At 49.3% G+C, this 57,671-nt stretch carries 50 protein-coding genes and 1 riboswitch (1 of these 51 cut by a window edge); of the genes, 41 read left to right on the forward strand and 9 right to left on the reverse strand.

Annotated elements, in window-relative coordinates:
* Nucleotides 1-421: 421 nt before the first annotated feature.
* The 5 genes from GQF01_RS00455 (at nt 422) to GQF01_RS00475 (ending at nt 5,458) form a co-directional block, all read left to right on the forward strand.
* Entirely contained in the window at nt 422-1,012 is a 591-nt protein-coding gene (locus tag GQF01_RS00455) for a chromate transporter (RefSeq protein WP_235958721.1), read from the forward strand.
* Nucleotides 1,009-1,542 (forward strand): chromate transporter, encoded by a 534-nt coding sequence (locus GQF01_RS00460; RefSeq protein ID WP_161404722.1) that lies wholly within the window; start codon nt 1,009-1,011, stop codon nt 1,540-1,542. The genes GQF01_RS00455 and GQF01_RS00460 overlap by 4 nt, the downstream gene beginning before the upstream one ends.
* A 307-nt stretch (nt 1,543-1,849) precedes the next feature.
* Nucleotides 1,850-3,358: an ABC transporter ATP-binding protein gene (locus GQF01_RS00465; protein WP_161404900.1), complete on the forward strand. Its 1,509-nt coding sequence runs from the start codon at nt 1,850-1,852 to the stop codon at nt 3,356-3,358.
* On the forward strand, nt 3,355-4,476 hold the full coding sequence (locus GQF01_RS00470) for an ABC transporter permease (protein ID WP_161404724.1): 1,122 nt from the start codon (nt 3,355-3,357) through the stop codon (nt 4,474-4,476). Before GQF01_RS00465 ends, GQF01_RS00470 begins: the two co-directional genes overlap by 4 nt.
* A 52-nt stretch (nt 4,477-4,528) precedes the next feature.
* Nucleotides 4,529-5,458: an ABC transporter permease gene (locus tag GQF01_RS00475; RefSeq protein WP_161404726.1), complete on the forward strand. Its 930-nt coding sequence runs from the start codon at nt 4,529-4,531 to the stop codon at nt 5,456-5,458.
* Nucleotides 5,459-5,640: 182 nt separating this feature from the next.
* Here the strand turns inward: GQF01_RS00475 and GQF01_RS00480 are convergent, their stop codons facing one another.
* Nucleotides 5,641-6,408 (reverse strand): hypothetical protein, encoded by a 768-nt coding sequence (locus GQF01_RS00480; RefSeq protein ID WP_161404728.1) that lies wholly within the window; start codon nt 6,406-6,408, stop codon nt 5,641-5,643.
* 301 nt (nt 6,409-6,709) lie between these two features.
* Here GQF01_RS00480 and pucL point away from each other — a divergent pair, with 301 nt between their 5' ends.
* From pucL to GQF01_RS00545, 13 genes are all read left to right on the forward strand, one after another.
* Complete coding sequence (pucL, locus tag GQF01_RS00485; protein ID WP_161404730.1) at nt 6,710-8,173, forward strand: factor-independent urate hydroxylase; 1,464 nt, start codon at nt 6,710-6,712, stop codon at nt 8,171-8,173.
* 3 nt (nt 8,174-8,176) lie between these two features.
* Complete coding sequence (gene uraH, locus GQF01_RS00490; RefSeq protein ID WP_161404732.1) at nt 8,177-8,533, forward strand: hydroxyisourate hydrolase; 357 nt, start codon at nt 8,177-8,179, stop codon at nt 8,531-8,533.
* 40 nt (nt 8,534-8,573) lie between these two features.
* Complete coding sequence (locus GQF01_RS00495; protein ID WP_161404734.1) at nt 8,574-9,971, forward strand: allantoinase; 1,398 nt, start codon at nt 8,574-8,576, stop codon at nt 9,969-9,971.
* Nucleotides 9,964-11,256: a M20 family metallo-hydrolase gene (locus tag GQF01_RS00500; RefSeq protein ID WP_328803373.1), complete on the forward strand. Its 1,293-nt coding sequence runs from the start codon at nt 9,964-9,966 to the stop codon at nt 11,254-11,256. The genes GQF01_RS00495 and GQF01_RS00500 overlap by 8 nt, the downstream gene beginning before the upstream one ends.
* The gene (locus tag GQF01_RS00505) at nt 11,243-12,487 is read left to right on the forward strand and encodes a pyridoxal-phosphate-dependent aminotransferase family protein (RefSeq protein WP_161404736.1); all 1,245 of its coding nucleotides are present in this window, start codon (nt 11,243-11,245) and stop codon (nt 12,485-12,487) included. Before GQF01_RS00500 ends, GQF01_RS00505 begins: the two co-directional genes overlap by 14 nt.
* Nucleotides 12,481-14,076: a gamma-glutamyltransferase gene (ggt, locus tag GQF01_RS00510; protein ID WP_161404738.1), complete on the forward strand. Its 1,596-nt coding sequence runs from the start codon at nt 12,481-12,483 to the stop codon at nt 14,074-14,076. Before GQF01_RS00505 ends, ggt begins: the two co-directional genes overlap by 7 nt.
* Nucleotides 14,077-14,110: 34 nt before the next feature.
* Complete coding sequence (locus tag GQF01_RS00515) at nt 14,111-15,115, forward strand: XdhC family protein (protein ID WP_161404740.1); 1,005 nt, start codon at nt 14,111-14,113, stop codon at nt 15,113-15,115.
* Nucleotides 15,109-15,750, forward strand: a complete 642-nt coding sequence (locus GQF01_RS00520; RefSeq protein WP_161404742.1) for a nucleotidyltransferase family protein — start codon at nt 15,109-15,111, stop codon at nt 15,748-15,750. The genes GQF01_RS00515 and GQF01_RS00520 overlap by 7 nt, the downstream gene beginning before the upstream one ends.
* 180 nt (nt 15,751-15,930) lie before the next feature.
* On the forward strand, nt 15,931-16,842 hold the full coding sequence (locus GQF01_RS00525; protein WP_161404744.1) for an FAD binding domain-containing protein: 912 nt from the start codon (nt 15,931-15,933) through the stop codon (nt 16,840-16,842).
* Nucleotides 16,826-19,120 (forward strand): xanthine dehydrogenase subunit D, encoded by a 2,295-nt coding sequence (pucD, locus tag GQF01_RS00530; RefSeq protein ID WP_161404746.1) that lies wholly within the window; start codon nt 16,826-16,828, stop codon nt 19,118-19,120. Before GQF01_RS00525 ends, pucD begins: the two co-directional genes overlap by 17 nt.
* Nucleotides 19,113-19,598: a (2Fe-2S)-binding protein gene (locus tag GQF01_RS00535; RefSeq protein WP_127455571.1), complete on the forward strand. Its 486-nt coding sequence runs from the start codon at nt 19,113-19,115 to the stop codon at nt 19,596-19,598. Before pucD ends, GQF01_RS00535 begins: the two co-directional genes overlap by 8 nt.
* 8 nt (nt 19,599-19,606) lie before the next feature.
* Nucleotides 19,607-20,758, forward strand: a complete 1,152-nt coding sequence (locus tag GQF01_RS00540; RefSeq protein ID WP_235958707.1) for a BMP family ABC transporter substrate-binding protein — start codon at nt 19,607-19,609, stop codon at nt 20,756-20,758.
* 24 nt (nt 20,759-20,782) lie between these two features.
* Nucleotides 20,783-21,760, forward strand: a complete 978-nt coding sequence (locus tag GQF01_RS00545) for an aromatic ring-hydroxylating oxygenase subunit alpha (protein WP_161404748.1) — start codon at nt 20,783-20,785, stop codon at nt 21,758-21,760.
* Between the two features lie 289 nt (nt 21,761-22,049).
* On the opposite strand, the gene sda is transcribed toward GQF01_RS00545, so the two are convergent.
* The 3 genes from sda to GQF01_RS00560 form a co-directional block, all read right to left on the reverse strand.
* Nucleotides 22,050-22,202 (reverse strand): sporulation histidine kinase inhibitor Sda, encoded by a 153-nt coding sequence (sda, locus tag GQF01_RS36545; RefSeq protein WP_161404750.1) that lies wholly within the window; start codon nt 22,200-22,202, stop codon nt 22,050-22,052.
* A 21-nt stretch (nt 22,203-22,223) separates the two neighbouring features.
* Nucleotides 22,224-22,658, reverse strand: a complete 435-nt coding sequence (locus GQF01_RS00555; RefSeq protein ID WP_161404752.1) for a hypothetical protein — start codon at nt 22,656-22,658, stop codon at nt 22,224-22,226.
* 230 nt (nt 22,659-22,888) lie between these two features.
* A complete protein-coding gene (locus tag GQF01_RS00560) occupies nt 22,889-23,071 on the reverse strand; it encodes a hypothetical protein (protein ID WP_161404754.1) in 183 nt (60 codons plus the stop codon).
* Nucleotides 23,072-23,142: 71 nt separating this feature from the next.
* Between GQF01_RS00560 and GQF01_RS00565 the strand changes: the two genes are divergently transcribed.
* The 5 genes from GQF01_RS00565 (at nt 23,143) to GQF01_RS00585 (ending at nt 29,477) form a co-directional block, all read left to right on the forward strand.
* Nucleotides 23,143-25,467: a sensor histidine kinase gene (locus GQF01_RS00565; protein ID WP_161404756.1), complete on the forward strand. Its 2,325-nt coding sequence runs from the start codon at nt 23,143-23,145 to the stop codon at nt 25,465-25,467.
* Complete coding sequence (locus tag GQF01_RS00570) at nt 25,464-26,099, forward strand: response regulator transcription factor (protein ID WP_161404758.1); 636 nt, start codon at nt 25,464-25,466, stop codon at nt 26,097-26,099. Before GQF01_RS00565 ends, GQF01_RS00570 begins: the two co-directional genes overlap by 4 nt.
* Nucleotides 26,100-26,299: 200 nt before the next feature.
* The gene (locus GQF01_RS00575; RefSeq protein WP_161404760.1) at nt 26,300-27,223 is read left to right on the forward strand and encodes a polyprenyl synthetase family protein; all 924 of its coding nucleotides are present in this window, start codon (nt 26,300-26,302) and stop codon (nt 27,221-27,223) included.
* 446 nt (nt 27,224-27,669) lie between these two features.
* Nucleotides 27,670-29,139 carry a catalase gene (locus GQF01_RS00580; RefSeq protein WP_161404762.1) on the forward strand — a complete coding sequence of 490 codons (1,470 nt, stop codon included), beginning with the start codon at nt 27,670-27,672 and terminating at the stop codon, nt 29,137-29,139.
* A gap of 65 nt (nt 29,140-29,204) precedes the next feature.
* Nucleotides 29,205-29,477: a Fur family transcriptional regulator gene (locus tag GQF01_RS00585; protein WP_161404764.1), complete on the forward strand. Its 273-nt coding sequence runs from the start codon at nt 29,205-29,207 to the stop codon at nt 29,475-29,477.
* Nucleotides 29,478-29,578: 101 nt separating this feature from the next.
* Here the strand turns inward: GQF01_RS00585 and GQF01_RS00590 are convergent, their stop codons facing one another.
* The gene (locus GQF01_RS00590) at nt 29,579-30,640 is read right to left on the reverse strand and encodes a hypothetical protein (RefSeq protein ID WP_161404766.1); all 1,062 of its coding nucleotides are present in this window, start codon (nt 30,638-30,640) and stop codon (nt 29,579-29,581) included.
* A 93-nt stretch (nt 30,641-30,733) separates the two neighbouring features.
* Complete coding sequence (locus tag GQF01_RS00595; RefSeq protein WP_161404768.1) at nt 30,734-31,828, reverse strand: stalk domain-containing protein; 1,095 nt, start codon at nt 31,826-31,828, stop codon at nt 30,734-30,736.
* Nucleotides 31,829-32,136: 308 nt separating this feature from the next.
* Nucleotides 32,137-32,238: riboswitch (purine riboswitch) on the forward strand.
* Between the two features lie 136 nt (nt 32,239-32,374).
* On the opposite strand from GQF01_RS00595, the gene purE reads away from it, so the two are divergent.
* From purE to purD, 12 genes are all read left to right on the forward strand, one after another.
* The gene (gene purE, locus GQF01_RS00600; RefSeq protein WP_127455578.1) at nt 32,375-32,860 is read left to right on the forward strand and encodes a 5-(carboxyamino)imidazole ribonucleotide mutase; all 486 of its coding nucleotides are present in this window, start codon (nt 32,375-32,377) and stop codon (nt 32,858-32,860) included.
* Complete coding sequence (gene purK / locus GQF01_RS00605; protein WP_161404770.1) at nt 32,857-34,032, forward strand: 5-(carboxyamino)imidazole ribonucleotide synthase; 1,176 nt, start codon at nt 32,857-32,859, stop codon at nt 34,030-34,032. The genes purE and purK overlap by 4 nt, the downstream gene beginning before the upstream one ends.
* Nucleotides 34,033-34,058: 26 nt before the next feature.
* The gene (gene purB / locus GQF01_RS00610) at nt 34,059-35,354 is read left to right on the forward strand and encodes an adenylosuccinate lyase (protein ID WP_145668810.1); all 1,296 of its coding nucleotides are present in this window, start codon (nt 34,059-34,061) and stop codon (nt 35,352-35,354) included.
* Between the two features lie 33 nt (nt 35,355-35,387).
* Nucleotides 35,388-36,287: a phosphoribosylaminoimidazolesuccinocarboxamide synthase gene (locus tag GQF01_RS00615; RefSeq protein WP_161404772.1), complete on the forward strand. Its 900-nt coding sequence runs from the start codon at nt 35,388-35,390 to the stop codon at nt 36,285-36,287.
* Between the two features lie 29 nt (nt 36,288-36,316).
* Nucleotides 36,317-36,556, forward strand: coding sequence for a phosphoribosylformylglycinamidine synthase subunit PurS (purS, locus tag GQF01_RS00620; protein WP_145668805.1), 240 nt, complete (start codon nt 36,317-36,319; stop codon nt 36,554-36,556).
* 27 nt (nt 36,557-36,583) lie between these two features.
* A complete protein-coding gene (gene purQ, locus GQF01_RS00625) occupies nt 36,584-37,279 on the forward strand; it encodes a phosphoribosylformylglycinamidine synthase subunit PurQ (protein WP_161404774.1) in 696 nt (231 codons plus the stop codon).
* The gene (purL, locus tag GQF01_RS00630) at nt 37,257-39,500 is read left to right on the forward strand and encodes a phosphoribosylformylglycinamidine synthase subunit PurL (RefSeq protein WP_161404776.1); all 2,244 of its coding nucleotides are present in this window, start codon (nt 37,257-37,259) and stop codon (nt 39,498-39,500) included. The genes purQ and purL overlap by 23 nt, the downstream gene beginning before the upstream one ends.
* Entirely contained in the window at nt 39,485-41,017 is a 1,533-nt protein-coding gene (purF, locus tag GQF01_RS00635; protein ID WP_161404778.1) for an amidophosphoribosyltransferase, read from the forward strand. The genes purL and purF overlap by 16 nt, the downstream gene beginning before the upstream one ends.
* Nucleotides 41,018-41,080: 63 nt before the next feature.
* Nucleotides 41,081-42,121, forward strand: coding sequence for a phosphoribosylformylglycinamidine cyclo-ligase (purM, locus tag GQF01_RS00640; RefSeq protein ID WP_161404780.1), 1,041 nt, complete (start codon nt 41,081-41,083; stop codon nt 42,119-42,121).
* Complete coding sequence (purN, locus tag GQF01_RS00645; RefSeq protein ID WP_161404782.1) at nt 42,121-42,732, forward strand: phosphoribosylglycinamide formyltransferase; 612 nt, start codon at nt 42,121-42,123, stop codon at nt 42,730-42,732. The genes purM and purN overlap by 1 nt, the downstream gene beginning before the upstream one ends.
* Before the next feature lie 46 nt (nt 42,733-42,778).
* The gene (gene purH / locus GQF01_RS00650; protein ID WP_161404784.1) at nt 42,779-44,326 is read left to right on the forward strand and encodes a bifunctional phosphoribosylaminoimidazolecarboxamide formyltransferase/IMP cyclohydrolase; all 1,548 of its coding nucleotides are present in this window, start codon (nt 42,779-42,781) and stop codon (nt 44,324-44,326) included.
* A gap of 73 nt (nt 44,327-44,399) precedes the next feature.
* A complete protein-coding gene (purD, locus tag GQF01_RS00655; protein ID WP_161404786.1) occupies nt 44,400-45,659 on the forward strand; it encodes a phosphoribosylamine--glycine ligase in 1,260 nt (419 codons plus the stop codon).
* A gap of 97 nt (nt 45,660-45,756) precedes the next feature.
* Here the strand turns inward: purD and GQF01_RS36550 are convergent, their stop codons facing one another.
* Entirely contained in the window at nt 45,757-45,885 is a 129-nt protein-coding gene (locus GQF01_RS36550; protein WP_268894310.1) for a hypothetical protein, read from the reverse strand.
* 114 nt (nt 45,886-45,999) lie between these two features.
* On the opposite strand from GQF01_RS36550, the gene GQF01_RS00660 reads away from it, so the two are divergent.
* Entirely contained in the window at nt 46,000-46,839 is an 840-nt protein-coding gene (locus tag GQF01_RS00660; RefSeq protein WP_161404788.1) for an N-acetylmuramoyl-L-alanine amidase family protein, read from the forward strand.
* Nucleotides 46,840-47,397: 558 nt separating this feature from the next.
* Nucleotides 47,398-48,198: a DODA-type extradiol aromatic ring-opening family dioxygenase gene (locus tag GQF01_RS00665; RefSeq protein ID WP_161404790.1), complete on the forward strand. Its 801-nt coding sequence runs from the start codon at nt 47,398-47,400 to the stop codon at nt 48,196-48,198.
* A 12-nt stretch (nt 48,199-48,210) separates the two neighbouring features.
* Here the strand turns inward: GQF01_RS00665 and GQF01_RS00670 are convergent, their stop codons facing one another.
* Nucleotides 48,211-48,624: a thiol-disulfide oxidoreductase DCC family protein gene (locus tag GQF01_RS00670; protein ID WP_161404792.1), complete on the reverse strand. Its 414-nt coding sequence runs from the start codon at nt 48,622-48,624 to the stop codon at nt 48,211-48,213.
* A gap of 512 nt (nt 48,625-49,136) precedes the next feature.
* Here GQF01_RS00670 and GQF01_RS00675 point away from each other — a divergent pair.
* Together GQF01_RS00675 and GQF01_RS00680 are read left to right on the forward strand one after the other, a co-directional pair.
* Nucleotides 49,137-50,222 carry a DUF3048 domain-containing protein gene (locus tag GQF01_RS00675; protein ID WP_161404794.1) on the forward strand — a complete coding sequence of 362 codons (1,086 nt, stop codon included), beginning with the start codon at nt 49,137-49,139 and terminating at the stop codon, nt 50,220-50,222.
* An 87-nt stretch (nt 50,223-50,309) separates the two neighbouring features.
* Nucleotides 50,310-51,698 carry an ABC transporter substrate-binding protein gene (locus tag GQF01_RS00680; RefSeq protein WP_161404796.1) on the forward strand — a complete coding sequence of 463 codons (1,389 nt, stop codon included), beginning with the start codon at nt 50,310-50,312 and terminating at the stop codon, nt 51,696-51,698.
* A gap of 36 nt (nt 51,699-51,734) precedes the next feature.
* On the opposite strand, the gene GQF01_RS00685 is transcribed toward GQF01_RS00680, so the two are convergent.
* Nucleotides 51,735-53,885, reverse strand: a complete 2,151-nt coding sequence (locus GQF01_RS00685) for a helix-turn-helix domain-containing protein (protein ID WP_161404798.1) — start codon at nt 53,883-53,885, stop codon at nt 51,735-51,737.
* A 316-nt stretch (nt 53,886-54,201) separates the two neighbouring features.
* Between GQF01_RS00685 and GQF01_RS00690 the strand changes: the two genes are divergently transcribed.
* Complete coding sequence (locus GQF01_RS00690) at nt 54,202-55,377, forward strand: HupE/UreJ family protein (RefSeq protein WP_161404800.1); 1,176 nt, start codon at nt 54,202-54,204, stop codon at nt 55,375-55,377.
* A 30-nt stretch (nt 55,378-55,407) separates the two neighbouring features.
* On the forward strand, nt 55,408-57,671 hold the start of the coding sequence (locus GQF01_RS00695) for an S-layer homology domain-containing protein (RefSeq protein WP_161404802.1). The gene runs 3,178 nt beyond the window's last position; only the first 2,264 of its 5,442 coding nucleotides appear in the window; its start codon is at nt 55,408-55,410; its stop codon lies beyond the right edge, outside the window.

Here is a 57,671-nt window from a genome sequence, read left to right on the forward strand (position 1 = left end):
CAGCTGAGACTCCCCAGCAGCACAACTGTAAAAAGTACAGTAAAAGTAGCACTGCTACCTGCATTTTGATCGATTACCTGCATTTCCTACAGCTAAATTAAGCTAAAACGTCAGAATCGACTGAATTACTTGAGATTAGCTGTACTTTTTACATTTGAGCTAGCAAGCGGAGGATGGGGAGGATAATTACTTGCACCTTTTGCAGCAAGTCTGGATGAATGAAAGATATTAGGTGATGCAAGTGTGTCTGTTAATAAGGTGAGGACCCAAAGAAACCAAACATTGTTTGTCATTTTAACAAAAGTGCAGATAGAATCAAATAAATCATTTAAACTTATATTACAATAAGGCGAAGTTTGCTTTGATGCAGCCCATGTAAGTACATAGATAGATGCTGAAGTTGCAACAAGAGAGAGGAGTGATGCGTGTGGGAAATACCTATGTTCAGATTGGGATGGCGATGCTGCGTACGGGGATTTTGGGATATGGCGGTGGGCCATCGATAGTCCCGCTAGTTCGCTATGAGGCAGTGACGCGCTTTCAGTGGATGAAGGATGAAGAGTTCATGGAGGTGCTGGCGATAGCGAATACACTGCCAGGGCCCATTGCAACGAAGTTAGCAGGGTATCTGGGTTACCGGCTTAAAGGAACAAGTGGAGCCGCAGTTGGGGTACTAGCACACATTGTGCCTACTTGTGTCGCGATGGTTGGGTTGTATTCGTTTATTCAATTTTTTAGTACGTCACATGTGATCAAAGGGATGATCGCGGCTGTTGTACCCATCGTGGCAGTAATGCTGGGTGTCATGGCGTATGAGTTTGGGGAGAAAGCCATTAAGGGATTAGGCTGGGTAGCAGGTATTACTTTTTTCGTAATCTCCTTCTTACTGCTGCAGACTTTTTCTGTGCATCCGGCGATTGTCATTTTCCTCTTTCTCCTATACGGTTCCTTCCATCATAAGCTCAAGGATAAGTGGAAGAAGAAACAACTTGGGTCAGGTGAGGACGCATGATGGAATGGTGGCATTTACTTGTTAGTTTTTTTCTGGCTAATGTGTTTGGATACGGGGGAGGACCATCCTCGATACCCTTGATGTATCAGGAGATTGTAACGAACCATGCTTGGATGACTAGCAGTGAGTTCTCTAACATGCTGGCGCTGGGAAATGCACTGCCGGGACCGATCGCAACGAAAATTGCCGCTTATGTTGGATTTCAACTCGGCGGGTGGATCGGGGTATTGATCGCTGTGGCAGCAACGGTGGTTCCGTCGATTATCGCACTAATCATTTTACTGAATATGCTGCAGAAATATAAGCAATCTCCTGTGATCAAAGGGATGACGCTGCTTGTGCAGCCCGTGATCGCAATCATGATGGTGCTGGTAACATGGAGCAGCATGGTGGAGTCTACTAAGGCAATCGGATATCTACAGTTTATTGGCATCGCGGCAGTGGCCTTCTATCTCATTCAAAAGAGAAAGATTCATCCTGCTTTTGTGATTGTGGCCGGCTTTGTATACGGCGGCATATTTCTTTCCTAAATAGCGATTAGCTAAGGAGCAGCTTCAAAACGTCTGTAGAGACGCTTTGCGGCTGCTCTTTTTTGCATTCGCGTTAAGTAAGTTGACTCGATTTTGGCGGCTAGCACAAAGTGAGATAGATTTTTCGTGAGCGGCGCTAATAAGATGTGATGTTAATTGACGTGGATTTCACCTGAACAGTATAGTGAGGAAAATGGATAGTGGTAAGAAGCAGCAGCAGATCCTTCGTGGGGAGATGCTGTTTTGAGCATATACGGTTATAAGAGGAGGCGCGCGGTTGAAGAAAGAGGAGCAGTATTCCGTTGAGATGATCCAGATTGTGAAGCAATTCGGCTCCGTGGTCGCGAACGATGAGGTGAATTTTCGGGCAAAGGCCGGAGAAATCCATGCGCTGCTCGGGGAAAATGGTGCCGGCAAAAGCACGATGATGTGTATGCTTTCAGGAGTGTACCGACCCACACATGGCGAAATTCACTTGCACGGTGAGAAAGTGCGTATTCGCTCACCTAAGGATGCTATGCGGCTTGGAATCGGCATGGTGTTTCAGAACTTCAGGCTCGTGCAGACGTTAACGGCCACGGAGAATATTGTACTCGGGGAAGCTTCCTCATTCTGGAGAGGACCGCGTTGGTTAGCTCGGAAGTCGGAGGAGATTGAGGCGATTTCCAAACATTTCGGGCTGCCGTTTCCAGTAGACCGGCCGATCTGGCAGTTATCCGTTGGCGAACAGCAGCGGGTAGAGATTGTCAAGACACTGTACCGCGGCGCTGACTTCATTATTTTGGACGAACCGACATCGGTCCTGACGCCAGGCGAAGTCGAGCAGCTGTTCGAAACGCTGAACCGCATGAAGCAGGAAGGCAAGACCGTCATTATGACCACACATAAGCTGAAAGAGGTGATGTTCGCTTCGGATCATATTTCCGTAATGCGCAAAGGAAAGATGATTGCAACAATGGCGAAATCGGAGACGAGCGAACGCGATTTGGCGCAGCTAATGGTCGGGCAAGAAAGCAATAATGACCGAACTGTTGTAAGGGAGAAGCCAGCGGGCAGTCCTATGCTGGTGGTGAGCGGTTTGAACGTTTACGCCGATCATGGGCGTAAAGTGCTGGATGGGCTTCATTTCGATGTGAAGGCAGGGGAGATTGTCGGTATAGCCGGTGTCTCTGGCAACGGGCAAAAAGAACTCGCGGAAGTGCTAACAGGACTTCGCACATGGAAAGACGGTGACATCCGATTCGATGGCAACCCGCTGCGCAATGGCTCCGTACGGGGAGCGATCGAGCAGGGCATAGCTCATGTGCCGGAAAATCGGATGAAGAGCGGACTCGCCGGAAGTTTGGGTGCCGTCGATAACTTGCTCTTCAAATCGTATCGCTCCCCTGAACGCTCACGCTTCGGGCTGCTTCGCACAGAGAACAATCGGAAATGGTCGCAGAAGCTTGTTGCGCTTTTTGATGTGAAGACGCCTGGAATTGATGCGCCTGTGCGTTACTTGTCGGGAGGCAATCAACAGAAGCTGCTCCTCGCTAGAGAGGTTGACCTTGAACCGAAGCTGATGGTAGCCATGCATCCAACGCAAGGGCTCGATGTCGGAGCGACTGCCGGCGTGCATGATCTGATAGAGGATTTGCGGAACAAGGGGCGCTCTGTGCTGCTCATATCCGAGGACTTGGATGAGGTGCTGCAGCTATCGGATCGGATTATGGTCATGTATGGCGGGCGCATCGTGGGCAATATTCCCCGAGAGGAAGCGAACCGCGAATATATCGGTATGCTGATGGCAGGGTCAGTGGAGGAGGACGCAGGATGAGTGAACAACAAGCGGCTGGAACCATTCGGGTGGAAACCAAAGTCGTCAAACGGGAATCGGGCTTACGCCTGCCGTATCGGTTTGAGATTGACCCAGCGGGTCGTGAAAGTCCATGGTGGATTACCGTTGTATCCATCGTTTTGGCGCTGGTGGCCTGCGGTATTTTTATCTCATTGAACGGTATGAACCCAATTACTGTGTATGCCAAAATGCTGACAGGCGCCTTTGGTTCTTCCTTTGGCCTGACGGAGACGTTGGTTAAAGCGATTCCACTGCTGCTGTGCGGCTTGGGGGTATCCATTGCGTACCGGATTTCCGTATGGAATATCGGGGCGGAAGGGCAGTTTCTGGCTGGTGCGATGGCGGCGACGGCGATAACGATCTATTTTCCACATCTGCCTATATACCTATCAATTCCTTGTATGGTGGTGGCAAGCATCGCGGCGGGGGGACTTTGGGGCTTGTTGACGGCGATTCCGAGGACTTATTTTCAAGTCAATGAACTGATTACTTCACTGATGCTGAATTATGTGGCACTGCTCGCCTTGAATTATGCAGTATTCGGTCCATGGAAAGATCCGAAGGGCTTCAACTTCCCAGGCTCGCCCATGTTCACTGCGGCGCAATCCCTACCTACTTTTGGCGCTTCGCGGCTGCATATGGGCATCATTTTTGCCATAATCGGTGTGCTGCTTTATGCGTTCATCATCCGTTATACACGTTGGGGTTATGAACTTCGACTTATTGGAGCGAACGCAGAAGCGGCGCGTAATGCTGGTATTCGGATTTCCAGGCATGTGTTGATCGTGATGGTCATTAGCGGAGGGTTGGCTGGGCTTGCTGGCATGGGGGAGGTATCGGGTGTGGCGCATCGTCTGATGTATGGTATTTCTCCGGGGTATGGGTATACGGCTATTATTGTGGCGTGGCTGGCGAAGCTGAATCCGGTTAGTCTGGTGGTTTCGTCGGTCCTTTTTGGCGGGCTGATTGTTGGGGGATATAGTGTACAAACGATTGGCCTCCCGTCTTCGATTTCGTCGATGATTCAAGGGGCTATCCTGTTTTTCCTGATTGCAGGCGGTATGGCGGGGAAATTGCGGATGCGTCGTAACCGTTAAATCGTCGAATAGTTTGCAACAACAGTGGACGGAAGAGAGGGGCTGAAAAGCGGTGGAGATCATTACGCAATTAATTGTTTCGGCCATTTCATCGGGAACCCCGCTGTTACTGGCCGTACTAGGCGGGATTCTAATCGAGAGGTCCGGTATCACCCAATTAGGAGCAGAAGGGTTGATGCTGATGGGGGCGGTAACCTCTTGTCTCCTGTACATACATACTGGGAATTTAGCTTTGACTATTCTCTGTGTACTAGTTGTGAGTGGACTGCTGGGTCTGCTGCATGGGGTGCTTTGTGTCTCGCTGCATGCCAATCAAGTGGTTTGTGGGCTGGCGATGACGATTTTCGGTACTGGTCTTAGCGCATACCTGGGCAAGCCAGTGAGCGGGCAGCCGCTGACTGGAGCGGTGCCGAAGCTTCATTTGGCGTGGCTGGAGAATGTGCCTTTTATAGGGAAGATTTTTGCCCATATGGACTTGTTTACTTGGTTTAGTTTCGTGCTGGTGCTGGTGATGCATCTGTTCATCCATCGGACTTCATGGGGGCTGCATCTGAGAGCTGTTGGGGATAATCCTGCAACCGCAGATGTCATGGGCATACCCGTTGTCGCGATTCGCTACGGCTGCATGATCATTGGTTCTATGCTGATTGGTCTAGGAGGAGCAGATTTGCTCCTTGTGTACACGCCGACTTGGAATGAAGGGATGACGTCCGGGCGCGGATGGATTGCCGTGGCGCTTATTATTTTTGCCAGATGGAACCCGATTCGGGCTTTGGTGTGTGCGTACTTCTTTGGTGTTCTGGATATTCTGGGGTTCCGTGTGCAGCTGATTGGGAGCCATATTCCTTCGTATTTTCTGAAAATGATTCCCTATATCGTGACCATTCTCGTTCTTATGTTCCTCGGGTGGCGTAACCGCAATAAACCTTCGGGCGCACCGGAAGCGCTGGGTGTTCCCTATATTAGGGAGCAAAGGTTTTAGGCGAAAATGTGGAGGGCAGCAGATGAATGAGCCAGCATATCGAGTTGGTTTGCGGTTGCCGCGCATGCTGGCTATTGGAAGTAAACCAAAAAAAGTATCCCCGTGAGGGTGATACTTTTTTTGGCTGTTGTGAGAGCGGAGGTAGAGGGCTACAGCTATAACGGAGCATGAAAGCTATAGCGTTACTTTTTCTTTAGTGAACGGCGCACTATCGTTTTTTTCATATATCTAATTCTAGTCGCTATCGCTCTATTGAGCTTTCTGACCATTTGCAGATTATTTCCGGTTTTCCTGCGTGCTGCTGAAGTATTTTGCAATACAATTTTACTTTGTCTGGCTGTTACGCACTGAGCAGAGTTAATGAATGGGTTCCTTGCAGGAAGAACGGGAAACATGAGATTCTGGGGGTTATTGTTGTGCGCACTCCCAGGGTTCGAAGGGTCATTAATCGTAAAGCTGTTTGGATTAGAATTCAGAAAACGGCCGAATAAGCAATGTCCAGCTTCATGTGGAAGCGCGTACGTATTTAGAGCCCCATCACTCATCACAATATGTCCATACAGTCCATAATCAGTGGTGCTGCGGAAAAATTTAAATCTAGGTCCTCCTATACCAACGACGGTACCAGAACTAGTCAGAAATTCCCCGCTAACATAAACAACATATAACGCTGTTGCGTTGTTTGTCTGCCTCTTCGTCGAATCAATCAGAGCAACAAGCCTTGGATCTTCTAGACTATTCACGGATCGGCTGTTTATGGTCGTAGTTGAGATGAAGCGACCGGCAGCAACAAAGTTCATACTACAGATTACGCCTGGGAAAAAGCCACTTCCCCATGCTTCGTTGGAACGGGCAATATCTGCAGCAAGTCTTGCTTGACGCTGCTGAGGAGTACTGCCCGACGCTACACCACTAGTGAATATGCCGATTACAGGAACTGTAAAGGCCATTTCTATCACCACTCTCAATAGTATTAAAGTTACTAATATAGGGAATGAAAAATAGATTCGTTTGGCTTGGACGAATCGATTATGTCAAGATCATCAATTATTTCGTCAAAAAAAGAAGCCGTTAGGGAAGAACGCCTTGTCCCTAGCGGCTTTTTTGCAATTTCACAAAAAAAGTTTCAGATGTTATGAAACTTTACAAACTTCTTTCATATAAATTGACCCATGGGGATGACGCATTTACAATGAAACAAATCTTGAACAAGAATGGTTAACATTTACATCGTTATCGAGGTGATGGGTAGTGGCACTAACGCTTCAGGAAGTGAATGAACTAACACTGGAAAGGTTCGTCGAGGCCTTCGGACCTTTGTTTGAGCACTCCCCTTGGGTGGCAGAGCGGGCGTGGAGCTCTAGGCCTTATATAGCAAAACAGGATCTGATCAGCAGTCTAGAAAGGGAAGTGTGGCGCGCAGATCGGGAAGAGCAGTTGGCTCTGCTGCGAGCTCACCCTGATCTAGGAACTCGCGTTCGCATGACGGATCATTCCGTCAATGAGCAGGCCGGAGCAGGCCTTAACCAGCTATCACCTGAAGAATATGAGCAGTTTCTTCAGCTTAACAAAGCGTATACGGACGCTTTTCAGTTCCCGTTCATCATGGCCGTCAAAGGTCAGACCAAGGAGACGATTCGTGAAGCGCTAAGCTACCGCATTCATCGCGAGGTGAAGGAGGAAATGGGCAAGGCTTTACAGGAGGTTTGCAAAATCGGGCGGTTCCGCCTAGAGGCCGTACTAGTAGACGAAGCGGAGGGGATAGCGATGAAGAACGGGTCTGAGAGAATCATGTACTACGGGAAAGGTGACGTATGGGTGTACAGGTCCTACGCAAAGCCGCTAACCAATCTTACGTTAATACCTGAGTCTAGTTTTGTGGGACGAGACAATATCCTTTTTGGGATGAATATCAAGGTGGCGGTTAGCGGAGAGAAGTTTTTCACTTCTTTTACAGAAGGGGATAACACGCTGGTCGTGGCTACGGACTCCATGAAAAACTTCATCCTGCGCAAAGCTGGAGAATATGAAGGTGCAACGGCTGAAGGATTCCTCGCATTCGCAAGCCGGAAGCTGCTAGAGACTTATCCTCAGATGACAGGTGTGAAAATGACAGCTGATCAAGTGGCTTTTGATGTTTTGCCGGTACCGGGAGCCCAAGGCTTCGAGAATGGGAATCTGGTATACCGATATTCACAAAATGAGCACCCGACAGCCAAGGTAGAGATTACGCGGACGGATGATGGCATCGCTATTCTGGAGCATGAAGGCGGTATAGCGGATTTGAAGCTAATCAAGGTGAAGGGTAGTTCATTCGCAGGTTTTGTGCGAGATGAGTATACAACACTGCCGGAATCTTATGACCGCCCGCTCTTTATTTTCCTGGATATCGCTTGGAGCTATGAAGAGGTGGAGGATGCGCTGGACTCGGATCTGGGACGTTATGTGGCTGCTGAGCAAATTCGGGACATCGCACATACGGTCTTTCATGAGCAGCACTCGCCATCGATTCAGAATCTCATCTACCGTATCGGACAACGCGCGTTACTTCGGTTTCCACAGTTAAAAGAGGTTCGGTTCGAATCGAATAACCGTACATGGGAAACGATCCTGGAACAGGCAACGACAGGTGAAGGAAAGGTGTTCACCGAGCCGAGACCGCCGTATGGTTTTCAAGGTTTTTCGATGACAAAACGTGATCTGGAGGGCCTATAAGTGATGAGCACCGGATTAACAACGCACGTTCTGGATATTAGCCAAGGCAGACCCGCCAAAGCTGTACGTATAGAGCTGTACCGACTTCAGGAAGGAAGGGCAGAGCTTCTTCGAGCGGAAGTCACGAATGCAGATGGCCGGTTACAGGGACCGATGCTAAGTGGGGAAGATTTTGCAGCTGGAACCTATGAGTTAGTTTTCCATGTCGGTGATTATTTCAGGGAGACGGGAGTCCATCTATCCGATCCTCCTTTTCTGGATCAAGTACCAATCCGGTTCGGCGTTGCGGCAGCAGATAGCCATTATCATGTCCCTCTCTTGATTGCACCATGGGGGTATAACACATATAGAGGAAGCTAGTAGAAACGGGGCTATATCTATGTCCGAGGGAGGATTTCGCATGGATGATAAACAGTTTGACCTCGTGATTCGCAAAGGTACCGTTGTTCTCATAGATGCCGTGCGGCAGGTGGATATAGGTATTCTGGACGGCAAGATTGCTGCGCTAGGTGAAAACCTCAACTACTCGGGGCAAACGCCTGTTTATGAGGCGGAGCACTTGCATATTCTGCCCGGCATGATAGATGCTCACGTTCATTTCAACGAACCTTCGCTTGGTCACTGGGAGGGGTTCGCCACAGGCTCGGCAGCTCTCGCAGCAGGCGGATGTACAACATTTATCGATATGCCGCTTAATGGCGTACCTCCAACGGTAAGGCTTAGCGCTCTGGAACAAAAGCTGGCCGCAGCCAAAGGACACTCCGTGGTCGATTATGCCCTGTGGGGAGGATTGGTTCCCGGCAATATAGGGAATCTGCAGGAGCTGGCAGAAGCCGGGGTCATTGGCTTCAAGGCTTTCATGTCTTGTCCTGGCGGAGAAGGAGAAGATATTTTCGCTGAGGTGGACGACGTAACCCTCTATAGAGGGATGAAGGAGATCGCCCGCTTAGGGCTTGTGCTCGCTCTGCATGCTGAAAGCGAAGAGATCGTATCGAGGCGATCCGCTAAGGCTCAAGCGGAAGGCAGACGCGGAGCGCTGGACTTCGTCGCGACGAGGCCGATTGCTGCGGAGCTGGAAGCGGTGAACCGCGCGCTGTGCTACGCCGAGCAGACGGGCTGCCGGCTGCACTTCGTGCATATCTCCAGCGCGGAAGGGGTGCAGGCCATCACGGAGGCGAAGGCCAAGGGGCTGGACGTCACGGTGGAAACGTGTCCGCATTATTTGGCACTGACCAGCGCCGACCTGGAGCAGCTGGGACCTGTCGCGAAGTGCGCGCCTCCACTGCGCACGGCGGAAGATCAAGACCGGCTGTGGGCGGAGCTAATAGCCGGGCGGCTCGATATTCTCGCTTCGGACCATTCCCCATGCCCAACGTCCATGAAGCAGGGGGATTTCTTCGAAGCGTGGGGCGGCATCTCCGGGGCGCAGAGCTCCATGGAGCTAATGCTGGATGAGGGGCATCTTCGCAAGAATGTGCCGCTGCCTGATCTGTCGAGGATGCTTTCGCTTGAGCCTGCCAAGCGGTTTGGCCTGTATCCTCGCAAGGGGGTTATTGCTGTCGGCGCAGATGCCGACTTCGCGCTGGTTGATATGAGCAGGGGCTATACCCTGCAGGCGAATGATTTGCTTTACCGCCACAAGCATAGTCCCTATGTGGGGCGGACGTTCGAGTGCCGTGTGCAGGCGACATTCTGTCGCGGGAGCAAGGTGTATGAGCTTGGAGAAGGCGCTGCGGAGAAGGCTGAGGGTGCGTGGATACGTCCCATAATGATCGTTGGAGGTGAGGTCGGTGGCTAAAAAAGTACCGAATTCACACGATCTGCTGTCCCAATTCGGAGAGCGGATGCTCGAGGAGCTGGAGGAGCTTTCTTCCTATGGAGCTGATGCAGAAGGAGGAGTGACTAGGCTCCTTTATACAGATCCATGGCTTCAGGCGCAGCGAGTGGTTATTAGCAAAATGCAGCAACTAGGGCTGGAAGCTAATTTCGATGCGGTTGGTAATGTATTTGGTACATTGCCAGGCAGTCAGCCAGAAACGAAGCCGATACTGACCGGATCGCACATCGATACGGTCAAGAACGGCGGCAAATACGATGGCGCATTCGGCGTCGTCGCCTCGATGATGGCACTCGGTTATTTAAAAGCAGCTTATGGGACGCCGAAGCGGACATTAGAAGCTGTTTCGTTCTGTGAAGAAGAGGGAAGTCGTTTCCCGCTGGCCTACTGGGGCTCAGGGCATGTCACAGGTACAAGATCTTTGCTGCTTGCGACTGAGATTGCCGATCAAGACGGCGTTACGTTGCTTGAGGCGATGCGGCAAGCTGGCTTTGATGCCACAGCGAATGGGCAGCCGTATCCGGCAAAACGCGAATTCATTGGCGGCTATATTGAGATTCATATCGAGCAAGGTTCTATTTTAACCTACAAAAAGAAACAAATTGGCATTGTAACGGCCATCGTTGGCCAAATTAGACTGACTGTGCAGGTATCAGGAAGCTCCAATCATGCGGGAACAACGCCAATGAGGATGCGCAAGGATGCGCTTGCTGGAGCGGCAGAAATGGTGGCAATAACGGAGCAGATGGCCCTTGAGGCAGGGGAACCGCTTGTTGCTACTGTGGGACGTTTGGAAGTGAAGCGGGGAACCTCCAATGTGGTGCCGGGAGAAGTGGAGTTCACACTGGATATTAGGCATACTGACGAGCCGGAGATGCGTACATTTTGTGTAAGATTGCTAACAAAGCTCGAAGAAATCGCACTGCGAAGAGGGCTTACTATAGAAACGGTTCAAAATTTACATGCTTCACCAGTTGCTATGCAGGAAGGACTTTCGAATGCCATTGAGGCTGCTTGTGAGGCTGCCGGAATTCAGAATATGCGGCTGCCGAGCGGTGCAGGGCACGATGCTCAGCTGTTCGGACCCCTTTGTCCGTCGGCGATGATTTTCGTACCAAGTGTTGGCGGCATAAGCCACAGTCCTGAGGAATTTACGGAAGCGGCTGATCTCATTGCTGGATTCCACACACTGGTTCACGTTTTGCATCAATATGGTTATGGGGGGAAAGCAGATGAAAGGCTATAAGGACTTGTCACCCTCACTAAGAACCATTATGACGCCCGGACCTGTAGAGGTCGATCCACGGGTACTTCGTGCCATGTCATATCCCATTCTGGGGCAGTTCGATCCAGAATTCACAGAACTTATGAATGAAACGATGGAAATGCTTCGCGAGGTGTTTCAAACAAGCAATCACTGGGCTTTTCCAGTAGATGGCACATCGCGTTCTGGTATTGAAGCTGTACTTGTAAGTGTCATTGAACCTGGAGATAAGGTGCTTGTACCCATATATGGACGTTTCGGTCATCTGCTTGTGGAAATCTCTGAACGCTGCGGCGCAGAGGTTCTCATGTTGGAGCGGGAGTGGGGTTCTGTGTTCGACACACAGGAGATCATTGACGCGATCCAAAGGGAGAAACCGAGCATTGTAGCGATGGTTCACGGTGAAACGTCTACAGGCTGCATCCAGCCAATGGATGGCATTGGCGCAGCATGCCGGGAAGCTGATGCGCTGCTTGTCGTGGATGCGGTAGCAACAATCGGAGGTGTCCCGGTACAGACGGATGCTTGGCAGCTTGATGCTGTCATTGGCGGGACGCAGAAATGTCTGTCTGTTCCGGCCGGGATGTCGCCGATCACTTATAATGATCGTGTCGAAGCCAAGGTGTTACGGCGCAAAACGATTGAACGGGGGCTGCGCGAGAAAGGGGCGGCAGTTTCTGGCTTAAAGCCTGTGGCGAGCAATTATTTTGACTTGGGCATGCTGCAGGAGTACTGGAGCCCGAAGAGGCTCAATCATCACACGGAAGCGACATCCATGCTCTATGCGTTGCGCGAAGGGCTGCGCCTAGTCCTGCAGGAGGGACTGGAGGAACGTTACCTTCGGCATCAGCGTCATGAAGCTGCACTGGTCGCCGGGCTGCAAGCCATGGGGCTTACGCTATACGGGAACCCGGCCTGCAAGCTGCCAGTCGTAACCTGCATCCGTATTCCGGAAGGGATTGACGGCGAGTCCGTGCGTGCCATGCTGCTGAATACGTTCGGGATCGAGATTGCCAGCTCTTTCGGGCCGCTAAAAGGTCAAATTTGGCGAATCGGTACGATGGGCTTTAGTTGTAATCAAAAGAACGTGCTGCACGTACTTGGTGCTCTGGAGGCTGTTCTCCTCTGGCATAAAGTCGATGTGAATGTTGGTGCAGCGCTGCAAGCAGCTCTAAATCTATATGCTCGCAAGGAGGAGGAACAGCCATGTTAAACATCATGCCGCGAGCGGAACGTGCCATGGTTGCTACGCCTCATTATTTGGCAAGCAGCGTGGGGAGCGCGATTTTGCAGCAGGGAGGCAATGCTTATGACAGTGCGATTGCGATTAGCGCGACTCTAGGTGTTGTTTATCCGCACATGACGGGCATTGGCGGGGATGCTTTCTTCCTGATGTATGATGCAGCCACAGGTACTTATACGGGCTTCAACGGAAGCGGAAAGTCTGCAGCATTAGCGAATCCTGATGTCTACAAGACTAAAGGCTTGCAAGCGATTCCGCAGAGAGGGATTCTGAGCGCGATCACTGTGCCCGGCATGGTGGATGCTTGGTGGCAGGTGTGGGAGAAATACGGCAGATTGCCGTGGGAGAAGCTGTTGGAGCCTGCAATTGCCTATGCAGAAAAGGGATTTCCGATTTCGCGTAATTTACGCTTCTGGATGCAGAAGGATGAAGCATGGATTCGGTCCTCTAAGCAGCTTAGCTCGCTTTATATGCCTGGTGGTGAGCTTTTGAAGGAAGGGGAGCGACTGGTTCAGAAAGAGATGGCTGAGACGCTGCGCCAGATTGGGCGGGATGGCCGAATGGCTTTTTACAAGGGTGCCGTCATGAAGGCTGTTGTGGAAAGTATGCAGAAGGATGGCGGATTGCTGCAGGAGGAGGATTTCACGAGTTATGCCGGAGAATGGGTGAAGCCGATCTCCAGCACGTATCGTGGATATGACATTTATCAAATGCCGCCGAACTCGCAAGGATTCACAGCGCTAATGATGATGAATATGCTGGAAAATATAGAGGTAAATGCGGTTCCCAGGACTTCAGCGAACTTTTATCATATCATGTCAGAAATTATTAAGAAGGCGTTTAAAGACCGTGATCTGTATTTGACAGATCCGAACTTTCGAGAGATTCCGCTGGAGCGTCTGCTGTCCAAGGCTTATGCCAAGGAGCTCTGGCAGGCGATACAAGATAAGCCTTATAAGGTAAGTGAGCATCTGTCTCCAGCCATCGGCCAAGATACAGCTTATGCAGCTGTGGTTGACGAAGCAGGCAACTCGGTTTCCTTCATTCAAAGCTTGTATTTCGACTTTGGCGCTGCGTATGTGCCGGGGAATACGGGAATGATTATGCAAAATCGGGGATCATTTTTCTCGCTGGACCCTGCATGTGCCAATGTGTTGGAGCCGAAAAAAAGGTCCTTCCATACGTTGATGCCGGCTATTGTCAGCAAGGCAGGTAAGCCATATATGCTATATGGCACGCAAGGCGGGGAAGGGCAGCCGCAGACGCAGCTTTCCATCCTGACTGGTGTGCTGGACTATGGACTGTCGATACAAGAAGCGATAGCACTGCCTCGTTGGGTTTACGGGCGTACGTGGGGGGAAGACGGAGATGCTTTGAAGCTGGAGCATCGTCTCGATGATGACGTGTATGCCCGTCTCCAAAGCTGGGGGCACCATGTTGAGCCAGTGAATGCATGGGATGGCCTTATGGGTCAAGCGCAGGGGATTGTCATTGATGAGAGGGGCTTCATGAGCGGAGCTGCGGACCCGCGTGGTGACGGCTTAGCGATCGGCTGGTAACACGATTATGCTTAGTAAAGCGAGGTGTGGTGAGATGGAAGCCTACGACATTTTACAAGTGGTAGAGCATTGTGAGCAGTCAGCTGTGCTGGCCACGGTCATTCATGTGGAAGGGCATGCCTATCGTAAGCAAGGAGCTATGATGCTGCTGCTCTTGGATGGCAGCTTGTACGGGAGCATCTCCCCGGGCTGTCTGGAAGCTGATCTATCCGGCTATGTGCCCCTAGTCGAGGCCTCACAGAAGCCGCAAATGATTGAGTATGACATGCGGCCAGCCGATGATTTCGGTTGGGGGGAAACGATTGGGTGCGGCGGATTCATTCGCATTCTGCTGGAGCCAGTGACAGGTGAGCTGCTTGTTCACCTTCTAACGGCCAAAGCGGCCATGGATCGAGGAGAAGTTGTACAACTTACACGCTTATTTATGGAGGGGTATTCCAATACGCAGTATATGTTGTGTGAGATAGATAAGGCTGCTGCTGCTTCTGTTGCTGACCACAATTCGCTCTCCAATGCTTATGTCTACACTTTCAAGCCTAAGCCTAGAGTCATTGTGTTTGGAGCTAATCAAGATGCTATTCCGCTTGCAGGGCTCGCTGTAAGCAGCGGATTTCGCGTAGTGGTCGCAGATTGGCGCGATTCTTACTGCACGGAAGAACGGTTTCCCGGTGCGGAGACGGTGGTTGCTTTTCCAGGAGAGCTGGTTGAAAAGTTAAGATTGAGCTCAGATGACTACGTGGTAGTTATGAGTCATCAGTTCGATAAAGATGCCGAATTCGTGAGGGGAGCCATGAAATTGAGGCTGCGCTACCTTGGTATTATGGGCTCGCGTTCGCGATCCGAGAGGCTGCTGGATGGCATGGAGCGACCTGAATGGGTGCATTATCCTGTTGGCTTGCACATTGGCTCAGAAGGTCCTGTCGAGAATGCTATCAGCATTGTAGCAGAATTGATAAGTATAAGGCGTGGTGTACGCGCAAATGTAGAATGGAGCTCCTCCGTTATGTCGGGAGATATCCAAGGGTGCCGCCCATGGTGAATGCCAGGAAGCGAAAGGTCATTGGCGTCTATCTGGCAGCCGGCAGCTCTAAGCGAATGGGCACATCGAAGATGTCCTTAGAACTGGCGGAAGGTGTTCCGTTAGGTAGCGTTGCTCTCCAGCAAGCGTTGAATTCGGAGCTGGGCAGTGTGGTTGTTGTCGTGCGCGAAGGCGACTCCCTGGATTGGCTTCCGGAATCTGGTAGGCTGCAGGGACGCTGTCAGATTGCGGTCTGTCCAGATGCAGAAAGCGGTATGGCGCATTCCCTGCGCACAGGCATTCAGGCGGCCAAGAAGCTGGGAGCAGAGGGGATCATGGTTCTGCTGGCTGATCAACCATTCATCGATGGGGGCATGTTGTTAGACCTCACGAATGCGTTCGATGAGGGTGCAGGGGAGGATTATATCGCGAGCGGGGATAAGGGCCAGCCGAAACCTCCACTCATTATGGGACCTAGCATGTGGCAGGCTGCAGCGTCGCTCGAAGGGGATGTCGGGGCGCGATCCCTGTTTCGCTCGACTTTGTATCGGGGACAAATCATTGAGGTAAACGAATTGCCATTCATGGACATAGACACTGCAGACCGATATGAGGAGGCAAAAAAGCTATTTGCTGACCACTTCATGTCAATTTAAATAACATAAATGTAGCCAAAAGTGCATTATTACTAATGATGCGCTATTTTTTTATACAAAAACACAAAATGGTGTTAAGTTAGTTGACTCTGTTTTTGGAAATTGTTTATAGTTGATCTAATTTAACTACGGATAATTTGTGAAAACAGCGGTTCAGTTTACGCTGAGGAGGTTTTGTTCATGTCAGTTCCTTTGTACCAGCTGCCAGAGCAGCAGCCTTCGGTGTGGCAGCCGACGAGTGTTGAGGAAGCCATGCAATTAAAACAACAATGGGGAGACAACTCCGTGTTGATCTCAGGCGGCACATGGCTTCGGACACGATGGGAAAATGGTCTTTCGCCAACCCCGCAGCACTTGATCAGTTTGGGGAGCATTCCAGCTCTTTCGGGTTTAACCATTGACACTGTAGGTCATGTTCATATAGGTCCAGCTTGTTGTTTGTCTGATTTGATGGAAAATGAGCTGATAAGGCAGCGATGCGGACTCTTGGTGCAAGCTTGTTCTGAAATTGCAGCGCCTTCTGTACGAAATTTAGCTTCGATCGGAGGCAATGTGGTAACCCGTACGGGTGATCTCATCCCAGTTCTCCTTGTTATGGATGCTCAGGTGGGGTGGTCCGATGGGCAGAAAGAGCGCATGCTGCCGCTAGAAGAGTGGCTGGAGAGCAAGCATTTCACCTCCTATGAAATGATGACGAAGATTGTGGTGCGAGCTTCAGAGCAGGACATGGGCAAGTCTCATGCGTTTTATTTGAAGGTGGGACGCAGGGAGGCCTTTACCCCATCCGTCGTAACGGTAGCAGGCAGTTTAAGGATGGATGCGGACGGAACGATCGTGGCTATCGCTTTAAGTGCAGGCGGAGGAAGTGCAATCCCGGCGAGGTTTACGGAGCTTGAGGACGCGGTCACAGGGAAGCTTTTATCCAAAGAGGTCCTGCAAACTTTGCACAAGGGAGTGTCTGAAGGGTTCGAGGCTGTAGCTGATGATTACGCAGGTGTTGATTACCGGAAGATAACGGCGGCGAATCTCATCGTTTCCGAGTGTTATAAAGCTTGGCGAAAAGGGGGCGGAGCCTATGCTCCTAGGTCGTGATACGTATGCGAAAAAGTGGATCATTCGTCCCGATGGTGAAGAGAAGGTCACGGGGAGGCTCCAATACCTCACGGATTTGACAGCACCGGGTATGCTGCATGGGAAAGTGCTGCGAAGCAAGTACCCGCACGCGTGGATACTCTCTATAGATACGAGCAAGGCCAAAGCGACCGCGGGCGTTCGCGCCGTTATTACAGCTGAGGATGTGCCGGGCATGAACTTGTTCGGCATTGCCTTTCCCCATCAGCCTGTCCTGTGCCAAGAACGTGTTCGTTATATTGGTGATGCTGTGGCGGCTGTAGCAGCGGATACAGAGGAAATCGCCGAGTATGCACTTAGTTTAATAGAAGTTGTCTATGAGCCGCTGCCTGTTGTAGACAATCCAGAAACGGCGCTGGACGAAGGGACTGTGCTCCTTCATCCGGATGGCAACCTGCTGCATCGCACGCATTTGAAGCAAGGTGAGGCGGAGACTGCTTTTGCAGAGTGTGCGCACATTGTAGAGGAGACCTATTACACTCCGAGGCAGATGCACACGTACATGGAAACGGAGGGCGGTCTCTTCATTCCGGGTAAAGACGGCCGACTGACGGTATACTCGCCAACGCAGCACGGCTATAAGGATCGGATGCAGTTAGCCCGTATTCTCGCTATGGAAGAAGAGCAGATTCGGGTAGTCTCTAGTCCCATTGGAGGATCATTCGGCGGGAAGGATGAGCTGAATGTGCAGCCATTCGGTGCCTTGCTTGCGCTAATGACTGGAGCGCCAATCAAAATGCACAATTCTCGGAGGGAATCGGTCATTGCCGGGATCAAGAGGCATCCGATGCGGATCACCATGAAGACGGGAACAGATGCAAGTGGACATCTCATCGCACATCAGGTCAGCATCCTAGCAGATACAGGTGCTTACGCAACGCTCGGTTGTGAGGTGCTGAACTTTGCAACTGAACATGCTATAGGGCCTTATACGATTCCTCATATAGATGTAAAAGGGACTAGTGTTTATACGAATAACGGCGTATCCGGGGAGTTTCGGGGCTTTGGCGGCAATCAGGTGATTTTTGCCGTGGAGAGTCAGATCGAGCGTCTGGCCGAGAAGCTCGGGATGGATGCTTGGGAGCTGCGCAAGCTGAATCTGCGTGCACCGAGCGATCCCGGGCCGATGGGGCAAGAGATTGTGCCGACCGAAGGTGCTAGCCAGGTCTGGCACAAAGCGCAGGAATCGCCGCTCTGGGCGAAGCGTGGCAAGTCGCACGCGAGCGCGCAGGAACCGTGGCTGCGCCGAGGCGTCGGCGCTTCGATGGTGATGCACGGGGCCGGCCTCGGCCTCGGCATCCCGGATCACTCCGGCGGACGCATCGAGCTCACGCCGGAGGGCAAGATCCAGGCCTCCTTCGGCTTCGAGGAGTTCGGGCAAGGGCTTTACGCAGCACTCACGCTGATGCTGCAGGACTGCTTCGGCTGCGCCGCCGATGACATCCGTATCGTCATCGGCGATACCGATCGCGTGCCGATCAGCGGCTCGAGCACGGCGTCCCGCGCCACCACGATGATGTGGCGCGCTCTGCAGCGGCTGAAGCCGCCGTTCGTGCAGGCGCTGCTGGAGCAGGCTGCTGAGCTGGGCGGCTTCGCGCCGGAGGAGCTGACAACCGGCGTAGGCGGACTCCATCGCAGTGGCGATGGGGCGGGGCGGCCGGTTGTGACGTATGCGCAGTTGGCGGCAGCTGCCGATCAGGCAGCGAAGCCGATCCTGGCGCAGACCGTGTTTGACTACCCGACGACACCGGCGGGGCAGGTCGGAGCGCATTACTTGTACTCCTACGCCGCAGCCGTCGTGGAGGTGGAAGTGAACATGCTGACAGGGCGGGTGAGGGTAATTCAAACCGATCACGTTATTGCTGCAGGGCCTGTCATTAATCCGATGGGTTTCCTCGGTCAAATCGAGGGAGGAAGCGTAATGGCCTTGGGCTTCACATTAACGGAGGACGCTGCTATGCAGATGAGCTCCTATGTGAGGCATAATTTGGACACTTATCTGATTCCAACTTTTCGAGATAGTCCTCAGTCGATTCGTGTGGAAGCGATTGAAGAATTACCCGAGGGCGATACATTTGGCCCGCGTGGGGTAGGCGAAATCGGCAGCGTCGGATTGGCGCCGGCGATTACGGCAGCAGTTCGGCAAGCAACGGGCATATGGGTGAACCGGCTGCCGATTTCACCAGAACACATCGTGCAGTCCATCGATTGGTTAGAAGGGGTGGAGGCCATTGATTAATACAACGTATGTACTGGAGTGCTCCATTAACGGGAAGGAAATTGCGATTCCGGTTCCTGCTTCCAAGCGGATGTCAGATATTTTAAGAGACGACCTGCGATTAACCGGAACCAAAGTGTCTTGTGAGATTGGACGATGCGGCGCCTGTATGGTGCTGCTTGATGGAAAGCCGGTAAATGCGTGTCTATTAATGGCTTATCAAGCGGCAGGCAAGCAGGTGACCACGATTGAAGGGATATCTGGAGGGGAAACGCTGCATCCTGTTCAACAAGCCATGTTAGAGGAAGGAGGGCTGCAGTGCGGTTATTGTACCGCAGGGATGGTTGTTACGTTAACGGCCTTGTGGGCCAAAAATCCCGCCCCGACGAGAGCGGAGGCCGAGCAAGCGCTGTGCGGCAATTTATGCCGGTGCACCGGTTATGAAGGGATTTTCAGAGCAGTAGAACGATGTGGTTTGTCGATAAAAAGAGAGGGGTAGAAGCCATAATGCCAAAAAAATGGATGTTGTCCTTAACTGCTATCTTCCTAATGATCCTATCCGCTTGCTCCAGTTCACCTACATCAACGACGAGCACCACGACAGCACCAGCAAGCTCCCCTGCGGCAGCTTCGACGGCAAGCACGGCCCCTGCAACAACCGAGAAAAAACTTCCTAGAGTCGCCTTCGTTTATATTGGTGTACCCGGTGACGGAGGCTGGACTTATGAGCATGATCAAGGCCGCTTGATGATGGAGAAAGAGCTGGGCATCAAAGCGACTACGGTTGAAAATATTCCTGAGGGCCCAGATGCGGAGCGGGTTTTCGAAGAGTTGGCTCAGAAAAACGATATCATTTTCGGAACCTCTTTCGGCTATATGGATCCGATGTATAACGTGGCGCAGAAGCATCCGAATGTGAAATTCCTGCATGCCACAGGCTACAAAACATTGCCTAACATGGGCACGTACATGGGACGCGAGTATCAGAGCGCCTATCTTGTCGGCATGGCCGCCGGCAAAATGACCAAAAACAATCATATGGGCTATGTCGGCGCATTCCCGATTCCAGAGGTCATTTATACCATTAATGCTTTCACTTTAGGAGCGCAAAGCGTAAATCCGAACGTAGACGTCTCCGTCGTTTGGAGTAATACCTGGTTCGACCCGGCAACGGAGAAACAGGCGGCTATTTCACTTTTGGACAAAGGCGTTGATGTGCTGGCTGCCTACCAAGATTCGCCTGCGGGGATTCAAGCGGCTGCTGAGCGCAAGGTCTGGGGGATCGGCAACGATTCCGACATGGGTCGGTTCGCACCGGAAACTTACATTTCCAACCCGAAATGGAATTGGGGCCCCTACTATGTGAAGGCTGTAAAAAGCGTCATGGATGGCACTTGGAAATCAGAAGCTTACTTCGGCAGCATGAAGGAAGGCATCACGGAAATCGCACCGCTTGGCAAAAATGTGCCGGCTGACGTGAAGGAGCTTGTCGAGAAGAAAAAGCAGGAGATCTTGGCAGGAACCTTCGATGTGTTCCAAGGCCCGATTGTCGATCAGGACGGCAAAGTCCGATATGAGCAGGGGAAAAAGATGACCGATGAAGAAATCCTGGGTACAACTTGGTTTGTTAAGGGCATTAAAGGTGTCATTCCGAAATAATGAGGAAAGGTTGTGTAGGGGACGATGACGATACAAGATAAGACTCTTCTTGATGAATGGCATCCGGTATTGTTGTCGTCGACGCTGACGGATCGACCGGTTCCTGTTGTTGTGCTGGGGGAGAAAGTGGCTGTTTTCCGCACCTCTGACGGCGTTCACGCCTTCAAAGACTTGTGCATTCATCGGGGTGTGCCGCTCTCACTCGGCAAAGTTAAGGGGAATGAACTCGTCTGCGCCTATCATGGCTGGTCATTTAGCAGCTGCGGGTCGTGCACGCGAATTCCTTCGCTGCCTGCTAATCGGGCTATTCCCTTGAAGGCAAAAGCTTTTGTCTACACCTGTGTGGAAGCGCATGGATTTGTCTGGGTTTGCTTGGGGACGCCGGCAGGCCCGCTGCCAAGGGTGAGTGCTTATATCCCGGAAGGCTTCAAAGAAGTATGGATGGGGCCGTATACCCTGCAAGCCGCAGGGCCTCGCATTATTGAGAATTTCCTCGACGTATCCCACCTTATGTTTGTTCATGAGGGTCATCTGGGCGATAGTGATTATGCTGAAATTGGCGATTATCAGGTACATGAGGAGAACGGTGTCCTCACCTCGGAGGAAATCGTCGTCTACCAACCCGATCCCGATGGGACGGGGCGTGGGGTACATAGCCGTTACGTGTATGAAGTGTATGGCCCGCTGAGTGTTGCTTTTACCAAAAGAGATCGGGATACGGATCATATCTTCCGTTTGTTCCTCATGGTGCTCCCGGAATCCGAGCAGCGCAGCCAGGCTTTCATGCTTAAGCAGCGGAATTATGCGTATGAGGAGCCGGATGAGACGTTCATCCAGTTTCAGGAGATGTTGATCGAGCAGGATCGTGAAATGGTCGAAAATCAGAAGCCGGAGCTGCTGCCGCTTGATCTTCAGGCGGAGCTGCATTTGAGCACGGACCGATTAAGTATTGCTTATCGCAAGCGGCTTCGGGAATTGGGTGTGACGTTTGGGACGGCGTAGTTTGTAGTTGTGATATGAGTGGGGCTATCGAAGGGGCTGGGAGGCCTTTTTGGTAGTCTTTTTTGCATGGTGAGCCGCGGATATGGGAACTGTGGTTCTTTATTTTTGCGATTTAGAGTTGTTTGGACGCCAAGGGGAACTATGATCCGTTATATGAGCGAGATTGGGCGAAATGAGGGTGAATTTGAGGGAATAAGGGAATGTAGTTCCGTTTGTACAGTGATTTGTGTGATACTTGCTGAAATAGCGGACTCTAGTTCCTTTTAACATGATCTTTATCTATGTTGATTCACTTTGTGGGTTCGGAAAGTCCATCAATGAGGATTTCTCGCCGTATTAGTTCATTCAAGAGAAGTTCTATGAATTCTTCTTCGAGCTCTAATTCTATCGCTTCCAAATAAGCCTTAATTAAACTATCAAGGCTTAGTGAGTGTAAGTACATCTTCCTACCTCTTTCATGTTGTCATCGTTTTCTTCCATTTTTAATTAATGTCATCCTTCGGGAATGGCGCAGCCATGTGTAGTAACTTCGTAGATCGCGCAGCTCTATACTTTCGCTCATTTTCCCGAGGAAAGTAATCACGATCATTTTGTGCAAGGGGTCTCCTAGTAGATCTGTCTCTGTCTCATCGACGACAAATTGAGCGACAAAAAGCAAATCATCGTCTATCACATAGACATCTTCTTCGTTCCTGTAATAAGAAGCGATGCTGCCGCTCTTTAGCTTTTCCCACAGTAAAGCATAAATTTCATCGAGTTGGGTCGATTCGTTACCAAGGCGAGTGCGATATCGGCTGTGCGCATGGTGGGTAATGATGATGTCGACGACTTTTTTATCGGCGAGTTTGATATAGAAGGGGTCGTAGGTACTCCATCGATTCATTGTTTTATCTCTCATACCTAGATCTCCTCTCAACTCTGAATAAGATGATTATATGAATTTCCATATATATACTAATTATCATATAATTTGTTTCACTTCTTCACATCGCAAATGTATAGGGATTGTATGCAAACTTTTTGCGCGAAGATGTAAAATATGTGCGTGAAAATGCAAAAAAGATTGCATAACAGCTAAATGCTGGTTATACAATCCTTTTTGTTTTTGGTAAAATAAGGTTGGTGAAATTACCACCAGTTACAGATCGGCTCTGTTTGTTTCTTTTCTTTAATTGTAAAGGTTTTCATTACCGCCGCCGTTTCCTCTTTAGAAATACCAGCTAATAGAGGAGTTGAAACTTGATTTAGCTCGATATTTTTAAGCATGTGTACGACATCGTGCAGTTTCGGGGCTAACTGAATGTTCAGCATATTAGGACTCCCTTCATATATCTTAGTAATTGCTAGATATATTGTATCAAATAGTTGGAGGTATGTGGAAGATGAGAAAAAGTAAAATGTATATATTTGTCGTAAGTATTTTAGTCCTAGTATTTTTACAATTATGGTGTTCTTCGGTGACATTCCATCATCCTTATGTTGGTATATATATATCATTAAATAACCAAGAGCAATGGGAAGTGGTTGAGTCTCACCCTGAGAGTGCAAGCGCGAAGTTAGGTATTGCGGTAGGGGATATTGTTAAACTAATTGACGGGTTACCTCCAGAAGAATCACAGTTTGTCGTGAAATGGGGAGCTATCGAACAGGCAGATACATTGCTTATTTCGAAAAATGGGCTGGATAGCGAGTATCGTGTGGAGAGCAGCACAACGATCTATGATATGATCCCGCTGGTTGAAGAGTTTGTCTGCCTATTTCTAGCGGGCATTCTCTTATTGAAATTACGTCGCTCACAGTCAGCAAGGTTGCTTGCCGCGGTATTTTTAACGATGGCTGTTATTTATATGAGCCTTGGTGCCTCGATACGAGGAGATCTAGTTGGAAAACTATTAATAGCGAACTTTATGACAATATTGCCTGTTGTGTTTTTACATTTTATTGTCGTGTTTTTTATTGAAAAGGGAGAAGTACAATTATCTACTCGATTCATTAAGTACTTGTACGCCATTTTGTTAGCCGGGGTTATGCTAAGAGTGCTATATTTTTTCCCATCGATGCAAAAGTTGTATCGTTTGGACGGTTCCATAACATTAGGGGTATTCATTATTGGCTTCTTAATTAATATAAGTGTAATAGCCTTTATGTATTTTAAAGTGCGGAAACAACACAGTTATTTATCAAGCATAGTGAAAAGTGTGTGTTTCTCGCTATTTATTTCTATTTTCCCGATCATCTGCTTATCTTTTTTACCTAAAATTTTTCTGGGAATTTGGGTTATTGATGGGATTTACACAAGCTGGATCATTATGTTATTTCCCATTTCTTTTATTTACTTAATTGCTTCCAATCAACTTTATGATATTGGTCTTGTCGTTCGTCGGTTTTTATTCGCGGGTCTTATGGCAATCATACCTGTTAGTTTATTTACGGGGGCGTATGCCTTTCTATTTAGCAATGAAGTGAACGAGAAGCAGATTTTATTTGTTTTCATAGGATCGACAATACTGGTTTCCCTATTGCTCTATGCAGCTGAATATTGGACAACTCGCCTAGAACCTTTTCTTTTCCCTAAGAAGCATGTTTTGCAACAAGCATTAAAGAAGATCTCTAAAAGCCTAGGTGCTATCTCAACTCTTAGAGAGTTGAAAGATATTATCCTTGTAGACATTGTGAACACGATGCAAGTTTCAGGAGGTGCGATTGTTTTTCTGCATAGGGATGAGATAGAAATTATTACGCAAGGTGAAATTGATGATGTAGAAATCGAACAGCTAGTGAAGGGGTCAACCTTACTTAATCATCCTGACTACACAAGTATAGAGATGTCGGGGCATGAGGCATACACAGGCTATTTGATCATGACGCGCAAAAAAACCAACACATTCATCTCAAAAGAAGAGAAGCAGTGGCTCGAACTCATTACTTCATATTTGGAAATCAGCTTGGAGAATGTGCACTTAATTCGCAAGCTAACGGTTAATTTACAGCAGTTTGCAGCTCAACTTCCGAATGAGGGGGTAGCGCAAGATATCCAATGGTTTCGCAAAGTGATGTTTGAGCTTCAAGAAGAAGAAAGGATTCGTATTGCGACGGATTTGCATGATACGACGATGCAGGATTTATTTTTCCTTAAAAGGAGAATTTCCTCCATTGCTGATAATGGTACTTTGACAAAGACTGATCAAGATCAGTTAAATAATATGAATAATTTCGTTGATATGATTAATGCAAGTTTGCGTCAGAGCTGCTTCGAGCTTAATCCGCATTTATTGAGAGAAGTCGGGTTGATTCAGACTTTACAAATGTATATTGAGAAGGAGGCATACACGACTTCATTCGAACTTTCCATTGAAATCAGTCCTGCTTCTAGTATTGAAAGTAGAGATTTGCAGACAAAACGTCATATATTCCGTATTGTTCAGGAGCTATTAAATAATGCAAAGAAGCATTCACAGGCAGAAAGAGTCAGATTTGTAGTTGAAGAAGCTAATGAGCAATTTTATTTACACTATGAAGATGATGGCGTTGGCTTTAATGAGCTTAATGAAGGAGTACAAAAGGAAATCGGGGCATCAGGCATGGGGATCGAACAAATAAAAAGTAGGGTTATACATATGGATGGTAAGATGGATCTGAATACGCTGAAAGGGAAGGGCATGACGTTTAAAATGTGGATTCCGGTTGAGGAGGTCAGTTCTGTATGAGCGATGTTGTCAAAACATTAGTTGTCGATGACCATCCTTTATTCGCTAGGGCAACGAAAGCTTTGTTGGAACAAATGGATCGGATCGAAGTCACCAGGGTTGTCAGTAATGCGAAACAGTGTTTGGAACAAGTTGCACTTCTACAGCCTGGACTTGTGTTTCTTGATTATCAACTGCCTGATCAAAGCGGAATGGAAGTAGCAGCGGAAATCAAACGCAAATATCCACACATTCATATTGTTATATTTACGGGGATTGAATTGAGCAGTATTTTCAATAAACTAATTGATGCGAAAGTAAGCGGCATTCTGTCTAAAGAGTCAAATGAACGGACGATTATTAACATGGTGAATTGTATTTTGGATGGTCAAACCATGCTGCCATTATCTTTTTTTCATCAGATGCAGTTGAACGTTGATACGGATGTGACAGAAGATTTTTCTTTGCAGGATGAAGAGGTAAATATGTTGAATATGCTCATGAAGGGTGCGACTCACGAACAAATTGCAGATCAAATTTATATGAGTAAGCGCACAGTAGATAATTATTTACGAAAAATTTACGATAAATTAGGTGTGAAGTCCAGATCGGAAGCGCTGCAAAAGTTTATAAAAAGCAAGTATTACGATTAAGTGCAGCAAATCATTGACACCTAAAGAACATGTACTCTACTATAAACATAAAGTAAGAGGCAGTGGCATTCTGCTCTCTGCATAAACATGTAAATAATCTTATGAAGACCGGGAAGGCATTAGCCTTTTCCGGTCTTCTGTGCGGTTTAGACGAAGTTTCCATTCTTTAACATAAGAGACAGAAGCGAGGCGAATGGAGCATGAAGCAAAGCGTCAAAGAACATATGATTCGATTGGTGGACGAGTACATTGAAGTGAAGGGTTTAAATGAGCTTTTGAAATCATTCATTGCCGATAAAGAGAAAGAGAATGGAGCGTGGGCGAAGGTTACGCTTTGCACGCATTATATGTTGGGTGGAGATTCTCCGCATATTGAGCGCTACGCGGCACTCGTGGAGTTGGCCAACTTAATCTTGGATATTGTGGATGATCTGCAAGATCAGGATCAAGAGGACAAGCCGTGGATGCAATGCTCGCAAGCGGAGGCATTGAATGCCGTTCTGGCGCTGCTAATGGGATTCTTTGGCGAGTTGGGGCATCTGCAAGTGAAGTCGGAATGGTTAGTCGAGGTGACGAGGATCATTGCGCGTTCGATTAACGGCCAGCATAAGGATGTGGTGAATGCTGCGGAGACGGCCCAGCATTATCTGGAGATGACGCAGGAGAAATCCGGCTCTCTCTTTCGCTTGGCGTGTTTCATGGGATATATGACGGTGGATACTCCGCGGGAGACGATCGAGCAGCTTCATGAGTTGGCCGATTGTATCGGGCTGATTCATCAGATTCAGAATGATATGCGAGACATCGTTCGCATTGATGTGAAGAATGATTTGTACGCCAAGAAGCGTACGCTGCCTATCTTGTATCTGCTATCCATTGAGGATGAAAGGTTTACTACATTAAAGGAGTATTACGATGAGGAAATTACATCGGATGTTCTTCTGCAGGAGAAGGAAACGTTTATTCAAATGATTACGGACTCTGGATGCTTAGAGTATGGACGAGTGGTACAGTCGGTATGCGTTCAGAAAGCGGAGGAGATCTACGAGAAACTGCAAGCCGTTTCTCCTTGGAAGGAAAGGTTCCGGGAGGTAACGTACGGCAGTTTTACCGAGGAAGGATAAAGCTGCCGAACAGGAAGGAGTTTGGCCCGCCGCTTGCTGGATTGGCTCAGAATAGATAGGAAAAGCCGGTAGACTCGATCGCGTGTGCGATTGGGTTTATCGGCTTTTTTGTAAGGTCTGAACTGGAAAAACTCCTGTTAAATTGGTTCAATATACCCGTTTCTGTGTTAATTCGTGTTATTAACGGGAGGAATTCCATGTAAAGCTGCTGACACCGGGTCGTGCGTCGAAATAGCGTTAGTTTTTCCTGGTATTCAGTAAGCTCGTAGAGCGCGGTGGTGGTAGTGGGCGAGACAGGAGGACAGGACAGGATGCATGTCCAGTTGTGAAGTGAAAATTTATTGTATTGAAGTCGTTGACAATCATTATCATTTAAAATAAAATAAATACTATATTATAATAATTATAAAAAAGAAATTATTATCACTGTGAGGAGGACGTTGTACATGAGTCAGAACCCCAATTACTTAACGACTAATCAAGGCGCACCGGTAGGCGACAATCAGAATTCCAGAACAGCAGGCCAGCATGGCCCTACACTTCTGGAGGACTACCATCTACTTGAGAAAATTGCACATTTCGACCGAGAGCGCATTCCGGAGCGTGTCGTGCATGCGCGCGGAGCGGGAGCATTCGGCACATTTAAGGTTGAGCAGGCGATGAACCGATACACCAAAGCGGCTTTCCTCGGTGAAGCGGGGAAAGAAACACCGGTATTCGTTCGCTTTTCGACCGTTATTCACGGTCAGAGCTCACCGGAAACGGCGCGTGATCCGCGGGGCTTCGCGGTCAAATTTTATACGGAAGCAGGCAATTACGATTTGGTTGGCAACAATCTTCCCGTCTTCTTTATCCGCGATGCGATGAAGTTCCCAGATATGGTGCATTCCCTGAAGCCAGCGCCTGATACGAATGTGCAGACACCGGACCGCTACTGGGATTTCATGTCGCTCACGCCGGAGTCCACGCATATGCTGACCTGGGTCTTTTCGGATTACGGCACACCGGCTAACTATCGGGAGATGAATGGGTTTGGCGTTCATGCTTTCAAATGGATTAACGCCTTTGGCAACTACGTGTATGTGAAATATCACTGGAAGCCGCATCAAGGTGTACGTAATTTGTCCAAAGCGGAAGCGTCTGTCGTGCAAGGAGAAGATTTCAGCCATGCTACGAGAGATTTGTATGATGCCATTGCTAGCGGCAATTTCCCGAAATGGGATCTGCATGTACAGCTGCTCCAGCCTGAGGATCTGGAAGCGTATGATTTCGATCCGCTGGATCCGACGAAAGTCTGGCCGGAAGACATCATTCCTCTGCACAAAGTAGGGACGATGACGCTGAATCGCAATCCGCAGAACTTTTTCGCTGAGGTTGAGCAAGCCGCCTTCGCTCCGAGTGTACTAGTTGCAGGAATTGAGCCATCCGAGGACAAGCTGCTGCAAGGACGCCTGTTTTCCTATCCTGACACGCAAAGACATAGGCTTGGTGCCAACTACCTGCAAATTCCGGTAAATTGCCCGTATGCGGCTGTAAGTAATAATCAGCGAGACGGAGCTATGCAAATGAAGCCGCAACCCGGCAGTGTGAACTACGAGCCGACCCGTCATGCCGATGCTCCCAAGGAGGCGCCGGAGTACCGAGATAGCTCCATGCCGCTCCAAGGCCAGGCAGCCCGGCAAAAAATCGCCAAAACGAATGATTTCGCCCAAGCCGGAGATACATTCCGCAGCTTCAGCGAGCAGGAGCAGGCGAATTTCATCTCCAATCTGGTCGGCGACCTTTCTTCGGTTCATGAGAAATCGAAGCTGCTAGCTATCTGCAATTTCTATCGCGCTGATGCTACACTAGGCGAAGCCCTTGCTGCTGGCCTCCATGTAGATATTTCCGGTTATTTGCAGCATTTGAACCGATAAGGGAGCACGCGTGCGCCTATAATCCATAGACTATACAATGAAAAATCGCAGAGGAGGTTTCCATGATGGCAAAGCATGATCTGAACCAAGCGCTGCAGCGGATGCGCGCCAAAAACATCCCACTAACCCCGCAGCGGTACGCGTTATTGGAGTTTTTATACGAGCAGGGCAGTTACACAACGGTCAAAGAAATTTGTGAAGCGTTACTCGTCAAATATCCGACGATCAACGCAATGACGGTGAACAGCTCGCTGCATGTGTTCAAGCAGCTGGGTTTGGTGAAAGAACTTTCCGTGATCGGAAGCTCCATGCGGTATGAAGCCGCGTTAAGTTCATAAGTAGGAACAGCTAAAATAAGCGCCCCACTCACTACCTGAAGCTCTCTCACAGCTTCGTGTAGTTGATGGGGCGCTTTTGCATCTCGTTGATGGATCAAACATTAATTTGTATTAGTTATCTTATTTATTTGATCTTGTGTGATCTCAACATCCCATTTTGTGTAATTTGAAAAGTTAGTTAATGTTTGCTTTTCAGATGTCCCCTCGGATGTAAATGTAAGTGAGTTAGGCACGATAATACTAACCTCATAGCTGCCGGCTGCGACGGGACTTCCATTTTGATCTCGTAGATTCCACGCTGGAATAGATGCTTGATACCACGACATGCTAGGGATTTTATTTTGAAGACTAGCGAGTTTGTAACTCTTAATCAGTTCTTTCTTATCGCCAATTACTTTATTAATTTGATATTCGATGGAAAGAGGTTCAATGAAAATGTCTTTATCACTTTGATTTTTGAATTGCAGGTGCGAGATCAGAGCATGCTTGTTCAGGTCAATGGCAGGTGGTCCGAATGAAATGCCAGCAACATTTTGCAGCATACCATCCATAAAATAGTCTAGTTGTGTAAGTCCCCAGGAGTCTTTAAGCACAACCTCATAGGCAATTGGTGTTTCCTTGGAATAGATGGATGTTGAAAACTTCCGAGTTTCCCCAACATTCAGTGCTGCAGCTCCATCGATGTTTATTTCGGCATTTGAGCCAATTATTTTCTTGTTGGCGTCTAAGGCGTGGAGTTCGATGATTTTACCCTCCAGACTCTTATTCGTAGTTATCAGGCCTGATAATGAAAAAGTATGACCTCCAGTAGGGTTACTTTCGATGTTACGAATTGAAATTATTTTTTCATTATCAGGAATGACAAAGTTATCGTCGTTTAAATAAATATCGATGAGATTTGTGCCGTCGCTGGAGTCTGAAGGAGTTGAATAATTAACTTGTGCATGCAATGTTTCTGAAAATAATCGCAGAGGAATATAGGCTTTATTATTAAAATTAATGACAGGATCATCCTTGCTGAAGGAAACTTCGTTCGTCATTCCATTATTGTGAAAGGTCACTTTGCTCGGAAATAGAAAAGCTTGTAAACCATCTGATGCAAACGCAACTGAACATGCCGATATTCCAACGCCAACGATAACTCCAGAGATGAATTTTTTCATCAGGATCACTCCCTTGTAGTTTATAAAAAGGTGAAGCGCCCCAGCAACCACAAAGAGAAATTCTCACGTAGTCAACTGGGGCGCTTCGCTATGTTATTTAGCCGCTGCAAAATCAGACAGCGGAATCGGAAACTCTAGAATGCCGAGCGCATAAGGGGCATATTCGTAAAGCCCGAAGTAAACGACGACGGTGTCATCTTTTAAATAAAAGCCCTGATCATTACGAATAGATTCGAACGGCTCAATAAGCTCATAATCTTTCGCATTCAACTGCTTCTTAATCTCTTGATTGATAATCGTCTTGTAGTTAGCATTGTTCGAAGTTACCTGCTGAAGATTCAGCTCATTCCCCGTGTCCAGATCGAACGTATGGGCATCCCAGGAATAGAACCCGTGCGCACCGCCTGAAAATGTGTAAACGATAAAATAGAGACTTAGCTTATGGTCCTGATTATAAGTAACTTGATAGTTCACATCGAACGTGTTCGGAAAATCAGGTGCTGTACCGCTGTTCTGCTCGGTAAGATCGGATAGCTGCTGGATGGCCGCGGCTTTATATTTGGCTATCTCATTCTGGATGAATGTATTAATCTTCGCACTCGCAGCCGAATTCACCCAACCCTCGATCTGCGGATACTGCAGACTGATGCTCCGATTATCGGTCTTCGTCTGCTCCTCGGACTTGTTCGTCAGCTTAAGTTCATTTTCCTTAATTTTAGCTATACTCACGACATGGCTTTCATCGTTATAACCGATCTTATAGCCCATCTGCTCCAGAAGCAGACGAAGCGGCAGATAGGTAGTTCCATCGATAATAACAGGAGGCAGAGGCGCGAAGAAGGTATGACCATTCAGCGAGTATTGCGTGCTTTGGTTTTGCATGCTCATGGTCTTGTTAGGCCCGCTGACGGTGACAGTTTTGGTCGCTGCATCCCAAGAAGTCGTCAAGCCTAGCTGCTGGCTAAGAAAAGCGAGGCCGACATAGGTGTCGCCATCCTTCGATTTGCCGCCCGGAACGCTCACCAGTTGATCGCCAATCTGAATAGGAATCGTTGCGAGCTGTACGCTGAAATCAATGCTACCCGATTGTGCATACACGCTTGCCTGCTGAGGGAGAAGAGCTGGACTTGCAGCGACTAGCAGGGCTGTAGCCATTGCGATTTTTGCTGTGAACATCTTCTTTTTCATTTGAACTCTCTCCTTTTCAAATCATCTATATCATTAGACGACATTTGTACGGAAAAGTTTGTGGGATTCTTCGGATTTGTCGAAAATAATAGGAGCATGACCTACTTCATTTTACCCTATTTCCGTACATGTCTAACATAGAAGGGAGGGTTGAAAACAGAATGTAGAATCAAACAGGTGTTTTTTGGTAAAAAAACGTCCAAAAACGAACTATTCAAAAGATTTACCCGAAAATCGTTCGTTTTTTGAAATTGACATGACACGTTAGTTGGTAGTAAACTAGGGAAGCGGGAAATGAAGCCGCACTAATTGAAAATGTCGAATCAACTCGTATAAAATCAGGGATAAGGCCTGAAAGTTTCTACCCAAAAACCATGAATTTTTGGACTACGAGGAAGCGAATGAGGGGAACCATAGGAAGATGATGGTCTTTTTGCATTCGGTTCTTTTGCTGTCCAGCGGATAGAATCATGTATTCTAGCTCTGGGCATTTTTTGGGTTTAAGGGTTTTACCATATTTACCATACAATAGAGAGTGGGTTAGTGATGACGGTACGTGTTGGTGTCATAATGGGAAGCCAGTCGGATTGGGAAACGATGAAGCACGCATGCGACATGTTGGAAGAGCTCGGAGTGCCTTATGAGAAAAAGGTGGTTTCCGCGCACAGAACGCCAGATCTGATGTTCGAATATGCAGCCGCAGCAGCAGGCCGCGGCATTCAAGTCATTATCGCCGGAGCAGGCGGAGCGGCGCATCTACCAGGAATGGTAGCAGCCAAAACGGAGCTTCCGGTTATTGGTGTTCCAGTCAAAACGTCGACGCTGAACGGTCTCGATTCCTTGCTTTCGATCGTGCAGATGCCAGGTGGCATTCCAGTTGCCACGGTGGCGATCGGGCACGCAGGCGCAACGAATGCAGGCCTTCTGGCTGCGCAAATCCTGGGCGCTTTCGAGCCTGAGCTGCAAGCGAAGGTCAGAGCCCGCCGCGAGCGCATTGCGCAAACGGTGATGGAAAGCAGTGACCTGTTATGACAGAGGCAACAGGTGGTAAGGTCATCAAGCCCGGCGGTACAATCGGTGTCTTGGGCGGCGGGCAATTAGGCCGCATGCTGGCCTTGGCTGGTCGCAATATGGGGTATCGCTTCGTAACGCTCGATCCCACAGAGGATGCTCCTTGCGGACAAGTCGCAGATGAACAGATTCTTGCGAACTTCGACGATGTCGAAGCGGCGCGGAAGCTTGCAGCGTTATCCGATGTGATCACTTACGAATTCGAGAACGTTGATGCTCATGTAACTAGCATACTTATGAATGAGTCCTATGTTCCCCAAGGAAGCGAGCTTTTATATACGACTCAGCACCGTCTTCGCGAGAAGAGAGCCATTGAGGCCGCAGGTGTTCCGGTTGCCCCTTATGCGGAAATCAAGAGCGCCGCAGAACTGAAAGACGCGGTCATCAAGTTCGGCACACCTTGTGTGCTCAAAACAGCAACCGGCGGTTACGACGGCAAAGGCCAATGGGTCATCCGCTCTTTAGATGAAGTAGAGGAAGCCTACGAAACGCTCAGCCGGGCCAAAACCGAGCTCGTTCTCGAACAATTCATTCATTTTGACAAAGAATTATCCGTTATTGCAGCAAGAAGTCCTCGCGGTGAAGTGAAGGCATTCCCTGCAGCGGAAAACATACATGTACATAACATCCTGCATCAATCCATCGTGCCTGCCCGCATTCCAGCGGATGTGCAGCAGGAGGCTGAGAAGCTGGCGACGCAAATCGCTGAATCACTTGGCGTGATTGGATTGATCGCCGTAGAGTTGTTCCTTACCAAGGACGGTCAGCTCTACGTGAATGAACTTGCACCCCGTCCGCACAATTCCGGTCATTACACGATGGAAGCGTGCCGTACGTCGCAGTTCGAGCAGCATGTTCGAGCTATATGCAACTTGCCGTTAGGCTCGACGGAGCTTTTATCCCCAGTGGTTATGGTGAATCTGCTTGGCGAGCATATCGAACCGCTTAACGGGAAGGTCGACCAGCCTGGTTTCTTGGAGGCTGCGGACTTAGGTGTTAGTGCCAAGGTTCATCTCTACGGGAAAAAGGAAGCAAAAGAGAAACGCAAGATGGGACACATTAATTTGCTAACAAGTGATGTAGAGCAAGCATTGACTTGGATAGAACGCACACGCATTTGGGAAAGTAAGTAAATGATAATTATTGGAGGAACGGCAAAATGATCGAACGTTATACACGCCCCGAAATGGCGAGCATCTGGACTGAGCAAAACAAGTTTCAAGCATGGCTCGAAGTTGAAATTCTATCCTGCGAGGCTTGGGCTGAGCTAGGCGTAATCCCGAAAGAAGATGTGAAAGTGCTGCGCGAGAACGCAAGCTTCAACATCGACCGCATCTACGAAATCGAGCAAGAAACACGTCATGACGTTATTGCTTTCACAAGAGCGGTATCCGAGACACTGGGGCCTGAGCGCAAATGGGTTCACTACGGTTTAACTTCAACAGACGTTGTAGATACGGCACTTGGTTACTTGCTGAGACAAGCCAACGAGATTTTGGACAAAGATATTCAGAACTTCATAGAGATCCTTCGCAATAAAGCGATTGAACATAAAGATACAGCCATGATGGGCAGAACGCATGGCGTGCATGCCGAGCCGACGACGTTTGGACTCAAAATGGCCCTATGGTACGAGGAAATGAAGCGTAACCTGGAGCGTTTCCGTTTTGCCGCTGATGGCGTACAATTCGGTAAAATCTCTGGCGCAGTTGGCACATACGCGAATATTGATCCGTTCGTAGAGCAATACGTGTGCGAGAAGCTAGGCACGAAAGCAGCTCCAATCTCCACGCAAACGCTGCAGCGTGACCGTCATGCCGAGTACATGGCTACTCTGGCGCTCGTTGCTACGTCTCTGGATAAATTTGCGACAGAAATTCGCGCCCTGCAAAAGAGTGAGTTCCGCGAGGTGGAAGAGCCGTTTGCCAAAGGTCAAAAAGGTTCCTCCGCGATGCCGCACAAACGCAATCCTATTGGTTGCGAGAGCATTTCCGGTCTATCCCGTGTAATCCGCGGGCATATGGTTTCCGCGTACGAGAACGTGACGCTTTGGCATGAACGCGACATTTCGCATTCTTCCGTTGAGCGTATCATCCTGCCGGATGCCACGCAGCTTCTGAACTACATGCTGAACCGTCTGGGTAACATCATCAAAAACTTGACGGTGTTCCCTGAGAACATGAAGCGCAATATGCGCAGCACGTACGATGTGCCTTTCTCTGGCCGCGTCATGACGAAGCTGATCGACAAAGGTTTCTCCCGTGAGCAAGCCTACGATACAGTTCAGCCTAGAGCGATGCAAGCGTGGGAAGAGCAGCGTTCTTTCCGTGAAATCGTTGAAAGCGCGTCTGTGATCACGGAAGCTTTGAGCCCGGCTGAAATTGCGGATTGTTTTGATCCGAGCTGGCATTTGAAACATGTTGCTACAATCTTTGACCGTTTGGGTCTGAAATAGAAGGCAATTTGGGAGAGAAAGGATGGGTTGTCTGTGACAGGTAAAATCCTTGATTCAGCAGTTGAACTCGTAAAGGCGCCTCTTTTTCACAAAGGTAAAGTACGCGAGCTGTATGATTTGGGTGAAAATTTCCTGATCGTCGTTACGGATCGGATTTCAGCTTTTGACTACATTTTGAAGCCAGGCGTTCCTGATAAAGGCTACGTGCTTAACGCGCTTAGCAAGTACTGGTTTGATATTACGAGCGGATATATGAAGAATCATATCGTTCACACGGATGTCGAGCTGCTTCAAGACATTATTCCGGATGCGGAAGCGAGAGAGCTTCTGAAAGAACGTATTATTGTGGCGAAAAAAGCGGAGCGCATCTCCATCGAGTGTGTCGTTCGCGGATATATCACAGGCAACGGCTGGAGACAGTACGAGAAAACCGGCGAGATCAACGGCCGTAAGCTGCCTGAAGGATTGCGCAAGAACCAACGTCTGCAGGACCCTATTTTCACCCCAGCAGCGAAAAATGATGTGGGTCACGACGAGGATATCTCCCTTGAACAAATGATTGAGCTAGTTGGCGAAGAGCTGACATACGCACTGCAAGAGCGCAGCATTATGCTCTATTCGTTAGCTCATTCCATTTGTGAGCGTAAAGGCATTATTTTAGCAGATACGAAGTTTGAATTCGGCTTTTATGCGGGTGAACTGATTATTATTGATGAAATTTTCACGCCGGATTCCTCACGTTATTGGTCGGAAGATAAATATGCCTTGGATATCGAGATTGATTCCATGGACAAAGAGCCTGTTCGTACGTACTTGGCGGGTTCTGGTTGGGACAAAAACAGTAAGCCGGATGAGCTTCCAGCGTCTGTCGTGGAAGAGACTGCGAACCGATATAAAGAGATTTTGCACCGTTTAGTTGATTCAGAAAATTAGAGCAAGCACATACGAGGAGGAGAATAGAAATGAAAGCAACGGTCTACGTAACGATTAAGCAGAACGTATTGGACGTTCAAGGAACAGCGGTACAAGGAGCGCTTCATTCCATGGGTTTTGACGAAGTTGGGAAAGTACGTATTGGGAAATACTTGGAGCTTGAACTAGGCACGACTGACAAAGCAGAAGCAGAAGCACGCGTGAAAGCCATGTGCGAGAAGCTGCTTGCGAACACAGTTATTGAAGACTACCGCTACGAGTTGGCGTAACAGAGACCAGGAGAGGGAGGAAACGTCATGAATTTTGCGGTTCTTGTATTTCCGGGATCTAACTGTGACATCGACTGTTTCAAAGCAGTTGAGGACACGATCGGACAACCGGTTGATTATGTATGGCATACGGCGGACGATCTGTCCAAATATGATTGCATCCTTGTACCAGGCGGATTCTCTTATGGGGATTACCTGCGTTGCGGAGCGATTGCGCAATTCACGAACGTGATGAAAGCTGTGGCTAAAGCGGCGGAAGAAGGCAAGTACATTCTAGGTATTTGTAACGGATTCCAAGTTTTGACGGAAGCGAAATTGCTGCCAGGCGCGTTGCTGCGCAACAGCGGCATGAAGTTCCGCTGCCACGACACGATTCTGAAAGTGGAAAACAACACAACAGCTTTCACACGCGATTACGCAGAAGGCGAACTTATCAATATTCCAATCGCACACGGCGAAGGCAACTACTACTGTGATGAGGCTACTTTGAAAGAATTGCAAGAAAACAATCAAATCGTTTTCCGTTATGAAGCAGGGGCTAACCCGAACGGATCGGTGGATGATATTGCAGGAATTAGCAATAAGGCAGGCAATGTTGTAGGTATGATGCCCCATCCGGAGCGCGCTATTCATGAGATTCTGGGCTCCGCTGACGGTAAGAAAATGTTCACATCTATTCTAAGTGCTTGGAGGGAAAAACATGACGCAGCAGCTATCCGCTAAGGAACCAACAGCCGAACAAATCGTGGAACAGAAAATTTACAAGCAGATGGGTGTAACGGACGAAGAGTTTGCCAAAATTTGCGGCTTCCTTGGACGTAATCCTAACTATGTGGAGATCGGCGTATTTAGCGTGATGTGGTCCGAGCATTGTTCGTACAAGAATTCTAAACCGGTTCTTCGCAAATTCCCAGTGACAGGACCTCGCGTTCTAATGGGACCTGGCGAAGGCGCTGGGATCGTAGATATCGGGGACAACCAAGCGGTTGTTTTCAAAATTGAAAGTCATAACCACCCTTCCGCTATCGAGCCTTACCAAGGTGCGGCAACAGGTGTGGGCGGTATTATTCGTGATATTTTCTCCATGGGCGCACGCCCAGTGGCTTTATTGAACTCACTACGTTTCGGCAAGCTGCAAAATGACCGCGTGAAATACCTGTTCGAGCACGTTGTATCTGGTATCGCTGGTTACGGTAACTGTATCGGGATTCCGACAGTTGGCGGCGAAGTGATGTTCGACGAGAGCTACGAAGGTAATCCACTCGTTAATGCGATGTGCGTGGGTCTTATCGACCACGACAAAATTCAGCGCGGTGTTGCCAAAGGTGTAGGCAACCCAGTCTTCTACGTGGGTCCGGCAACGGGCCGTGACGGTATCCACGGTGCGACATTCGCATCCGAGGAGCTGACGGCTGAGTCCGAAGCGAAGCGCCCAGCGGTACAAGTGGGCGATCCATTCATGGAGAAGCTCGTACTGGAAGCGTGCTTAGAGTTAATCGATTCCGGCATCGTGCTCGGAATTCAAGATATGGGCGCTGCAGGTCTTACCTGCTCCAGCGCTGAGATGGCAAGTAAAGCCGGCAACGGCATGGAGCTTTACCTGGATGAAGTTCCGCAGCGCGAAGAAGGCATGACAGCCTATGAAATGATGCTGTCCGAGTCGCAAGAGCGTATGCTTTTCGTTGTTGAGCCGAAGCATGAGGCGCAAGCTAAGGGCATCTTCGAGCGCTGGGGTCTGCACTGCGCGAAAGTCGGCAAGGTAACCGACGACGGTTACCTCAAGCTGATTCACCACGGTGAAGTCGTGGCGAACATGCCTGTAGGCGCACTCGTCGACGAGTGCCCGGTTTACAATAAGCCGAGCAAGGTTCCGGCTTATTATGAAGCAAGCGCAGCGATCGACACAACGCGTTACCCAGAGGTAACGAAGCTGACGGATGCGCTGAAATCCGTACTCGCGTCCCCGACGGTAGCGAGCAAAGAATGGGTTTACAACCAGTATGACCACATGGTTCGTACGGATACAGCTGTGCGTCCGGGTTCGGATGCAGCGGTAGTGACCATTCGCGGAACGCGCAAAGGTCTTGCGATGACAACCGACTGCAACGGACGTTATGTGTACTTGGATCCGGAAGTGGGCGGACGGATTGCTGTTTCTGAAGCAGCGCGTAACGTAGTCTGCTCCGGTGCTGAGCCGCTTGCAGTTACGGATAACTTGAACTTCGGAAGTCCGGACAAGCCTGAGATCTTCTGGCAGCTGGAGAAATCCACAGACGGTATGGCGGAAGCTTGCCGCTTCTTGGATACGCCGGTTATCGGCGGTAACGTTTCTCTATATAACGAGAATGCCAAAGGCGCAATCTACCCAACTCCTGTTATCGGGATGGTAGGTCTGGTGCATGACATCGACCACATCACGACACAAAGCTTCAAAAAAGAAGGCGACATCATCGTCCTGCTTGGCGAGACGAAAGCAGAACTCGGCGGCAGCGAATTCCAATATGTGATTCATGGCGTAACCGAAGGACGTCCTCCGGAGCTGGTTTTAGCGACAGAGAAACGCCTTCAAAACACCGTGCTTAAAGCGATCCAAGAAGGTCTTGTCGCTTCTGCACATGACTTGTCCGAAGGCGGCTTGGCTGTTGCTTTGGCTGAAAGCTGCATCAGCGGCCGCGTAGGCGCTGAAGTGAACGTAGCTTCTGAGCTTCGCCCTGATTTCGCATTGTTCAGCGAATCCCAATCCCGTATTTTGCTAAGTGCTTCCCCGGACAAAGCGGACGCTCTTAAACACTGGATTGCTTCGCAAGGCGTGCCTTACCAAGAAATCGGAACCGTTACGGGTACAGAACTAACCGTCAAAATCAACAACGAACAGCGTCTCCAGTCTCCTGTTAACGAGCTGGCGAAAGTCTGGAAGGATGCGATTCCATGTCTAATGGCATAAAACAATCCAAGGCCCTAAAGCTGCCTGCGGCTCCCCTGGTTAATCTGGGGGATCAGCAGCACGAGCTTTGGACAGGGGAGTACTTCAACGAAGGTGTAGGCGGCCATGGCGGATTGTTTGATAAGCTGAATGAAGAGTGCGGGGTTTTCGGGGTGTATGGTCATTCCGAAGCTTCCTCTCTCTGTTATTATGGCCTTCATGCTTTGCAGCACCGTGGACAGGAAAGCGCTGGTATTTGTACGGTAGAAGATGGCAAGTTTAACTACTATCGTGGCATGGGGCTTGCCAAAGAGGTATTTACGAATGAGAATTTGTCACCTCTGACAGGTTCCACTGCGATTGCACACGTAAGGTATTCCACAGCAGGCGAAAGCAAGCTGGCGAATGCGCAGCCGCTCGTGTTCAAATATCGGGAGGGCGACCTGGCGATAGCGACAAACGGCAACCTGGATAATGCGAACATTATCAAGCGTGAGCTTGAGCGTAAGGGTTCGATTTTCCAAACTACAAGCGACACCGAAGTTCTAGCGCATCTGATTGCCCGTTCTGAGCATGATGATATCGTAGATGCGGTCAAAGATGCTTTGACGCAAGTTATCGGCGGTTTCGCTTTCTTGATTATCACCAAAGACAAACTGATTGCTGCACTCGATCCGAACGGCTTGCGCCCCTTCATGATCGGACGTCTCGGCGATTCGTACTTGTTCGCTTCCGAGTCCTGCGCTTTCGATGCAGTGGGAGCTACGTATTTCCGTGATGTTCAGCCAGGCGAACTCATCGTGCTGGATCGGGACGGTTTCCGTTCCGAGCAGTTCACGGAGAGCGGCCGACGCGCGATTTGTGCGATGGAATATATCTACTTTGCTCGTCCAGACAGCGACATCGATACTGTGAACATTCACTCCGCCCGCAAGCGGATGGGTAAGAAGCTGGCGATGGAAGCTTTCGTAGATGCTGATGTGGTGACAGGGGTGCCGGATTCAAGTATCTCTGCGGCGATTGGTTTTGCTGAACAAACGGGTATCCCTTATGAGCTGGGGCTGATCAAGAACCGCTACACGGGCCGGACGTTCATCATTCCAAGCCAGGAGCTTCGTGAGCAAGGTGTCAAAATGAAGCTGAGCGCCGTTCGCAAGGTGGTCGAAGGCAAACGTGTTGTGATGATCGATGATTCCATCGTTCGTGGAACAACGTCCCTTCGCATTGTTAATTTGCTTAGGGAAGCTGGCGCTACGGAAGTGCATGTGCGGATTTCTTCGCCGCCTTTCATGAATCCATGCTACTACGGCATTGATACACCGGATCGGAAAGAGCTGATTGCTGCGATGAACTCGATCGAGGAAATTCGCAAAGCGATTAACGCGGATTCCCTGCATTTTCTAACCAAAGATGGGCTGCTCGATTCCATTGGTCAAGGATCGGCTGGTTCCGAAAGTGGGTACTGTACAGCTTGCTTCGATAATACGTACCCAACGGAGATTGTGGATGTTACGAAGATTGGCTGTGCTTGCGATTAACGAAGAGGGGAAGGCCTTCGGGCCTCCTGATCTACATAGACAAATATAAGGAGTGGTTGCGAAGTGTCGGATGCTTACAAAAAGGCCGGAGTCGATATCGCGGCAGGTAACGAAGCAGTAGAACGGATGAAAAAACACGTCAAACGGACCTTCCGTCCTGAAGTGTTAACTGACCTCGGTGGCTTCGGCGGGCTGTTCAGCTTGAACAAAGACAAGTATGAGGAGCCTGTGCTCGTATCTGGTACAGATGGCGTGGGCACGAAGCTGAAGATTGCTTTTGCAATGGATAAGCATGATACGATTGGGATCGACGCGGTTGCCATGTGCGTGAACGATATTATTGTTCAGGGCGCTGAGCCGTTGTTCTTCCTCGACTATCTCGCTTGTGACAAAGTAGTTCCAGAGAAAATTGAGGCTATTATCAAAGGGATCGCTGACGGTTGTGCGCAGTCTGGCTGCTCACTCATCGGTGGCGAAACGGCGGAAATGCCTGGCATGTATGCACAAGGGGAGTATGACATTGCCGGCTTTACGGTTGGAATCGTCGACAAGAAAAAGATCATCGATGGTACAACAATCCGTCCTGGAGACGTAGTGTTAGGTCTGGCTTCAAGCGGTGTGCACAGTAACGGGTTCTCTCTTGTGCGCAGGCTTTTGCTGGAAGAGAAAGGGTACACGCTTCAAGGTCATGTGGAAGAACTGGGCGATAAGCTTGGCAACGTGCTGCTAGAGCCAACTAAGCTTTATGTGAAGCCGATTCTGGCGATGCTGGAAGACGTAGCAATCAAAGGCATGGCGCATATTACAGGCGGAGGCTTTATCGAAAATATTCCGCGTGTTCTGCCTGACGGCGTGAACGTGGATATCCAATACGGCTCATGGCCGATCCTGCCGATCTTCTCTTTGATGCAGCGTGAGGGGGGCATAACGAACAACGATATGTTCCGCACGTTCAACATGGGGATCGGAATGGTTATTATCGTCCATGCAGATGATGCGGACAAAGCGGTTGCCGCAGCAGAAGCGCAAGGCGAGAAAGTTTACCGTCTAGGCGTTGTTACTGAAGGTGAGCGTGTCGTAACATTCCAAGGAGCTGAGGTGTAATGCAGCCTTATCGCGTAGCGATTTTTGCTTCGGGCAGCGGTACGAATTTCCAAGCCATTGTGGATCAGGTACAGAAGGGGAAGCTTGATGTCAGCATCGAGCTTCTTGTCTGTGATCGTCCTGAAGCATACGTGGTGGAGCGCGCAACAGAAGCGAAAGTGCCTGTATTCGCGTTCCGTCCCAAAGAATATGCCAATCGAGAGGCTTATGAAGCTCTTATTCTAAAGGAATTGCAAGAACGGCAAGTTGATCTCATCGTGATGGCCGGTTATATGCGCATCATCACGAATGTGCTGGTTGAACCGTTTTTTGGCCGGATGATCAACGTGCATCCATCGCTGCTGCCGTCCTTCCCGGGCGTGCGTGCGATTGAGCAGGCCGTTGAATACGGCGTGAAGCAAACAGGCGTCACCGTGCACTTCGTGGATGGCGGGCTGGACTCTGGCCCGATCATTGCGCAGCGTGCCGTGGAGATCCACGAGCACGAGACGGCAGAATCGCTCGCAGAGCGGATTCATGCGGCTGAGCACGTGCTGCTGCCACAGGTAATTCGCTGGCTGCGCGAGGGCCGCGTGAGCATGGATGGCCGCAGGGTGGGTATTAAGCTGTAAGGTGTTTTACAACGTTAAATAAATTCATTTTCTGGGAGGAAGAACCGTGGCAATCAAAAGAGCACTGATCAGCGTGTCCGATAAAACGGGGATCGTTGAGTTCGCAAGCGAGCTGGCGAAGCTGGGCGTTGAGATCATTTCTACTGGCGGTACGCAAAGTTTGTTGAAGGATAAAGGGGTGCCGGTTATCGGTATTTCCGAGGTTACAGGCTTCCCTGAGATCATGGATGGCCGCGTCAAAACGCTGCATCCAGCTGTTCACAGCGGACTTCTGGCAGTTCGTGACAACGAAGAGCATCAAGCGAGCATGAAGAAGCTTGGCCTGGATTATATTGATCTGGTTGTCGTGAATTTGTATCCTTTCGCTGAGACAATTGCGAAGCCGAACGTCTCTTACGAAGACGCGATCGAGAACATCGATATCGGCGGACCGACGATGCTTCGTTCAGCGGCCAAAAACCATGCGTTCGTATCCGTGGTTGTCGATGCAGCTGACTATGCCAAGGTGCTTGAAGAAGTACAAGAGACTGGCGATACATCACTTGAAACGCGCAAACAACTTGCGGCCAAAGTGTTCCGTCACACAGGCTCTTACGATGCTTTGATTGCAGACTATTTGTCCAAGCAAATGGGCGAGCCTTACCCAGAGCGTTACACAGTCACTTACGAGAAAATGCAAGATCTTCGCTACGGAGAAAACCCGCATCAAAGCGCGGCGTTCTACCGCAAGCCGAATGCGGCTGCAGGCAACATTACTACAGCTGAACAGCTTCATGGCAAAGAGCTTTCCTACAATAATATTAATGACGCTAATACAGCGCTCCAAATCGTTAAGGAATTCAGCGAGCCTGCCGTTGTTGCAGTTAAGCATATGAATCCTTGTGGTGTAGGTATCGGCAGTAACGTGCTTGAAGCTTACCAAAAAGCGTACGCAGCTGACCCTACGTCCATCTTCGGTGGCATCGTTGCAGCTAACCGTGCGGTTGACGAAGCAACAGCGCAATTGCTGCATGAGATTTTCCTGGAAATCGTCATTGCGCCTGATTTTACACCGGAAGCGCTAGATATCCTCTCCAAAAAGAAAAATATCCGTCTACTGAAAGTAGTCGGCTTAGATACCGTTGCTGGCCGCAAGGCAGAGCCAGTCGTTACAACCGTTGAGGGCGGCATGCTCGTGCAAGATAGCGACGCTTACCAACTGACAGAAGCAGATCTGAAAGTCGTATCTGAGCGTCAGCCGACGGAAGAAGAGATGAAACAGCTGCTTTTCGCATGGAAAGTAGTTAAGCACGTTAAATCTAATGCCATTGTACTTGTCGCTGATGACATGACGGTCGGCGTAGGCGCTGGTCAAATGAATCGTGTAGGAGCAGCGAAAATTGCGATTGAGCAAGCTGGGGACAAGTCGAAAGGCGCTGTGCTATCCTCCGATGCTTTCTTCCCAATGGGCGACACACTGGAAATGGCTGCGAAAGCAGGCATCACAGCGGTTATCCAACCAGGTGGATCTATCAAAGATGAAGAGTCCATTCGCGTTGCGAACGAGCACGGAATCGCAATGGTCATGACGGGCGTTCGTCACTTCAAACACTAAAAATAACTGAGAATGCTCACGATTCGAGTGCGGAACGTGGGCATTCCCCATGAAAGGGACTGGTGACAAGAAGATGCGTGTATTAGTTATTGGACGAGGCGGGCGCGAGCATGCCATTGTATGGGCACTGAGCAAAAGCCCGAAAATCAGCAAGCTTTTCTGTGCACCGGGGAACGGCGGTATTGCAGGATTGGCGGAATGTGTGCCGATTACGGAGCTTCAATTCGAAGAGATCAGCACGTTTGCGAAAGAGCAGGCCATTGATTTGGTTATGGTAGCTCCTGACGATCCGCTGGCAGCAGGTCTTGTGGATCACTTGGAATCCAAAGGGATCGAGGCTTTCGGACCTCGCGCGAATGCAGCGATCATCGAAGGAAGCAAAGTATTTATGAAGGAGCTCCTGAAAAAATACAACATTCCTACGGCGGCGTACGAGACTTTTGACGCATATGAGCCGGCTCTTACTTACTTGCGTACGCAAAAAGCGCCAATCGTTATCAAAGCTGACGGACTAGCGGCTGGTAAAGGCGTGACTGTTGCGCAAACGATGGAAGAAGCGGAAGCGGCGCTTCGCGATATTATGGTGGATCAAGTGTTTGGCAAATCCGGTGCTAGCGTGGTTATTGAGGAGTTTCTAACGGGGCAAGAGATGTCACTGCTTGCTTTCGTGGATGGCTCGACGGTTCGTCTGATGGTTCCATCTCAGGATCATAAGCCAGTTTATGATGATGACAAAGGACCGAATACAGGCGGAATGGGTACGTATTCACCGCTGCCGCATATCCCTGAGTCTATTGTGCAGGAAGCACTTGCGAACATTGTACAGCCGACTGCTGATGCAATGGTTCAGGAAGGCCGACCGTTCAAGGGCGTGCTTTATGCGGGTCTGATTTTGACCCCGAACGGTGTGAAGACAATCGAGTTCAACGCACGTTTCGGAGATCCAGAGACGCAGGTTATTTTACCTCGCCTCAAAACCGATCTACTTGATATTTTCCTTGCGATCAACAACGGAACGTTGGCTGAGCAGCAAATTGAGTGGAGTGAAGAGGCAGCGGTTTGTGTAATCGTCGCTTCCGGCGGTTATCCAGGACCTTATCCGAAAGGTTTGCCGATTACAGGGCTTGAGAACGTGCAGGATTCCTTAGTGTTCCACGCAGGAACAGCTTTGGAGAATGGACAGATCGTGACGAATGGCGGACGCGTTCTGGGCATCACAGGTATCGGTAAAGACATTATCGAAGCTCGTCAGAAAGCTTATGCGGATGCGGACCGGATTCATTTTGAAGGGAAGCACTACCGGACGGATATTGCGATGAAAGCTTTGAAATAGAACTTTGAAATAGAACTTTGAAATAGAACAAGGAAAAAGAACAATGAAAAAACACAGTGTCTTTCTTGCGGGAAAGGGCTGTGTTTTTGCTTTTATACTACTTATCTTTCCCGCCGCGGATGTACTTGTCTTTGTTTTTGAATTCGTACCAGATGGCTAGGAGTACGCCGACGATGAGCGCTAGCGAAATCCAGTTATCCACGATAAAGTGCCAGAGGGTATTCATGCGATTGCCTCCTTGGATGTGCCTTTCAGATAGTTTTGGCTGCTGCTGCGCGTTTCATGCATGGTTAATGAACAGATAGGGGAGAACGGTGTGATGAATGTGGTAAAAAGGGCGATGCAGCTAGTGCTGGTCTTGCTGGTTGGCTTGGTCGCTGCTTGCGGCGGCGAGCAGGTTGGTGTAGGGCAAGCGAATAGCTTGCCGGCGGTGGCGGTTGCGCCGACGCCGGAGTCGCCGGCGGCAGTGGTGCAGCCGGTGCAAGTGCCGGCACCAGCGGTGCTGGAGCAGGGGTCAGAGCCAGCACCAGTGGAATCGCAGGCTGTGGCGCGCAGGCTGGTGATGCTGGACCCGGGGCATCAACGTCACGGCAACAACGCGCCCGAGGCCGTAGGCCCGGATACGCGTGAGACAAAACCAAAGGTCAGCTCCGGCACCGTCGGCGTCCGTACGAAGAAACCGGAATATGTGCTGAACCTGGAGGTTTCGCAGTTAATCAAGGCCGAGCTGATGAAGCGAGGCATCGAAGTTGCGATGACCCGCGAGTCGCACGAGGTCGATATTTCCAATAAGCAGCGCGCGGATATGGCTAATGAGGCCAGCGCAGCGCTGGCTGTGCGCATCCATGCGGATGGGGATAGCTCGCCGAAAACCAGCGGGTTTTCGGTTTTGTATCCTTCGGCTAGCGTAGCTTCGCTAAAGCCAATTGCAGCAGACAGCCGGCAAGCTGCCGGTTTCATTGCCGAGCAGCTAAAGGCTGTGACAGGGACGCCAGGCAGAGGGCTGTCGGCGCGCAGCGACTTGTCCGGTTTTAACTGGTCCAAGGTGCCAGTCGTGTTGGTCGAGCTCGGTTTCATGACCAACCCCGAAGAAGATGAGCGGCTGTCGGAAGCCGAGTATCAGCAAAAGCTCGCTGTCGGCATTGCTGATGGTCTTGAACAGTTTTTGAGCGCTCGATGATTGGCTGTCAGATAGACGTCTAGCCATTGAGCTACCAGCTGCCTGCCACCGCGCCGCCTTCTACCCGCCGCCCAGCTTCCCAACGTCAGTCGTCGCGCGGCCACTCACGGCCATTCGCCGCCGCCGCCCAGCCACTCACCATAACTCGTCGCCCGGCCGATCACCCCCATTTACCGAAGCTGCCCAGCCACTCACCGCCACCCACCGCCCACTACCAGCCCACCAGCCAGGGTTTCATTGGAGTAAATCCAACGCAAAGAGGGATATGGTAGTTGAAATCTTGATTTGATTGGATGAAATCCAATAGGGTGAGCCTTTTGAGGCTCTAATTGGCGAAATTCCTTGGTTACATTGGATTCTGTCCAACGAAAAGTAAGAATGTAGCCTCAAAATCGTTCATTCATTGGATTTCATCCAACGACCCTTGAAAATAGAAGACAAACTTCCTGAGCAAATCAAATCCGGAGGATGATGTTGCTGGGTTTTATTTCTCAACAGTAGAGAATACTGTAGAATATTGGTAAAATATTTCCAAACCGGACGAAGGGGTGATTGGTCATGCTGCCAGCCTTTTTTATTGCGCATGGTACACCGAATTTGGCGATGGAGCAGCATGCTTACACGGAGTTTTTGCACAAACTGGCGAAGAGCATACCGCAGCCCAAAGCGGTCGTTGTATTCAGTGCTTATTGGGAGAGTCCTGTGCAGGCGATTAGCTCAGCGATTCATCCGGAGATGATCTATCCTGTTTCGGGAGTATCAGAAAAGGTTTATAGCATTAAGTACCCAGTTAGAGGCGATTTGACGCTGAGTTTGCACATTCAGCAGCTGCTTCAAGAGGAAGGCATCCGCTGTGAACTGGATGATGAGCGGGGATTGGATCATGGGGTATGGGCGCCCCTGTACATGATGTACCCGGATGCGCAGATTCCCGTGGTGGAGCTCTCGGTGAATCCGAGGTTGACGCCGGAGGAGCATTACCGCATTGGTGCGGCGCTTGGGCCTTTGCGAGAGGAGGATGTCCTCATCCTCGGAAGTGGTGGCACCGTGCACAATTTGCGCCGGTTGGATCGAAATAATCCGGTGCCTCAGCTGTGGGCAGTTGAATTCGATGAGTGGCTGGCGGAGCAGCTCGAAACGTGGAATCTTGAGGCGCTCGTGCGGTACGACGAAAGAGCGCCTCATGCGGCTGTGGCGGTGCCGACGCCGCAGCATTTTGCGCCTTTGCTGCTGGCACTGGGTGCCGCAGATGGCGCACGTCGGGCGAAGCTGCTGCATCACAGCTTCCAGATGGGCACGCTCAGCCTATGCTGCTGGATGTTCGGCGGCTTGAAAAAGCCGCAGCGATTCCTGGATTAAGCGCCGCCGGCGCTAGTCGAGGAATCGCTCTTTGAACTCTGGCTTCGGCAGCATGCAGTGCTCAGCCTTGCCGAACCAGCGATAGCGGTTCCGCGCGATGAAGGCATAGCCTAGATTTCGCAGCGGAGGCGGAATGACAATGGCCGCGTACGCTAGCGGGTAAGCGCCGCGCAGCCGCCGGGCAATGCGCAGCGCCGCCGTCGAGCGCGTATAGGCGCGCCCGTCCTCAATCAGCACAATGGTGCTGATGTTGTCCGTGGGCAGCCGGTGCTGCTCCAGCAGCTTGTGCCCGGCAGCCGACTGCAAGGACGCGAAGCGGAAATGGCCCTTCGGGTCGTTCCGCAGGATGAACTGCACAGCTCCGCTGCATAAATTACAGACGCCGTCGAACAGAATGACGGCTTTGTCATCAGTCGGCTTAGTCATGGGGGATGCCTCCTTTGATGGATGTCGGCTTTCTGATGGCCGCATGGTCAGCTAGATTCTCGCTAGCGGACTTCAAGTCCAAGCGAATCATGTAAAAAGTACAGCAAATTTGCTCAAGATGGTATGCTGATAAGAAATACCTGCATTTTGTACATGTAAATCAGCCGAATTGGTCTGAAATGCCCCAGAATCGCGAAAAGAGATGTATGTTTTGCATCTTTTCCTCCAAATTGGGGGGAAGCACCAAAATTTACTGTACTTTTTACATGATGTTAGCCCGCAGCTTGGAGTCAGCACATCTTTCTTGCTTTTTAGCCCGCAGCTTGGAGTCAGCACATCTTTCTTGCTTTTTAGCCCGCCACCACATCGTTCCCCTCTACTATACCTAATTATCGAGGGAAGCGCACCCAGCCACAGCCAATCCGCTCCACGACTCAAAAAGTCTTCTATTTCTCTCTTGCCTAGCATATACATTTCATAGAACAATAGATGAAGAGAAGAGGTGCCTATTGATGAAATCATTGTCCCTATCCCGCCGCAAAAGATCGCTCAGCGCCTGGCTCGTCCTCGGCTGCTCTGTCCTAACCCTTGTCGGATGCAGCGATACGCCTGTTTCCCTGCCAACGACAACGCCAGACACCGCAGCGGCAACACCATCTGCTTCTACGCCAGCCACGAAGCCTGCAGCCACAGCTGTAGAAACGGAGCTGCCCTACAAATTCCCGCTGACCGGACTTCCTTCCGCCAAAGAAGTGAAGACCCGTCCTTTCATGGTCATGGTCGAAAATGCCCCCCAAGCGAGGCCACAAACTGGCCTTGATCAGGCTGACATCGTCTACGAAATTCTCGCAGAAGGCGAGATTACTAGATTCGTCTCCGTGTTCCAAAGCCACGAGGCCACAACGATCGGTCCCGTGCGCAGCATTCGGCCTTATTTTGTAGAGATCGGCGATGCACTGGATGCGGTTATCGTTCACGCGGGCTGGAGCCAGGAAGCGATGGACATGATGGCAGGCCGCAAGCTGTCGCATCTCGATGAGGTCTACGGCGATGGCGCTTATTACTGGCGCTCGACGGACCGCAAGGCTCCGCACAATCTCTATACCTCTGTGGATAAAATGAAGAAGGGCGCTGAAGCGCGCAAATTCCGCTCCGAGTGGAATGGACCACTGCTCACTTTTGCCAAGGATGATGGCCAAAGTAAGCTCACTGGCGCTGCCGTGCATTATATTCTGATTCCTTATATACAAGGATATTTCGCTTCCTATGAATACAATGCTGGGGAAGGCGTGTACATGCGCAGCATGGAGGGCAAACCGCATCTCGATAAAGAGAGCGGAAAGCAGCTCCAAGCCAAAAACCTGCTCGTGCTGGAGAGCAAGCACAAAATCGTAGACAAGGAAGGGCGCCGTGAGGTAGACGTGTTTGGCCCCGGAAAAGGCGTCATCCTGCAAGAGGGCAAATCCCAGCAGATTACTTGGGAACGCAAAAATGGCATGTTGCGGGCCTATTCGGAAGATGGCAAAGAAGTTCCTCTGCTGCCGGGCAATACGTGGGTGCAGATCGTGCCGGAGGGAACGGCTCTTAAGATGGAGTAAACCAGCAGATTTAACAATCTCTTAACATTCCAATAATCATGCTAATACATTGATCCCCTATGATTAAAAGTCATGGGGGGGAATATCATGAACAAATTTCAACGTAAAGTTTCAGTACCCATTTATACGGTATTTATTTTGCTGCTATTTGGCATATTCGGAATAAGCTATACAATCTGGGGGAACCAAAGCGCTAGAGGAACTAAGGTTGGAGCTGCAGAAGCAGTCTCAGAAGCGACGGTTGGGGTTACGAAGGTCGTCTGGTGGCACGCGATGAGCGGCGAGAATGGCAAAGTGGTGGACAAGCTCGTGTCTGCCTTCAATGCATCGCATAAAGATATTACGGTTGAAGCCGTCTACCAGGGGTCCTATTATGATAGCCTGACCAAGTTGAAAGCGTCCATCGGTTCAACCATCGCTCCTACAATGGCACAGGTGTACGACATTGGAACCCGATTTATGATCGATTCGAGGGCTATTACGCCGATCCAGCAATTTATTGATCGGGAGAAGTACGACACTTCCCAAATGGATGAGGCTATTATTAATTACTATACCGTGGATAGCACGTTGTTTTCGATGCCTTTTAATGCATCCAATCCAATCTTGTACTATAACAAAGATTTGTTCAAGGCAGCTGGGCTGAATCCTGATCAACCTCCCGTGTTGTATGAGGATCTCAAGAAAGCAGCCACAAAGCTGACAAAAGGCGGCGTAACAGGCGCTTATTTTGGTACACACAGCTGGTATATGGAACAGTTTGTTGCGAATCAAGGCGCAGAGCTGGTTGATAACGGCAATGGACGCGATGGGCTGGCCACTGCTTGGCAGTTGAATGGTACAGATGGCGTCAAGGCGCTTGCATGGTGGAAGGAACTCGTGGATAACAACGTAGCCATCTACTCGGCAGGTAAAGGGGATACCTCGAAGAAAGCTTTCGCTGAGGGTAAGGTAGCTATGATTTTCGATACAACGGCGGCACTACGTGATATTCTGGGTTCGGTTGAAGGCAAGTTCGAAGTCGGAACGGGCTTTTTCCCAAAAGCATCCGAGACGGCAAGTGGCGGTGTGGGGGTTGGAGGCGGCAGCAACTGGATCATGAACAGTAAGTCCGGGGAAGAGCAGCAGGCTGCTTGGACATTCATGAAGTATTTGTCAGAGCCGGAACAACAAGCGATTTTTCACGTGAATACGGGTTATTTTCCAATTACGAAGAAAACGTATGAGCTGCCGATTGTGCAGGAGAACATGAAGAAATATCCGCAGTTCAAGACAGCGATCGATCAGCATAACGCTTCGAAGTTAAATAAAGCGACGCTGGGCGGCGTGCTAGGTGTCTACCCCGACGCAAGGAAGCTTACGGAGGAAGCCGTCAATCAGGCTCTGAGCGGCCAGCAATCGCCGCAGGCAGCACTTGATAGGGCAGCTGCGGAAATTAACGCCAAAATAGCAGCCTATAATCATATATTGAAATAAACGCAAAAAGCATCCCTATTGGGGATGCTTTTTTACTTATAGCTTTGTTTTCCGATATTCGCCGGGGGATGAGCCTGTCCGGTTTTTGAACATCCGGTTAAATGAAGAGATGTTCCGATAACCCACTTGGATGCTGATTTCTTGAATGTTCAAATCGGTCGCGTGCAGCAATTCCTTCGCATTGCTCACTCTTCGATCATGCAAATGCTCCATGAAATTGGCACCTGTCTTCTCTTTGATATACGTCGAGAGGTACGAGGTACTCAAACTCAGTTGATCGGCCAGCACATCGAGCGAGAGATCCTCAGCAAACTGTTCGTTAATCACACGCAGGACATGGTCAACAATGGGATCGTTGGCTTCCTTTTTCTCACGGATGATCTGAGTCACGGCACGGAAATAAGCCTGGAAGGTTATCTGGTACTCTTCGAGCGTACAGCACTCATCTAGTTGAAGCAGGAGGGGCTTGAGCTGCCATAAGGACTCTGTTTGAACTTTGTAATACTCCAGCACCATCTTGGCTTTGTCAGTCACAGCAAGCGTCATATGTCTAAAAACATCAACAGACGCTTCTTTGTGGTTAAGCTCCTGCAGCCAGGGGAGGATCAGATCCAGCGTTTCCTGCTCCTTGCCTGCCTTCAGTACGGCAGTTAGATCCTGCTCCTGAGCAAGCGTTAAGACATAAGTAGAGCGATCCGAGCGAAACTCGGTTATCGTTTGTGTTTCATTCAGCAATCTAGCCTGCATGGCCATTTCATTCACTTGGCGGTAGGCATATCCGAACTGGATCGAATGCTCAAATGCCGAACTTACGGCCGCCGTCACTAAACAGTAGCGCTTATCTTGATCGAGAATCTGCTTCAACGGCTCTAGCATAGCTAGGATACGATCCCTTTCATTGCCGGGAAAAACAGATAGAAACTGATGATGCTCGATCTGAAAGGTATGGGACTCAGGAATGGTCTCTTCCGCGAATTGTTTGAGGTGCGCACCAATCGACTGTGAGATTTGCTCCTTGCTCAGCGGGGCTTCTACAAAAGCGGGCGCTCGAAAGCGAAGCTCATAGAGAACGATGGTATAGGTTTCCTCGGTACCCTGAATGTGCGGCCATTCACCAGATTCCATATTGATATTTTTCAATTTATTGATGAAATGATAGTTGGTTAGCTCGGACTGCTGATCCTTCAGCTCCTGCTGAATTTGACCTTTCTCCTTCAGCAGCTGGCGTACAGGATGATTAATCCGTTTGCTGAAAAAGATCGAGACAACGAAGGCGATGAAGATTGAAATGCCTAGCAGGATGATCACGATATTATCTAAACGAAGGATTTTGGCTGCAATATCTGGGTTGGTAACCCGCATGATGAAATGCAGGTTGTCTTCATTTTGATAATCGACGTAATAGATCCCGCTTTCTAGTAAGTACACACGCTCAGCGGGTGGGGATGACAATAGTGACTCTGGCAGCGTACTACCACTGCGATTGGTCTGATAAATAAGGTCTTGTCCCGGCCCCATAATGGTCAAATCCAGATTGGGATTCTCTTTAAGTATCGCGTCCCGCAAACGGTCTGCGTCGATCATGGCGATCAACATATTATCAGCCAGTGTAGGCTTGATGGAATAAGGAATCAATGTTTTGGCCGCTGGATCAGCGGCTGAAGCTCCAAAGGCTGTGGCAGGATGAAGCACGAAATTGTCCGTACGTTGAAACTGCGACTGCCAATAAGAAAGCGGATATGGCTTGCTGGCATACAGATTTGCAAACAATTCTTCGTTCGTCCCTGGACCAAATTTATTAATAGCCAGATTCGCAGAACGAAACAATAGGATCATATTATCCAGATAAAGATCCGAATCACCTACGATGCTTTGGATATCCAGAACAATGGGACGAGTAGTAAGCGTCTCGGCATCTTTCTTAAGCGTCACTTGATTGTTAAGGGCAATGACATCTTTATCTGTGAATTGCTTGAAAAGGGCCTCCCTGATTTTATCTAACTGAAACTGATAACGTTCCGCCACTTTCTGCAAAGTGAGGTGATTCTGTTCGATCATCTCGCTGCGAAGGTGGCTTTTTAGCATCCAGAAGATGAGTAGGCTAAAGGAGGAGAAAATCAGAATCAGAACGATGAAGCTGGTTAATACAGACCGAAATAGTGATTTATTCAATGAAAAAATAGTCATAAGTCGCAGGCCCCTTTGATCGTTACGCTGTTGACTTCCGGCGATTTATATACCTTTAATTGTAGACCATTATCCTTGTTAAGGGTATGGGCTTTTTTTTGGAAGCTTTGCACTTTTACGGATTCGGCGGTTCATAAAAGCTTAAAAAACCAATCGAAACAATAGAGAAGGATCGAAAATCATGTGTATAGGCAAGGGAGCGCCCGCTGGATATGATGGGCAGGTAACGAATGAGGCTCATGGGGAGGAGAGGCAGTTAAGGTTCGGATGAGCAAGATCAGTTGATGAATGAGAGGATAGGAACGAAATGAAACACATGCGTAATAGAACCGTGACCAACATCTATAAGAGCTTTTTGGCTTGTGCTTTAGCGGTAATCGTATGTATGACCTTAGCCGGCTCAGCGGGAGCTCATGCGTCTTCGGCAGGGTATTCCGATATCAAGGTTGGTGCGGATACGATACAATACCACCTGTCGATTCTGGAGAGCGACTTTGTTCATATTTTCCCGGATAAACCGGATGGAGGCGACAAGATCAGCGATAAACAATTGTCGAGTTCCATTGAGGCTCTAACGAAGGTTGTTGATGACGGTCTTATCGTTACGGGAGATGGGAAAATTGGAGCAGGGGTTATTACTGCAGTCAAGCATGAGAAACGAGCCACGATGGAAATGATCGGCATGGATATCCGATATAAATTTGCTGCTCCTGTGAAGCAATATCTGATGCAGTACAATTTCTTCTGGTACAGCGGGATCGATGTGAACCATAGCAACTATGCCACGATTCAGGTCGGTGGACAAACCATCCAGCAGGTACTAGGCAGTCAAAATTATATTGTGCAGATTCAAGGTCCGGGAGCAGCTGCGGGGAATCCTTCAGCAGTGGCAGCACCTGCAGCCCTTGATGCGAAGCCAGCCGTGAATATGGTGGCGACTTCTTGGGTGAGTACGCTCAAGACGTACGTCCTCATGGGGATGGAGCACATCTGGTCGGGGCTTGATCACATGCTGTTCGTACTTGGCCTTCTGCTAGCTGCTGAGCAAAGGGTATGGAAAATAGTGCGATTGATTACAGCCTTTACAATAGGTCACTGCATTACGCTAGTCCTATCTTCTCTGGAGGTCGCTTATCTCTCACCAAAGATTGTTGAACCCTTAATTGCACTTAGCATTCTGTATATTGCTGTAGAGAATATATGGAAGCGAAAAGAAAGTGCGCGTGTGATCGTTACATTGTTGTTTGGCCTTGTGCACGGATTCGGATTTGCCGAGGTGCTGCGAGGAACGTTGTCTGGACATATGGCCCTTCCTTTATTTTCATTCAACCTGGGTGTAGAAATTGGACAGCTTGTGGTCGTAGCCATTGTGATTCCATTGCTTCTGTGGATGAAACGTTTGCCGGTGCAAATCAAATGGAATCAATACGCTTCTGGGATCATTGGGGTGTTCGGGCTTTACTGGTTGATTGAGCGCATTATTAGCCAATAAAATTAGTTGTGATGAGGGGACGTTATCAAGTTGGTTAAAAAGAGTTTTAAACGATTGATATCCGGCGCGACCATAGCCGGTATGATGTTCAGCATGTTGACTCCGATGGGGGCAAATGCCGTAGAGAACGAAGCGCAAATCAGCGCGGTCGATTATTCGAAATTACCTAAGCTGATGATTACGGAGCTTGTTCCGGATACTGCGAATCTCAGCAGTGCAGATGCTTATGAATTTATTGAAGTTTATAACAATACGAACAAAACTTTGGACTTCAAAGATTACAATCTAGTGTATCGATATCCCGGCACGAGCACCGTTTGGGGATCCTATCAGAATGGGAATCCAGATGGGAGCATGAAAATTCCTGCACAATCTTCCATCGTCCTATGGGTGATGAACACGGATAAAGGGATTAATTTAAACCTGAAAGCTGCTGATTTTAATCAGAACTTTCATACGAGTCTGCAAGAAAATGTGAACCTTTTCCGTGTTGACGGCGGTGGAGGCATGCACAACAGCAACCCGAGAGATTTGGTCATTCAAGAGAAAGACGGCACGGATATCTCTGTTGCCAGCTATCAAAACGATGAGCAAACGAAACCGGAAAAAGGGATTTTCTATCGCTTTGCAGCGGACGGATCGAAGAACATGGTGATGTATGGCTCGGGTGCCGACTCGGAAGCGGCCGCTGCCACACCTGGGAGTGTCGACCCTACTCAGGTTCCGCCTGTTCCGCTTTACTTCTCTGATCCTCCTGTCATCAGCCACACGCCGGTTACCCAAGCTGATCAGAAGAACAATTTGATCCTGCAAGCTCAAGTTGCTAATACGGAACAGAATGAAACGGTATCTGCTGCCGTGTATTATCAGTTGGCATCCCAATCGAACTATGAATCCGTACCAATGACGGTGACGGGCAGTAATCAATATCAAGCTGTCATTACTAAGGACAAGCTAACTGAAAGCCAATTGAATTACTACATTCAAGCAAATGACGGTTTCAGCACGGTGAGATCGAACGTTTACAACGTAAATATTACGCTTGATCAATCCGACTATTCAAAAGTTCCACCGCTCATGGTGACCGAAGTCGTACCGGATTCCACGAATGTGGGCTCTGCGGACGGTTATGAATTCATTGAAGTTTATAACAATACGGATAAAACGATTAATTTCAAAGACTATAAAGTCGTCTACCGTTACACGGATTCAGGTCCAGATGCAGACGTTCCATGGCCTGCGGACAAAGAAGATATGCTGATTCCTTCGAAGGGCACACTCGTCTTCTGGATCATCAACAACCAGAATGCAAACTCAACGGCAGCAGACTTCAATGCCAACTACGGAACGAACCTTGTAGAAGGCACTAACCTTGTACGCGTGCACAGCGATGGGATGGCGAACGCCTCTAACCGTGGTCTTGTGATCGCTACAAATACAGGCATTGAGCTTTCCACAGCTTATTACATCAACGGCGATTCTAAGGCTAATAAAGGGATTCTGTATAAATATCCTTCTGACGGCAGCAAAACGATGATCAAATACAGCTCGACCGTTGCAGCAGCAACACCGGGTTCTGTCGATCAAGTTCAAGTTCCGCCTCAGACCGTGAAGGTTACTGCGGATACCCTTAAGCCTACGCTCAAGGATTTGACCAAAGAGAGTACAATTGATCAAGCCTTGGATCTCGAAATTATCGGAGAGGCTAAGGACGAAACATCGCTCAAAACCGTAGCCCTCTACTATAAAACGGACAAGCAGTCCCAATACAACAAGAGGTACCTGAAAGAAAGCTTCGCGGATACGTTGTACCATTATATGATTTATTCGCCTGAACTTATCGGAAACTCTTATCTGGATTATTATTTCACTGCTTCCGACGGCACGAATGAGACCATTACACAAACGAAGCGTGTGCAAATTCAAGGTGGTTCGGACCACTCCAACCTACGTTTGAACGTGAAAGATGGTGACATCGTCTCGCAAACGAAAGTGTTGAAAGGAACAGGTGAAGGCGTTAATCCGGACAGCCTGAAACTAGCTATCGATGGCGCCGAGCAAACGCAATCGACTTATCATGCCGTGGAGCATGATGCCTTCTTCGCTTTTGAAGTGATGGGTGTCAACTACTATTTCAAAAATGGGATTACCCAAGGGCAGGAAATTCTTTCGATTTTCCAAGACCCGATTAACAGCTACAAAACACTATCCATCCCACTAAAAGCCGATAGGCTCAAAGAGGGCAGCAATGCGTTCCAGATCCGTGCTGGTTCCAAGGCTTCACCGTTCGACGA

The organism is Paenibacillus silvestris (assembly GCF_009882985.1).
GTDB classification, from domain to species: Bacteria; Bacillota; Bacilli; order Paenibacillales; family NBRC-103111; genus Paenibacillus_E; species Paenibacillus_E silvestris.

Coding starts and splice junctions, on each gene's coding strand:
- GQF01_RS00455 (WP_235958721.1), top strand. CDS start 422: ATGCGTGTGGGAAATACCTATGTTCAGATTGGGATGGCGATGCTGCGT.
- GQF01_RS00460 (WP_161404722.1), top strand. CDS start 1,009: ATGATGGAATGGTGGCATTTACTTGTTAGTTTTTTTCTGGCTAATGTG.
- GQF01_RS00465 (WP_161404900.1), top strand. CDS start 1,850: ATGATCCAGATTGTGAAGCAATTCGGCTCCGTGGTCGCGAACGATGAG.
- GQF01_RS00470 (WP_161404724.1), top strand. CDS start 3,355: ATGAGTGAACAACAAGCGGCTGGAACCATTCGGGTGGAAACCAAAGTC.
- GQF01_RS00480 (WP_161404728.1), bottom strand. CDS start 6,408: ATGGCCTTTACAGTTCCTGTAATCGGCATATTCACTAGTGGTGTAGCG.
- uraH (WP_161404732.1), top strand. CDS start 8,177: ATGAGCACCGGATTAACAACGCACGTTCTGGATATTAGCCAAGGCAGA.
- GQF01_RS00495 (WP_161404734.1), top strand. CDS start 8,574: ATGGATGATAAACAGTTTGACCTCGTGATTCGCAAAGGTACCGTTGTT.
- GQF01_RS00505 (WP_161404736.1), top strand. CDS start 11,243: ATGAAAGGCTATAAGGACTTGTCACCCTCACTAAGAACCATTATGACG.
- ggt (WP_161404738.1), top strand. CDS start 12,481: ATGTTAAACATCATGCCGCGAGCGGAACGTGCCATGGTTGCTACGCCT.
- GQF01_RS00515 (WP_161404740.1), top strand. CDS start 14,111: ATGGAAGCCTACGACATTTTACAAGTGGTAGAGCATTGTGAGCAGTCA.
- GQF01_RS00520 (WP_161404742.1), top strand. CDS start 15,109: ATGGTGAATGCCAGGAAGCGAAAGGTCATTGGCGTCTATCTGGCAGCC.
- GQF01_RS00525 (WP_161404744.1), top strand. CDS start 15,931: ATGTCAGTTCCTTTGTACCAGCTGCCAGAGCAGCAGCCTTCGGTGTGG.
- pucD (WP_161404746.1), top strand. CDS start 16,826: ATGCTCCTAGGTCGTGATACGTATGCGAAAAAGTGGATCATTCGTCCC.
- GQF01_RS00540 (WP_235958707.1), top strand. CDS start 19,607: ATGCCAAAAAAATGGATGTTGTCCTTAACTGCTATCTTCCTAATGATC.
- GQF01_RS00545 (WP_161404748.1), top strand. CDS start 20,783: ATGACGATACAAGATAAGACTCTTCTTGATGAATGGCATCCGGTATTG.
- sda (WP_161404750.1), bottom strand. CDS start 22,202: ATGTACTTACACTCACTAAGCCTTGATAGTTTAATTAAGGCTTATTTG.
- GQF01_RS00555 (WP_161404752.1), bottom strand. CDS start 22,658: ATGAGAGATAAAACAATGAATCGATGGAGTACCTACGACCCCTTCTAT.
- GQF01_RS00560 (WP_161404754.1), bottom strand. CDS start 23,071: ATGCTGAACATTCAGTTAGCCCCGAAACTGCACGATGTCGTACACATG.
- GQF01_RS00565 (WP_161404756.1), top strand. CDS start 23,143: ATGAGAAAAAGTAAAATGTATATATTTGTCGTAAGTATTTTAGTCCTA.
- GQF01_RS00570 (WP_161404758.1), top strand. CDS start 25,464: ATGAGCGATGTTGTCAAAACATTAGTTGTCGATGACCATCCTTTATTC.
- GQF01_RS00575 (WP_161404760.1), top strand. CDS start 26,300: ATGAAGCAAAGCGTCAAAGAACATATGATTCGATTGGTGGACGAGTAC.
- GQF01_RS00580 (WP_161404762.1), top strand. CDS start 27,670: ATGAGTCAGAACCCCAATTACTTAACGACTAATCAAGGCGCACCGGTA.
- GQF01_RS00585 (WP_161404764.1), top strand. CDS start 29,205: ATGGCAAAGCATGATCTGAACCAAGCGCTGCAGCGGATGCGCGCCAAA.
- GQF01_RS00590 (WP_161404766.1), bottom strand. CDS start 30,640: ATGAAAAAATTCATCTCTGGAGTTATCGTTGGCGTTGGAATATCGGCA.
- GQF01_RS00595 (WP_161404768.1), bottom strand. CDS start 31,828: ATGAAAAAGAAGATGTTCACAGCAAAAATCGCAATGGCTACAGCCCTG.
- purE (WP_127455578.1), top strand. CDS start 32,375: ATGACGGTACGTGTTGGTGTCATAATGGGAAGCCAGTCGGATTGGGAA.
- purK (WP_161404770.1), top strand. CDS start 32,857: ATGACAGAGGCAACAGGTGGTAAGGTCATCAAGCCCGGCGGTACAATC.
- purB (WP_145668810.1), top strand. CDS start 34,059: ATGATCGAACGTTATACACGCCCCGAAATGGCGAGCATCTGGACTGAG.
- purS (WP_145668805.1), top strand. CDS start 36,317: ATGAAAGCAACGGTCTACGTAACGATTAAGCAGAACGTATTGGACGTT.
- purQ (WP_161404774.1), top strand. CDS start 36,584: ATGAATTTTGCGGTTCTTGTATTTCCGGGATCTAACTGTGACATCGAC.
- purL (WP_161404776.1), top strand. CDS start 37,257: ATGACGCAGCAGCTATCCGCTAAGGAACCAACAGCCGAACAAATCGTG.
- purF (WP_161404778.1), top strand. CDS start 39,485: ATGTCTAATGGCATAAAACAATCCAAGGCCCTAAAGCTGCCTGCGGCT.
- purN (WP_161404782.1), top strand. CDS start 42,121: ATGCAGCCTTATCGCGTAGCGATTTTTGCTTCGGGCAGCGGTACGAAT.
- purD (WP_161404786.1), top strand. CDS start 44,400: ATGCGTGTATTAGTTATTGGACGAGGCGGGCGCGAGCATGCCATTGTA.
- GQF01_RS36550 (WP_268894310.1), bottom strand. CDS start 45,885: ATGAATACCCTCTGGCACTTTATCGTGGATAACTGGATTTCGCTAGCG.
- GQF01_RS00660 (WP_161404788.1), top strand. CDS start 46,000: ATGCAGCTAGTGCTGGTCTTGCTGGTTGGCTTGGTCGCTGCTTGCGGC.
- GQF01_RS00665 (WP_161404790.1), top strand. CDS start 47,398: ATGCTGCCAGCCTTTTTTATTGCGCATGGTACACCGAATTTGGCGATG.
- GQF01_RS00670 (WP_161404792.1), bottom strand. CDS start 48,624: ATGACTAAGCCGACTGATGACAAAGCCGTCATTCTGTTCGACGGCGTC.
- GQF01_RS00675 (WP_161404794.1), top strand. CDS start 49,137: ATGAAATCATTGTCCCTATCCCGCCGCAAAAGATCGCTCAGCGCCTGG.
- GQF01_RS00680 (WP_161404796.1), top strand. CDS start 50,310: ATGAACAAATTTCAACGTAAAGTTTCAGTACCCATTTATACGGTATTT.
- GQF01_RS00685 (WP_161404798.1), bottom strand. CDS start 53,885: ATGACTATTTTTTCATTGAATAAATCACTATTTCGGTCTGTATTAACC.
- GQF01_RS00690 (WP_161404800.1), top strand. CDS start 54,202: ATGCGTAATAGAACCGTGACCAACATCTATAAGAGCTTTTTGGCTTGT.